The sequence below is a fragment of the Streptomyces sp. NPDC049954 genome, from assembly GCF_040656295.1.
Classification (GTDB): Bacteria; Actinomycetota; Actinomycetes; order Streptomycetales; family Streptomycetaceae; genus Streptomyces.
Genome location: NZ_JBFALS010000008.1, coordinates 36,927 through 91,974 on the forward strand (window position 1 = coordinate 36,927; position 55,048 = coordinate 91,974).

At 72.9% G+C, this 55,048-nt stretch carries 52 protein-coding genes and 3 pseudogenes (1 of these 55 running past the window's edge); 18 read left to right on the plus strand and 37 right to left on the minus strand.

Annotation, left to right across the window (positions count from 1 at the left end):
• Positions 1-141: 141 nt before the first annotated feature.
• Positions 142-351 (minus strand): hypothetical protein, encoded by a 210-nt coding sequence (locus tag AB0J21_RS19575; RefSeq protein WP_363147272.1) that lies wholly within the window; start codon positions 349-351, stop codon positions 142-144.
• Between the two features lie 384 nt (positions 352-735).
• Between AB0J21_RS19575 and AB0J21_RS19580 the strand changes: the two genes are divergently transcribed.
• Positions 736-2,010, plus strand: coding sequence for a cytochrome P450 (locus AB0J21_RS19580; RefSeq protein WP_363147273.1), 1,275 nt, complete (start codon positions 736-738; stop codon positions 2,008-2,010).
• A 195-nt stretch (positions 2,011-2,205) separates the two neighbouring features.
• Positions 2,206-2,760 (plus strand): ferritin-like domain-containing protein, encoded by a 555-nt coding sequence (locus AB0J21_RS19585; RefSeq protein ID WP_363147274.1) that lies wholly within the window; start codon positions 2,206-2,208, stop codon positions 2,758-2,760.
• Between the two features lie 241 nt (positions 2,761-3,001).
• Here the strand turns inward: AB0J21_RS19585 and AB0J21_RS19590 are convergent, their stop codons facing one another.
• Entirely contained in the window at positions 3,002-3,208 is a 207-nt protein-coding gene (locus tag AB0J21_RS19590; protein WP_363147275.1) for a hypothetical protein, read from the minus strand.
• A gap of 327 nt (positions 3,209-3,535) precedes the next feature.
• Here AB0J21_RS19590 and AB0J21_RS19595 point away from each other — a divergent pair, with 327 nt between their 5' ends.
• The gene (locus tag AB0J21_RS19595) at positions 3,536-4,324 is read left to right on the plus strand and encodes a polysaccharide deacetylase family protein (RefSeq protein WP_363147276.1); all 789 of its coding nucleotides are present in this window, start codon (positions 3,536-3,538) and stop codon (positions 4,322-4,324) included.
• 57 nt (positions 4,325-4,381) lie between these two features.
• On the opposite strand, the gene AB0J21_RS19600 is transcribed toward AB0J21_RS19595, so the two are convergent.
• The 4 genes from AB0J21_RS19600 to AB0J21_RS19615 all read right to left on the minus strand — a co-directional run bounded on the left by AB0J21_RS19600 (position 4,382) and on the right by AB0J21_RS19615 (position 8,083).
• Entirely contained in the window at positions 4,382-5,212 is an 831-nt protein-coding gene (locus tag AB0J21_RS19600; protein WP_363147277.1) for an aldo/keto reductase, read from the minus strand.
• Between the two features lie 591 nt (positions 5,213-5,803).
• Positions 5,804-7,087 (minus strand): YeeE/YedE family protein, encoded by a 1,284-nt coding sequence (locus AB0J21_RS19605; protein WP_363147279.1) that lies wholly within the window; start codon positions 7,085-7,087, stop codon positions 5,804-5,806.
• A 370-nt stretch (positions 7,088-7,457) separates the two neighbouring features.
• Complete coding sequence (locus tag AB0J21_RS19610) at positions 7,458-7,832, minus strand: toxin Doc (RefSeq protein ID WP_363147280.1); 375 nt, start codon at positions 7,830-7,832, stop codon at positions 7,458-7,460.
• Complete coding sequence (locus AB0J21_RS19615; protein ID WP_363147281.1) at positions 7,832-8,083, minus strand: hypothetical protein; 252 nt, start codon at positions 8,081-8,083, stop codon at positions 7,832-7,834. The genes AB0J21_RS19610 and AB0J21_RS19615 overlap by 1 nt, the downstream gene beginning before the upstream one ends.
• A 218-nt stretch (positions 8,084-8,301) precedes the next feature.
• Between AB0J21_RS19615 and AB0J21_RS19620 the strand changes: the two genes are divergently transcribed.
• Positions 8,302-9,246: a ribose-phosphate pyrophosphokinase gene (locus AB0J21_RS19620; protein WP_363147282.1), complete on the plus strand. Its 945-nt coding sequence runs from the start codon at positions 8,302-8,304 to the stop codon at positions 9,244-9,246.
• Positions 9,247-9,318: 72 nt separating this feature from the next.
• Here the strand turns inward: AB0J21_RS19620 and AB0J21_RS19625 are convergent, their stop codons facing one another.
• Positions 9,319-11,958: a lysylphosphatidylglycerol synthase transmembrane domain-containing protein gene (locus tag AB0J21_RS19625; protein ID WP_363147283.1), complete on the minus strand. Its 2,640-nt coding sequence runs from the start codon at positions 11,956-11,958 to the stop codon at positions 9,319-9,321.
• Positions 11,959-12,260: 302 nt separating this feature from the next.
• On the opposite strand from AB0J21_RS19625, the gene AB0J21_RS19630 reads away from it, so the two are divergent.
• Positions 12,261-12,668, plus strand: a complete 408-nt coding sequence (locus AB0J21_RS19630; RefSeq protein WP_363147284.1) for a rodlin — start codon at positions 12,261-12,263, stop codon at positions 12,666-12,668.
• Between the two features lie 70 nt (positions 12,669-12,738).
• Here AB0J21_RS19630 and nrfD read toward each other — a convergent pair whose 3' ends face one another.
• The 3 genes from nrfD to fdh are packed head-to-tail and all read right to left on the minus strand — an operon-like array spanning position 12,739 to position 18,031.
• Complete coding sequence (gene nrfD / locus AB0J21_RS19635) at positions 12,739-13,782, minus strand: NrfD/PsrC family molybdoenzyme membrane anchor subunit (protein ID WP_363147285.1); 1,044 nt, start codon at positions 13,780-13,782, stop codon at positions 12,739-12,741.
• Entirely contained in the window at positions 13,779-14,783 is a 1,005-nt protein-coding gene (locus tag AB0J21_RS19640; RefSeq protein WP_363147286.1) for a 4Fe-4S dicluster domain-containing protein, read from the minus strand. The genes nrfD and AB0J21_RS19640 overlap by 4 nt, the downstream gene beginning before the upstream one ends.
• Complete coding sequence (fdh, locus tag AB0J21_RS19645; RefSeq protein ID WP_363147287.1) at positions 14,780-18,031, minus strand: formate dehydrogenase; 3,252 nt, start codon at positions 18,029-18,031, stop codon at positions 14,780-14,782. The genes AB0J21_RS19640 and fdh overlap by 4 nt, the downstream gene beginning before the upstream one ends.
• Before the next feature lie 224 nt (positions 18,032-18,255).
• On the opposite strand from fdh, the gene AB0J21_RS19650 reads away from it, so the two are divergent.
• Positions 18,256-18,792: an isochorismatase family cysteine hydrolase gene (locus tag AB0J21_RS19650; protein ID WP_363147288.1), complete on the plus strand. Its 537-nt coding sequence runs from the start codon at positions 18,256-18,258 to the stop codon at positions 18,790-18,792.
• Positions 18,793-19,065: 273 nt separating this feature from the next.
• Positions 19,066-20,622, plus strand: coding sequence for a murein biosynthesis integral membrane protein MurJ (murJ, locus tag AB0J21_RS19655; protein ID WP_363147628.1), 1,557 nt, complete (start codon positions 19,066-19,068; stop codon positions 20,620-20,622).
• 35 nt (positions 20,623-20,657) lie between these two features.
• Here murJ and AB0J21_RS19660 read toward each other — a convergent pair whose 3' ends face one another.
• Positions 20,658-21,233 carry a DinB family protein gene (locus AB0J21_RS19660; RefSeq protein WP_363147289.1) on the minus strand — a complete coding sequence of 192 codons (576 nt, stop codon included), beginning with the start codon at positions 21,231-21,233 and terminating at the stop codon, positions 20,658-20,660.
• A 124-nt stretch (positions 21,234-21,357) separates the two neighbouring features.
• Between AB0J21_RS19660 and AB0J21_RS19665 the strand changes: the two genes are divergently transcribed.
• Together AB0J21_RS19665 and AB0J21_RS19670 are read left to right on the plus strand one after the other, a co-directional pair.
• Positions 21,358-22,356: a threo-3-hydroxy-L-aspartate ammonia-lyase gene (locus tag AB0J21_RS19665; protein WP_363147290.1), complete on the plus strand. Its 999-nt coding sequence runs from the start codon at positions 21,358-21,360 to the stop codon at positions 22,354-22,356.
• Between the two features lie 75 nt (positions 22,357-22,431).
• Positions 22,432-23,646, plus strand: coding sequence for an aminotransferase class V-fold PLP-dependent enzyme (locus AB0J21_RS19670; RefSeq protein ID WP_363147291.1), 1,215 nt, complete (start codon positions 22,432-22,434; stop codon positions 23,644-23,646).
• A gap of 42 nt (positions 23,647-23,688) precedes the next feature.
• On the opposite strand, the gene AB0J21_RS19675 is transcribed toward AB0J21_RS19670, so the two are convergent.
• From AB0J21_RS19675 to AB0J21_RS19685, 3 genes are all read right to left on the minus strand, one after another.
• On the minus strand, positions 23,689-24,045 hold the full coding sequence (locus AB0J21_RS19675) for a PRC-barrel domain containing protein (RefSeq protein ID WP_363147292.1): 357 nt from the start codon (positions 24,043-24,045) through the stop codon (positions 23,689-23,691).
• Positions 24,046-24,088: 43 nt separating this feature from the next.
• Positions 24,089-24,445, minus strand: coding sequence for a YkvA family protein (locus AB0J21_RS19680; RefSeq protein WP_363147294.1), 357 nt, complete (start codon positions 24,443-24,445; stop codon positions 24,089-24,091).
• Between the two features lie 147 nt (positions 24,446-24,592).
• Complete coding sequence (locus AB0J21_RS19685; protein WP_363147295.1) at positions 24,593-25,048, minus strand: ATP-binding protein; 456 nt, start codon at positions 25,046-25,048, stop codon at positions 24,593-24,595.
• 175 nt (positions 25,049-25,223) lie between these two features.
• Between AB0J21_RS19685 and AB0J21_RS19690 the strand changes: the two genes are divergently transcribed.
• Complete coding sequence (locus AB0J21_RS19690; protein ID WP_363147296.1) at positions 25,224-25,988, plus strand: MgtC/SapB family protein; 765 nt, start codon at positions 25,224-25,226, stop codon at positions 25,986-25,988.
• Positions 25,989-26,079: 91 nt separating this feature from the next.
• Here the strand turns inward: AB0J21_RS19690 and AB0J21_RS19695 are convergent, their stop codons facing one another.
• Both AB0J21_RS19695 and AB0J21_RS19700 read right to left on the minus strand, forming a co-directional pair.
• A complete protein-coding gene (locus AB0J21_RS19695; protein WP_363147297.1) occupies positions 26,080-27,045 on the minus strand; it encodes an LLM class F420-dependent oxidoreductase in 966 nt (321 codons plus the stop codon).
• A gap of 95 nt (positions 27,046-27,140) precedes the next feature.
• A complete protein-coding gene (locus AB0J21_RS19700) occupies positions 27,141-27,863 on the minus strand; it encodes a tyrosine-protein phosphatase (RefSeq protein ID WP_363147298.1) in 723 nt (240 codons plus the stop codon).
• Positions 27,864-27,897: 34 nt separating this feature from the next.
• Between AB0J21_RS19700 and AB0J21_RS19705 the strand changes: the two genes are divergently transcribed.
• Both AB0J21_RS19705 and AB0J21_RS19710 read left to right on the plus strand, forming a co-directional pair.
• Positions 27,898-28,701 (plus strand): class I SAM-dependent methyltransferase, encoded by an 804-nt coding sequence (locus AB0J21_RS19705; RefSeq protein WP_363147299.1) that lies wholly within the window; start codon positions 27,898-27,900, stop codon positions 28,699-28,701.
• A 638-nt stretch (positions 28,702-29,339) separates the two neighbouring features.
• Positions 29,340-29,924 (plus strand): TMEM165/GDT1 family protein, encoded by a 585-nt coding sequence (locus AB0J21_RS19710; protein ID WP_363147300.1) that lies wholly within the window; start codon positions 29,340-29,342, stop codon positions 29,922-29,924.
• Positions 29,925-29,955: 31 nt separating this feature from the next.
• Here AB0J21_RS19710 and AB0J21_RS19715 read toward each other — a convergent pair whose 3' ends face one another.
• The gene (locus tag AB0J21_RS19715; protein WP_363147301.1) at positions 29,956-31,209 is read right to left on the minus strand and encodes an NAD(P)/FAD-dependent oxidoreductase; all 1,254 of its coding nucleotides are present in this window, start codon (positions 31,207-31,209) and stop codon (positions 29,956-29,958) included.
• Between the two features lie 222 nt (positions 31,210-31,431).
• On the opposite strand from AB0J21_RS19715, the gene AB0J21_RS19720 reads away from it, so the two are divergent.
• Positions 31,432-32,430, plus strand: a complete 999-nt coding sequence (locus AB0J21_RS19720; RefSeq protein ID WP_363147302.1) for an aminoglycoside phosphotransferase family protein — start codon at positions 31,432-31,434, stop codon at positions 32,428-32,430.
• A 45-nt stretch (positions 32,431-32,475) separates the two neighbouring features.
• On the opposite strand, the pseudogene AB0J21_RS19725 reads toward AB0J21_RS19720, so the two are convergent.
• The 11 genes and pseudogenes from AB0J21_RS19725 to AB0J21_RS19775 all read right to left on the minus strand — a co-directional run.
• Positions 32,476-32,843 (minus strand): annotated as a pseudogene (locus AB0J21_RS19725) (ABC transporter permease); the annotation flags it as partial.
• Positions 32,828-32,983, minus strand: a complete 156-nt coding sequence (locus AB0J21_RS19730; RefSeq protein ID WP_363147303.1) for a hypothetical protein — start codon at positions 32,981-32,983, stop codon at positions 32,828-32,830. The gene AB0J21_RS19730 and the pseudogene AB0J21_RS19725, both read right to left, overlap by 16 nt.
• A gap of 117 nt (positions 32,984-33,100) precedes the next feature.
• Positions 33,101-33,475, minus strand: a complete 375-nt coding sequence (locus tag AB0J21_RS19735; RefSeq protein ID WP_363147304.1) for a hypothetical protein — start codon at positions 33,473-33,475, stop codon at positions 33,101-33,103.
• 108 nt (positions 33,476-33,583) lie between these two features.
• Positions 33,584-33,835, minus strand: coding sequence for a hypothetical protein (locus tag AB0J21_RS19740; RefSeq protein ID WP_363147305.1), 252 nt, complete (start codon positions 33,833-33,835; stop codon positions 33,584-33,586).
• Positions 33,836-33,931: 96 nt separating this feature from the next.
• Positions 33,932-35,698 (minus strand): complex I subunit 5 family protein, encoded by a 1,767-nt coding sequence (locus AB0J21_RS19745; RefSeq protein WP_363147306.1) that lies wholly within the window; start codon positions 35,696-35,698, stop codon positions 33,932-33,934.
• Positions 35,695-36,042, minus strand: a complete 348-nt coding sequence (locus tag AB0J21_RS19750) for a cation:proton antiporter subunit C (RefSeq protein WP_363147307.1) — start codon at positions 36,040-36,042, stop codon at positions 35,695-35,697. Before AB0J21_RS19750 ends, AB0J21_RS19745 begins: the two co-directional genes overlap by 4 nt.
• Complete coding sequence (locus AB0J21_RS19755; protein WP_363147308.1) at positions 36,042-36,809, minus strand: MnhB domain-containing protein; 768 nt, start codon at positions 36,807-36,809, stop codon at positions 36,042-36,044. The genes AB0J21_RS19750 and AB0J21_RS19755 overlap by 1 nt, the downstream gene beginning before the upstream one ends.
• Entirely contained in the window at positions 36,806-37,090 is a 285-nt protein-coding gene (locus AB0J21_RS19760) for a DUF4040 domain-containing protein (protein ID WP_363147309.1), read from the minus strand. Before AB0J21_RS19760 ends, AB0J21_RS19755 begins: the two co-directional genes overlap by 4 nt.
• On the minus strand, positions 37,083-37,568 hold the full coding sequence (locus AB0J21_RS19765) for an MrpF/PhaF family protein (protein WP_363147310.1): 486 nt from the start codon (positions 37,566-37,568) through the stop codon (positions 37,083-37,085). The genes AB0J21_RS19760 and AB0J21_RS19765 overlap by 8 nt, the downstream gene beginning before the upstream one ends.
• Positions 37,565-37,753: a hypothetical protein gene (locus AB0J21_RS19770; RefSeq protein WP_363147311.1), complete on the minus strand. Its 189-nt coding sequence runs from the start codon at positions 37,751-37,753 to the stop codon at positions 37,565-37,567. The genes AB0J21_RS19765 and AB0J21_RS19770 overlap by 4 nt, the downstream gene beginning before the upstream one ends.
• A gap of 114 nt (positions 37,754-37,867) precedes the next feature.
• Positions 37,868-38,071 carry a hypothetical protein gene (locus tag AB0J21_RS19775; protein WP_363147312.1) on the minus strand — a complete coding sequence of 68 codons (204 nt, stop codon included), beginning with the start codon at positions 38,069-38,071 and terminating at the stop codon, positions 37,868-37,870.
• A gap of 128 nt (positions 38,072-38,199) precedes the next feature.
• On the opposite strand from AB0J21_RS19775, the gene AB0J21_RS19780 reads away from it, so the two are divergent.
• The gene (locus AB0J21_RS19780) at positions 38,200-38,613 is read left to right on the plus strand and encodes a VOC family protein (protein ID WP_363147313.1); all 414 of its coding nucleotides are present in this window, start codon (positions 38,200-38,202) and stop codon (positions 38,611-38,613) included.
• A 268-nt stretch (positions 38,614-38,881) separates the two neighbouring features.
• Here AB0J21_RS19780 and AB0J21_RS19785 read toward each other — a convergent pair whose 3' ends face one another.
• The 7 genes from AB0J21_RS19785 to AB0J21_RS19815 all read right to left on the minus strand — a co-directional run bounded on the left by AB0J21_RS19785 (position 38,882) and on the right by AB0J21_RS19815 (position 48,627).
• Positions 38,882-39,112, minus strand: coding sequence for a DUF5133 domain-containing protein (locus tag AB0J21_RS19785; RefSeq protein ID WP_363147314.1), 231 nt, complete (start codon positions 39,110-39,112; stop codon positions 38,882-38,884).
• A 259-nt stretch (positions 39,113-39,371) separates the two neighbouring features.
• Positions 39,372-41,795, minus strand: coding sequence for a discoidin domain-containing protein (locus AB0J21_RS19790; RefSeq protein ID WP_363147315.1), 2,424 nt, complete (start codon positions 41,793-41,795; stop codon positions 39,372-39,374).
• Positions 41,796-41,895: 100 nt separating this feature from the next.
• On the minus strand, positions 41,896-43,506 hold the full coding sequence (locus AB0J21_RS19795; RefSeq protein ID WP_363147316.1) for an alpha-amylase family glycosyl hydrolase: 1,611 nt from the start codon (positions 43,504-43,506) through the stop codon (positions 41,896-41,898).
• Between the two features lie 163 nt (positions 43,507-43,669).
• The gene (locus AB0J21_RS19800) at positions 43,670-44,617 is read right to left on the minus strand and encodes a carbohydrate ABC transporter permease (protein WP_363147317.1); all 948 of its coding nucleotides are present in this window, start codon (positions 44,615-44,617) and stop codon (positions 43,670-43,672) included.
• Between the two features lie 31 nt (positions 44,618-44,648).
• Positions 44,649-45,611 (minus strand): sugar ABC transporter permease, encoded by a 963-nt coding sequence (locus AB0J21_RS19805; RefSeq protein WP_363147318.1) that lies wholly within the window; start codon positions 45,609-45,611, stop codon positions 44,649-44,651.
• Positions 45,612-45,618: 7 nt separating this feature from the next.
• Positions 45,619-46,977, minus strand: coding sequence for a sugar ABC transporter substrate-binding protein (locus tag AB0J21_RS19810; RefSeq protein ID WP_363147319.1), 1,359 nt, complete (start codon positions 46,975-46,977; stop codon positions 45,619-45,621).
• 636 nt (positions 46,978-47,613) lie between these two features.
• Positions 47,614-48,627 (minus strand): LacI family DNA-binding transcriptional regulator, encoded by a 1,014-nt coding sequence (locus AB0J21_RS19815; RefSeq protein ID WP_363147320.1) that lies wholly within the window; start codon positions 48,625-48,627, stop codon positions 47,614-47,616.
• 453 nt (positions 48,628-49,080) lie between these two features.
• Here AB0J21_RS19815 and AB0J21_RS19820 point away from each other — a divergent pair, with 453 nt between their 5' ends.
• The gene (locus AB0J21_RS19820) at positions 49,081-50,847 is read left to right on the plus strand and encodes a glycosyl hydrolase family 28-related protein (RefSeq protein WP_363147321.1); all 1,767 of its coding nucleotides are present in this window, start codon (positions 49,081-49,083) and stop codon (positions 50,845-50,847) included.
• A gap of 116 nt (positions 50,848-50,963) precedes the next feature.
• Here the strand turns inward: AB0J21_RS19820 and AB0J21_RS19825 are convergent, their stop codons facing one another.
• On the minus strand, positions 50,964-51,974 hold the full coding sequence (locus AB0J21_RS19825) for a Gfo/Idh/MocA family oxidoreductase (protein WP_363147322.1): 1,011 nt from the start codon (positions 51,972-51,974) through the stop codon (positions 50,964-50,966).
• A gap of 283 nt (positions 51,975-52,257) precedes the next feature.
• Between AB0J21_RS19825 and AB0J21_RS19830 the strand changes: the two genes are divergently transcribed.
• Positions 52,258-54,069, plus strand: a complete 1,812-nt coding sequence (locus AB0J21_RS19830; RefSeq protein WP_363147323.1) for an ABC transporter ATP-binding protein — start codon at positions 52,258-52,260, stop codon at positions 54,067-54,069.
• Between the two features lie 84 nt (positions 54,070-54,153).
• Positions 54,154-54,285 (plus strand): annotated as a pseudogene (locus AB0J21_RS19835) (diguanylate cyclase); the annotation flags it as partial.
• Between the two features lie 33 nt (positions 54,286-54,318).
• On the opposite strand, the gene AB0J21_RS19840 reads toward AB0J21_RS19835, so the two are convergent.
• Entirely contained in the window at positions 54,319-54,669 is a 351-nt protein-coding gene (locus AB0J21_RS19840; RefSeq protein WP_363147324.1) for a hypothetical protein, read from the minus strand.
• 221 nt (positions 54,670-54,890) lie between these two features.
• Here AB0J21_RS19840 and AB0J21_RS19845 point away from each other — a divergent pair.
• Positions 54,891-55,048 (plus strand): annotated as a pseudogene (locus AB0J21_RS19845) (CGNR zinc finger domain-containing protein) (its annotated part continues 118 nt past the right edge of the window); the annotation flags it as partial.

The window sequence follows — 55,048 nt, forward strand, 5'->3', positions numbered from 1 at the left end:
GTGGCGGGGACCGATGATCATCGGTCCCCGCCACCCCACGCCCCGTTCGTCCGCCCGCACGCTCCGCGCGCCGACCGTCTCCGGCATCCTGTGCCGTTCCGGTGTCCCTCGTTCTCGTACCCGCCCGCTCAAGCCGCCGGTTCAGGCGAGTTGTTCGCCCGCCGCCGCGCCGGTGCCGACGTGCGTGTCCACGCGGTTCATGCACACGGGGCAGTAGCGCTCGCCCCCGGCGAGGGGTTCGGGCGCGGCCTCGGGCACGCGGACGCCGCACAGCGCCCGGTCGCCCTCCGCCATCGCGTGCCACACAAGGGACGAGTCACCGGTCTCCTGTGTCGCCTTCAATATGCGCACGGCTCCTCCTCTCGACCCGGACGGCATGCCCGGCTCCCCCAGCCAACCCCCGCTCCGACGGCTCCGCACGCCGGAGCGGGGCCCGCTTCGGGGAGCGGGGCGGCTCGGGGCGCGCCATCAGGCACGACACGCGTGCGGTGCCCTCGACGGGCCCTCACCCGCACGGGTCAACGCGTGGGCCGGGCCCGTCCCGGCGCGCCCCCCGACGCGCCGGGCGGCGCCGCTCAGGAGCGGGACCTGCGCCGGGCCCGTTCAAGCCCGGCGGCCCTCTTCCGAGGAGGCCGCGGGCGCCCTAAGGTGGGCGCCGCCCTTGCCGCCGACTCCCGTCCGTGGCCCTCGCCCGCGCCTCGGCCCTCCCCCCTCGGTCCTGTCTGGAGCTCTCGCATGACTGACGCCGACACCTCTGCCGCCACCGTGCCCTCCGTCCCGTACCGCCCCGACCCGACGGGAGGCTGCCCGCACGCCGCTCACGCGCGGCTCCTGGCCGAAGGGCGTCAGGTCGTCCCCGTCGTCCTGCCCGGGGAGGTGCCCGGGGCGGCGGTGATCGGGCACGAGGCGCTGAAGGAGTTCCTCACCCATCCGGAGGTCGGCAAGGACGTACGGCACTTCGCGGCCCTGCACGAGGGCGGCGTACCGGAGGGCTGGCCGCTCGCCACGTTCGTGCGCGTCCGGGGGATGACGACGGCCGACGGGCCGGACCACCGGCGGCTGCGTTCCCTGGTGAGCCGGGCGCTCACTCCGCGGCGGGTGGCGGAACTGCGGCCCCGCGTCGTCGCGTTGACCACGCGGCTGCTCGACGGCCTGGAGCGGCGCGCTGTCGAGGGCGACGGGATCGTCGACCTGCACCGGCACTTCGCGCTGCCGCTGCCGCTGTCGGTGATAGGCGAACTGCTGGGGGTCGGATCCGCTCACCTGGACCGCCTGCACCATCTGTCGATCCAGCTGGTCAGCACGGACATCGACCCGCAGGAGGCCCTGGCCGCGAACCGCGAGATGGTCGCCCTGCTCACGGCCGTGGTCGAGGAACGGCGGACCGCACCGGGCGAGGACCTGACGAGCGCGCTGCTGGCCGCCCGCGAGGAGGACGGCGACCGGCTGGACGCGCAGGAACTCGTCGGAACACTGCTCCTCATGATCGTCGCCGGGCACGAGACCACGCTCAACCTCATCGTGAACGCCGTGCGGGCCCTCGGCGCGCACCCGGACCAGCTCGACCTCGTGCGGCGTTCCCGGGCGAGCTGGGCGGACGTGGTGGAGGAGACCCTGCGCTGGGACGGTCCGGTCAGTCTCTTCCCCTTCCGCTACCCGGTCCGTGACATCGAGATCGGCGGCACGGTGCTGCGCCGGGGCACCCCCGTTCTCGCGGGCTACTCGGCGGCGGGGCGCGATCCGGCGGCGCACGGACCGGACGCCGACCGGTTCCGCGTGGCCCGGGAGCCCCTCGCGCGGCACCTGTCACTGGGACACGGCGCGCACTTCTGCCCGGGCGCCCCGCTGGCCCGGATGGAGGCCGAGGTGGCGCTCGGCGCTCTCTTCGAACGGTTCCCGGGACTGCGGCCGGTGGGTGCGGACGCCGAGCTTCCGCGGCATCCGAGCTTCGTCGGCAACGGGGTACTCGAACTGCCCGTGCGGCTCGGCACGGCCCCCCGCGCACGGTAGCGCGGCCCGCTCGGGGACGTGAGGGACGGGACGCCGCGGGGCAGGACAGCCGTTCAGCCGCCGCCCCTGCGGGGGCCGAATGGCGCAACGAACGGATCCGCACGGAACACGGAGGCGTACGGGGCCCCGGTGCGGGGGTACCCGTAGCGCGACATCACGAGCGGTTCCGACAAAGCAAGAAGGGGTGTCCCCGGCGTGGCCGAGTTCCTCACCGACATTCAGACGATCCGCGAGCGGGCCCGTCAGCAGATCGACAAGGGCCCCATCACCGAGGCGTACGGGGCGGACCTCCCCCGCGTGCTCCAGGTGCTCAACGAGGCACTGGCCACGGAGATCGTGTGCGTGCTGCGCTACAAACGGCACTACTACACGGCCACCGGGATGAACTCGGAGCCGGTGGCGGCCGAGTTCCTGGAGCACGCCGGCGAGGAGCAGGAGCACGCGGACAAACTCGCCCAGCGCATCGTGCAGTTGGGCGGCGAACCGGATTTCAACCCGGACACGCTGACGGGCCGTGCGCACGCCCAGTACGACGAGAGCCTCGACCTCGTGCGGATGGTGGAGGAGGACCTGGTGGCCGAGCGCGTCGCCATCGACTCGTACACCGAGATCATCCAGTGGCTCGGAGACAAGGACCCGACGACGCGGCGGGTCTTCGAGGACCTGCTCGCGCAGGAGGAGGAGCACGCGGACGACATGCGCGGCCTTCTGGAGCGCATTCCCAGGGACAAGCCCGGGCCCGCGGCCTGAGTCGTCGTCGCGCGTCCTGAGGAAGCGTTCGGGGCCGGCCCGGGAAGAAGGCCGGCCCCGAACGCTTCCCCGGGTCTGCGGGAGGGTCGTGCCCGGGGCGGTCCCCCTGAGGCACCGGAGCGGCTGTCCGCGGGTACGCGGACGGCTCGCGCGGCCGGTGCCGACCACTGGCCCGTCCGGGTCACCCTGGTGCACCGGCCGAGGACACGGCGTACCGCTCGCCTCGACCGCCGAGCCCGGCTCACTCGTGGTGCGGCAGCCCCCGGGTGCGGCGCTCACGGGGGTCTCTGCTGGAGCGCATGGTGACCAGGACGACGAGGGAGACGAACACTCCCACACCGGTGGTGACACTCAGGGCCACCTGAACGGGGCCCCTGTCCAGCAGCATCGACAAGGCGATGTTGGCGCCCGTGCAGCCGACGAGTAACACCCACAACACAGACCTCATCGTGTGGTCCTTCCGTTACGTATTCGAGTCCTTCTCTCAGTGTGTACCGCGCCGCGCGATGGAACCCTGCGGCTCTCCCCCGCATCTTCCCCGATGTCCCGCCCCGACGCCTCGGGCGGGCGGTGAGGAACAGCGCCACTATACGTACCGTGTATACCGCATGTGTATAGTCGCGCCCGGAGTGGTCGAACCGCTCTGACCAGCAGTTTACGAGTGCGGACGGACCGGTCTCGGCCCTACCGCGTGCCGTGCTGCGCGCACGCGGGCCGCAGGGGGGCGCCCGTGACGACGCGTCACCCGCCCCCGCCTGCGAGAGGGAGCTTCACCATGCCCGAATCCGTCCGTGGCAACCGCCGCACCTCGCCACGCCGCCGTGGCGCCGCCGCGATCGCCCTCGCCGCCGCGCTCGGCGCCGTGCTGAGCGGATGCACGAGCCTGCACACCGTCGCGCCGAAGAGCGAGCGCGCGCACGCGAGCACGAAGGTCGTGATGGCGGATCAGCCGGTGGACTGCCGCAAGGCGAAGTGCATAGCGCTGACCTTCGACGCGGGGCCGAGCGAGCACACACCCGGGCTGCTGAAGATCCTCAAGGAGAAGAAAGTGCACGCGACCTTCTTCCTGCTGGGCAAGAACCACATAGAGCGGTATCCGAAGCTCGTGAAGCGGATATCCGACGAGGGACACGAGGTGGCCCAGCACACCTGGTCGCACCGCAGGCTCACCGACCTCTCCGACGCGCAGGTGCGCCAGGAGATGTCGCGGACCCAGAACGCGGTGAAGGACCTCACCGGTAAGGAGCCGACGCTGATGCGCCCGCCGCAGGGCCGTACGAGTGACGAGGTCTCGAAGATATGCAAGGAGTTCGGCATAGCCCAGGTGCTGTGGAGCGCGACCGCGAAGGACTACTCCACCAACGACTCGAAGCTGATAGAGAAGCGCATCCTCGACCAGGCCTCGCGCGACGGGATCATCCTGCTGCACGACCTGTACAGAGGCACCGTACCGGCCGTTCCCGGGATCATCGACGCGCTGAGGAAACAGGGATACACCTTCGTCACCGTTCCCCAGTTGATGGCTCCCGGCGCGCCGGGGCCGGGAAAGGTGTACCGGCCGTAGGGCCGAGACGCCGCCTGCCCGGGACGACGCCCCGGCGGCCCGGGGGCCGGCCGCGCCTCAGAACTCCTCGTGGCTGAGCGGGTCGCCGCCGAGCCTGCGGTGGGGGCGGTCGCCGACGAGGCGCATGTCCTCGTCGGACAGCTCGAATCCGAAGACGTCGAGGTTGGCACGCTGACGGTCCCGGTCGGCGGACTTCGGGACGGGCACGGCGCCGAGCTGGACGTGCCAGCGCAGTACGGCCTGACCGGGCGTCACCCCGTGCCGTTCGGCGACGTCCGCCACGGCCGGGTCGTCGAGGAGGTCGCTGCCACGGCCGAGAGGGCTCCAGCTCTCGGTCACGATGCCCTTCGCGCTGTGGAAGGCGCGCAGTTCGTCCTGCGGGAACAGCGGGTGCAGCTCGATCTGGTTCACGGCCGGCAGGACGCCGGTCTCCCGTTCCAGTCGCTCGATGTGCTCGGGGGTGAAGTTCGAGACGCCCACGGAACGGACGAGTCCCCGCTCCCGCAGGGTGAGCATGGCCTTCCAGGAGTCGACGTAGCGGTCGACCCGGGGCAGCGGCCAGTGGATGAGGTAGAGGTCCACGTACTCGACGCCGAGCCGCTTGCGGGAGTCCTCGAAGGAGGCCAGGGTCTCCTCGTAACCCTGGTCGCGGCCGGGCAGTTTCGTGGTGACGAACAGGTCCTCGCGTGGCACCCCGGAGCGCTCCAGGCCGCGACCGGTGCCGGTCTCGTTGCGGTAGTTGACGGCCGTGTCGACGAGCCGGTAGCCGAGGTCCGCGGCCTGGGCGACCGCCACCTCCGCCCGGGCGTCGTCGAGGGGGTAGGTGCCGAGGCCGAGCGCGGGGAGCGCGTGACCGTCGTTCAGTTCGCGGAGCGGGGCCGGGGCCATGAGGATCACTTCTCCGGGGCTGGGGACATGGGGGGGGCACGTCGAGCGTGGGCGCCACGGACGGCGTCCCCCCTCCCCTACCACGTGATCACGGCTCCATGCGGGAGGCCGCCTCCGGGTTCATCTGCCGGGCCAGGCGTTCACGCACCCGGGTGAGCCGGTCGATCTCCCGTCGCGCGGGCGCGGGCCCGGGGCAGCCGGCCGATCAGCACGGGGAGGGCGGGCGTGGGAACACTGCTCACAGGGGGCTCCTTGGCGGTCGGCGGACTGGTCCGGCGACTGGCGTCGTGGGCCGGTACCGGAGCCGGGACCCTCACCCCTGACGTACGGGTGAGGGTCAAGGAAGGCGGGGAGCATCCGGGAACGCGGTAGGGGGCGGGCGGCGCCGCGGGGGTGGGGGCGGCGCGGGCCGCGACCCCGCCGCGCGACCCGCGGCGGGGGGGGGGGGGGCTCGCCGCGGCGCTTCAATGCGGCAGGGGCCCGGGGGGCGGGGCCGCCCCCCCGGCCCCCCCCCCCCCCCGCCCCCTACCGCGCTCTGTACCCGTGGGCGTACGGGGCGCTCCGTACCCGTACGGAGGGGTGTCGGGCGCGTCAGCAGACGCTGTCGCCCGGCTTGGGGTTGCCGAGACCGAAATGCGGGCGGAGCTTGAGACCGGCCCAGGTCCCGATCAGGGCGACGGCGCCCCAGATCCAGCCGTGCAGGCTGCCGGAAGCGATGCCCGCGAGGTAGGCGCCGATGTTGCAGCCGCCCGCCATCCGGGCGCCGACGCCCATGAGGATTCCGCCGAGGACGGCGGCGAGGGCGGTGCGCGCGGGCAGTCCGCGGTGCAGCTGCCACACCCCGCCGGCCGCAGCGGCCACGGCCGCCCCGATCATGATGCCGATGTCGGTGAGGCTGTTCTTGTCGGCCAGTACGGGTCCGTGCAACTGCGCGGCGTTTCCGGCCTGCTTCCAGTAGTCCCAGGTCTCGGGCGAGGCCCCGAGGGCCCCGGCGAACTTGGCTCCCCACAGGGCGAAGGCGCTGGTGATGCCCCAGGCGCCACCGGACACGAGCAGCACCGCCGCTCCGAGGACGGCGAGGACGAGCGCCCCCGCCACGAGCGGCCAGGATCCCCGGACCGCCCGGGCGAGCGTGCCGCGCGCGGACGGCGGCACTCCGATCGGCGGCGGGTTGCGCCGGGCCTGGACGCGGCGCGCGAGGACGTACACCGCGGCCAGCAGCACGAGGGTCAGCAGCCAGGAGCCGAACCAGCCGCCGAGGTGGTCGGAGAACAAGACCGGGTCGGCGGCCGGCAGGTCCTTCCACAGCCCCCACTGCCAGGCGGCGAGGGTCGAGCCGACGATGAAGCCACCGAGCGTCAGGAGCACCGTGGTCTGGCCCGAGCCGACCGCGAAGAGGGTGCCGGAGGCGCACGCCCCGCCCAGTTGCATGCCGACGGCGAACAGGAAGGCGCCGATGAGCAGGCCCAGACCGATGGGTCCCGCGCTGGGCGCGGGCTCGGCCCCGAACAGGCCGGTGCCGGTGCCGATGATGAGGGCGAAGAGGGTCGCGGTGGTGCCGAGCAGCAGGGTGTGGGCGCGCAGCCCGGTCCCGTTGCCGACGGCTATCAGCTGTCGCCACGCGGAGGTGAACCCGAAACGGGAGTGGAAGAGGGCGACGCCGAGCCCCATGCCGAGCAGCAGCAGGACACCCGGCTTGGTGCCGTGCTCGACCCACGTGTAGACGGTGAGCGCGGCGCCGACGAGGGCGGCGACGAGGAGGGGGGCGGTGCGCACCGGGGGCAGCGGTTCGGCCGCGGGGGCCGGGACGCTCGTCGGAACGGGGGTGAGCGGGCTCCTGCGGCTGGGGGCCTGCTCGGGAGGAGCGGTGGTCACTGCGGGCCTTTCGGGTCAGCGAGGACGAGGAGGTCGCGAGGTCATGACGCGGCGGGCACGGGGCGGGTGGGGCCCACGGGGGCGATGCGCGAAGGTTCAGGGCGGCCGGCGGCGGACCGCACGGGTTCGGCGCACGCAGAAGAGGGCCGCGTGGGGCTCAGCGGCGACAGAGAGCGTCGTCGACGCTCCAGGCCGTGGCGGCGAAGAGCGCCATGGTGAGGGATCGCGCTTGTCCGTGCATGGGCTCACGATAATCAGACACGTACCGGATTCCGAACACACGTCTCATATTCCGGGACGGCGGATGAGACAGCCGCAGTCCCGTGACCTGGTCGGATCAGTCGTCGGCCGCCGCACTCGCCGCCTCCTGTCAGATGCGCCACGCACGCAGGCGGTCCGCGACGGCGTACAGGTCGGCCTCGTCCTCGCTGATGGACTTGATCAGTTCGGACAGGGCCCCGTAGGGCGGGTCGATGCCCTCCCCGCACTGCCCCATGTACTGCGCGGCGACCTGGGCGGCGTAGAGGGAGTTGCGGTGCGGGAGGGGTTCGAGCCGCACGATCGTGTGCAGGAGGGCGGCCGCCCGCCAGGCGGCGTCGGGGTCGGAGGCGGCGAGGGTGGGCATTTTGGTGCGGTGCCGGGACACCGCCGCGACCAGGGCCGAGTAGTCGGCCACGGAGACGTCCTCCGGCACCGCCCGCTCCTGGACGTCGAGGAGCCAGGCCACGTCCACGAAGAGAGCCATCAGGCCGCTGCTGCCCCTCCGCCGGGACCGCCCGCCCTGCGCCGGGGCGGTATCTCGGCGGGGAACGCCTCGTCGAACTCCTGGCGCAGGCGGTCCCCCCAGTCGAGCGCACCGGCCACGAACTGCTTGCGCTGGTGCTCCCGGACCCCGAGGTCGTGCAGATACTGCTTCAGGCTCTTGCCCTCGGCCGCCGCGGCGACCCGCACCCCTTCGAGCTCCTCGTCCGTGAAGGACACGTTCAGTGACGGCATGCCTGGAGGGTACCTATCCGGTACCGCCGGGGGTAGGGGGTCGGTGCGCGAAGTTCCGGTCCATGCGGCGGCGTTGACCGCGCCTGTCCTATGACGCCGGCTCACCTGCCCCATGCCGGCCGGAAACGGCCTCGGCGGTACCTCGCCGGGACCGCCGAGTGGGGCGGACGGCTACGATCCTGCACGGCACACCCAGTAGATCCACGGAGGAGCGGTTCGTGCGAGACATCGCCGTGTTCAGTGGCAGCGCCCATCCCGAACTGGCCGCGGAGGTGTGCGCGCACCTGGAGGTGCCGCTCTCCCCGGCCCGGATCAACCGCTTCGCCAACGACTGCCTGGAGGTGCAGTTGGAGGCGAACTGCCGCGAGCGGGACGTGTTCCTGATCCAGCCGCTGGTGACGCCGGTCCAGGAGCACCTCGTGGAGCTGCTGCTGATGTGCGACGCGGCGCGTGGTGCCTCGGCGGGTCGGATCACGGTCGTCATGCCGCACTACGCCTACGCGCGCTCCGACAAGAAGGACGCCCCGCGCATCTCGCTGGGCGGCCGGCTCGTCGCGGACCTGCTCGTGACGTCGGGAGCGAGCCGGGTGCTGGCCATGACGCTGCACTCCCCGCAGGTGCACGGCTTCTTCTCGGTGCCGGTGGACCACCTGCACGCCCTGCGTGAACTGGCCGCGCACTTCCGGCGGCTGGACCTGTCGAACACCACGGTCGTCTCCCCCGACCTCGGGAACGCGAAGGAGGCGGCGGCCTTCGCGCGGCTGCTGGGCACGCGGGTCGCCGCCGGCGCGAAGCAGCGGTTCGCCGACGACCGGGTGACGATCAGCTCGGTGATCGGCGAGGTGGCCGGCCGGGACGTGATCGTGCTGGACGACGAGATCGCCAAGGGCAGTACGGTCCTGGAGCTGCTGGAGCGGCTGCGGGAGCTGGGCGCCCGCTCGGTGCGGGTGGCGTGCACCCACGGGCTGTTCGCCGCGGGCGCGCTGAAGCGGCTGTCCGAGCAGCCGGACGTGGTGGAGGTCGTGTGCACGAACACGGTCCCGGTACCCGAGTCCGAGCGTACGGAGAAGCTGACGGTGCTGTCCGTCGCCCCGGCCCTCGCGGAGGCGGTACGGCGTATCCACAACGGGGAGTCGGTCAGCGCGCTGTTCGACCAGAAGTGAGCCGGGGCCGCCGGTGCCTACCCCTCGGCCGCCGGACCGCGTGCGTGCCCGGTGCGCGCTGCGGGCCCGGCGTCACAGCGCCTTCTTGCGCTGGAGCACGGTGAAGGCGAGCCAGCCGGGCAGCACCGGCAGCCAGAAGGTGAGCAGCCGGAACAGCAGGACCGCGAGGTAGGCCGTCGTGTAGTCGATGCCCGCGGCGGCGCGCAGCCCCGCGGCGAGGGCCACCTCGATGGTGCCGATGCCGCCCGGGATGGGGGCCGCCGAGCCGACCGCGTTGCCGGCCAGGAAGACGACGGCGGCGACCGCGAAGCTGATCTGCCCGCCGAAGGCCCGTACCGACAGGGTCAGGCAGGCGACGTTGCACAGGGTCAGCAGGATCGTGCCGCCGAAGCCGGTGGCGAGTTTGCCCGGTCGCTGCACGAGGTCGAGCATGCGGGGCACGACGCCGGTCAGCAGGGGGCGCAGCAGGGCCAGCAGCCGACGGCGCACGGGGCCGACGGAGACGACGGCGAGCACGAGCACGGCGCCCGTCAGCAGGCCCGCGATGACGCTGCGGGACGGGGTGAGGTCCTGCGTCTGCTCGTTTCCGGCGACGTAGCCGAATCCGGCGAGCAGCAGGATGTGGCAGCCGAGGCCGACGAGCTGGGAGGCTCCGACGCTCGCGGCGGCCTGCACCGGGCGCAGACCCGAGCGTTGCAGGAAGCGCGTGTTGAGGGCGACCCCGCCCACCGCGGCCGGTGCGACGAGCTTGACGAAGGAACCGGCGAGCTGCGCGGCGACACAGCGGCCGAAGCGCAGCTTCTCGGGCACGAACCCGGCCAGGCTCATCGCGGCGGCGACGTGGCTGAGCGCGGCGGCGGCGAGCGCGGCGAGCGCCCACCCGGGGTCGGCGCGGGCCACGATGTCGGAGGGCCGCACGGTGAGCTGCGTGCACAGCAGGTAGACGGCGAAGGCGCCGGCGACGACGCTGAACAGGGTGCGCGGCCGCAGACGCTCCAGCCGGACCGGTTCGGCCTCGGCGCGGGGTGCCTCGGCGAGGACCCGGGTGCGGATCTCGGCGAGCAGGTCCGCTTCGGCCGCGCCGAGTTCCTGGTCGGCCTCGGCCTGGGTCAGTTCGCCGGAGGCGAGCCGGTCGGCGACGGAGGTGCGCAGCGCGTTGCGGTGTTCGCGGTCGTGGCGGCGCAGGTCCCGGCGCACGGAGCGCAGCAGCCCGATGGGCTGGAGCAGGGGCAGTGCGGCGCTGACCCGGGACACGCCGAGGACCGCGGTCGCGGAGGCGGTGGCCCGGTCGGCGCCGACGCGCAGCCCGAGGACGGTCAGGAGATGGGCGATGTCGAGGCGCAGGGCCAGATCGCCCGCGGCGATGCTGCCTTCGGTGAGGTCGAGGAGGTGGCCCTCGACCGGCTTGTCGGCGGTTTCCCGGGGCGCTCCGGGCGCGGGGGTGGGGGTGGCTGCGAGCAGGCAGCGGCCGGTGAGCCTGCCGTGGCTGACGCGGCGTTGGTGCAGCGTGTGCACGCACTCCCACCAGCTGCGCAGCAGCGCGTCGTCGATCTCGTCCTCGCCCAGTTCGTCGAGGGTGCGGCCGGGGACGTGGGTGTAGACGAGGAGTGCGGTGTCGGGGCCGAGTTCGGTCGCCGCGAGGAGTTCGGGGGTGCGGGCCCCGGAGGCGGTGGCCGCGTAGGCGAGGAGCGCTTCCTGTTCGAGGGCCTGGTGCACGGACTGCGGGGTGCGCCGCACGGCGAAGGAGCGCAGCCGCAGCCGCCGCCACAGGCGGTAGAAGAAGCCGGAGGCCTGTTGTTCGCGGTCGAGGACGTGGACGTCGAGGGGAGGTCCGTCGGCGCGGTGCACGAGGTGGCGGCGGCCGCCCCGCACGGGGTCGGTCTCGGGCCGTACGGAGGTCGCGGTGATGCCGACGGTGGCGAGTCCGGCGGCGACGTGCCGGGCGGTGGTGCGGTCGGCGGGGGCACCGATCGTCCACAGCGTGCCGTGGCCGGCGACGAAGCCGAGCAGGACCGTGAGCGTGAGGGAGAGGACGGTCGCGTAGCCGCCCAGCAGGGCGGTCGTGCCGCACAGGACGACACCGGCCCAAAGAGCGAGCCGCGAGCGGGGGCGGCCGGTGAGCCCGGCGGCGGTCATACAGGCGATGACGGGGGCGAGGTAGACGTGGACGGCGTCGGTGGGGGTGCCGCCGTCGGGCACGTTGGTGAGGGCGGCCCTGACCGCGGCGGAGGCGCCGTCGGTGACCCAGGTGTTGAGGCCGAGGGACACCGCGTAGGCGAGGACGGCGGCGAGCACTCCGTCGGCGACCCGGGCCCCGTCGCGGCGTACGAGACGGTCCATGGCGAAGGCGAGCGGGACCAGCAGGACCCCGGCTCCGGAGAGGAAGCCGATCGCGGAGGCGAGCGCTCCCGGGCCCTGATGACTGCCGACCGGCAGGTCGCTGCCGAGTCCGGCGGTGGTGTTGCGCGCGTAGCCGGCCATGAGGAGGACGAGGACGAGTGCCACGAGCCCGGCGGCGCACCGTACGAGGTCGCCGGGCCGGCGGACCCTGCGCGCCGGCAGGAGGGGCTGGACGCCCGGTGCGGGCACCGGCGGCGGTGCGACGGGGGTGCGGCGCGGGGGCACGCGGGGGTGCGCGGGGGGTGGCGTCCGGGGGCCGGGCACGCTCGGTCCCCCGGTCCGCACGCCGCCGCTGTCCGCCTCGCCTGTCATCAGTCTCCGTGTCCCTGTGTGTCCGCCGGTGGCCGTCAGGATGGTGGCACGGAGCGGCGGGACGCTGATCAGGGGGGTCGGGTGCGGCAGGTAACGGCCGGGCCGGAAGCTTCCCTCGTGCGGGTCACATCGGGCCCCGCGTGTGGTCCTTACGGGGGACGGAACGAAACCCCGGAGCCATTCCCCGGTTGGGCACGGTGCCCCGGTCACGGGGTCTCGTCGAGCCGGGCGGTGTCCCCGTCCGGGCCCGTTGCGGGCGGCGGCGCGGTCCGGCCCCGCCCCACCACAAGCCAGGAGTTCTCATGAAGAAGTACCTCGCCGCCGTCGCGGTCACCGCCTCCGTCGCCGGCGCCGCGATGTCGGCCGCCCCCGCGATGGCTCTGGCCGACGACGGCGGGGCGACCACGCTCAGCGGCAACGGCGCGCAGGACGCGACGGGCAACGCCTCGACGGCCGGCCGGCAGAGCCCGCAGGGCAGCCTCGTCTCCGACAGCCTCAACAAGCTGTGCCTCGGGGTGCCCGCGAAGGTGAACGCGGGCTCGCTGGTCGGCCTGCTGGTCCCGGTCACCGTGCAGGACGTGCAGGTGCTCTCCTCGCCGCAGAACGAGCAGTGCGCGGACAACAGCACGCAGGCCAAGGAGGACGAGCCGCTGTCGCACCTCCTGGGCGACATCCCGGTCCTGTCGGGCAACGGCGTCGCGAACAACTGAGTGGCCCTCTGAGGCCGGGCCCGCACGGCGCGGGCTTTCCGGGGCCCGGTCCGCGCGCGGCGGCCGGGCCTCAGGCGTTCCCGGCCCCGGCCCCCCGCTCGTGGGCCGGCTCATGTTCCGTCCGCCCGGCCTGTTCGGCGGCGCGCTCGCGCTCCAGGCGTTCCCGCTGCGGGACGACAGTGTGGCGCGGGTCCTCGGCGGAGGCGACGCCGGCCGCGAAGATCCCGAACCGGGTGCAGGCGGAGCCGGTCAGGAGGGCGAGTCCGCCGAGCGCCGCGACGGGCCGCGCGGCCCTGCCGAGACGGGCGGAGACCGCGCCCGCGAGCGCTCCGCCCACGGTGAGCGCCCGGGCGGCCCGCAGCAGGGTGCCTGCGCGGCCCTCGCGCCAGGTGACGGCGACGGAGCCGAGGCGGTGTTCTGCGGCGGCGCTCGCGCCGAGCTCCCCGGCCGCGGCGAGGACGGCGGCGACCCGCGCCGGGCCGGCCTCCCGGGTCGGCCCGAGGACGAGCGCCATGCCGGAGGCGGCGGCGGTCGCCGAGGCGGCGAAGACGTACGGCAGTTCGCGGTGCGCGCCGTGCCACGCGGGGACGGCGGTGTCGGCGGCGAGGACGGCGGTGTAGGTGGCCACGACCGGTCCGGTGAGCGCGGCGCCGAAGGTCGCGGCGGCGCCGATCCGGGCGAGGCGTCCGGTGACGGCGGTGGCCGCGGCGACCCCCGCGGCGGGACCGTAGACGCCGAGCAGCCAGGAGCCGACGCTCATCGGGGAGGTCGGTTTGAACACGCGCAGCATGTTCGTGAACCGCTCGGGCCGGCCGAGGTCGTTGACGAGCGCGACGACGGACAGGCCGATGGCGCAGGCCGAGGAGGTCTTCAGGGCTGTGGCGGTGGTGGTGCGCCCGGTCAGCTGGGCGCCGGCCGCGAGCACGGAGCCGGCTCCGGCCAGCCCGCCGAGGAAGAAGTAGCCGGCGATGTCGCGGGGCGCCCAGGAGGGGGCCTTGATGACGGGCCGGCCGTAGTAGGACTGGAACTCGGCGCGCGGCACCATGAGTTCCTCCCCACGGCGCTTCCTGCCGCCCTTGCGGCGCGGGCCTCGGGTGTCGGGGGCGGTGCTCATCGGGAACCCTTCCGGAGGCGGGCGAGTGCGGTCAGGGCGTGGGCGGCGCCCGCCACGGACAGCAGCGAGAGGGCGGCGGCCCCGGCGTGCTTCCACATCGCGGGCAGGTCCCTGGTGGTGACGACGGGCGCCGGGGGCAGCCCGTAGACCTCGGGTTCGTCGAGGAGCAGGAAGAAGGCGCCGTCGCCGCCGACCCCGTCGTCGGGTTCGTGCCCGTAGAGGCGGGCCTCGGGCACCCCCGCCTCGTGGAGCTGGTCGACGCGCAGGGCGGCGCGTTCGCGCAGTTCGTCGAGCGGGCCGAACTGGATGGACTCGGTGGGGCAGGCCTTGGCGCACGCGGGCTCCTGGCCGGCGCCGAGCCGGTCGTAGCACATCGTGCACTTGAAGGCGCGGCCGTCCTCGGGGCGCTGTTCGATGACGCCGTAGGGACAGGCCGGTACGCAGTAGCCGCAGCCGTTGCAGATGTCCTGCTGGACGACGACGGTGCCGAACTCGGTACGGAAGAGCGATCCGGTGGGGCACACGTCGAGGCACGCGGCGTGCGTGCAGTGCTTGCACACGTCGGAGGACATGAGCCAGCGCATGTCGCCGGGGCCCTGGGTGCCCGGGGTGCCCTGTGCGGGGGCCGGTTCGGCGGCGAGCGGCAGCAGAGCGCGGCCTTCCGGGTCCGGCGGCCCGGCCGCGGGCACCGGTTTCTGCTGTTCGATGAAGGCGACGTGCCGCCAGGTGGAGGCGCCCAGGCCCTGGGTGTTGTCGTAGGACATGCCGGTGAGGGACAGTCCGTCCTCGGGGAGGGCGTTCCACTCCTTGCAGGCCACCTCGCAGGCTTTGCAGCCGATGCACACGGAGGTGTCGGTGAAGAACCCGACGCGGGGCGGGGCGTCCTCGTACCCGGCGTCGGCGGCGGGGTCGGGCTCGGGGCCGGACAGGAGCCGGTCGGGGGAGGGGCCCGCAGGTGCGGGGTGTGCGGGCCTGGTGCCGGGCGCGGGGTCGGCCGTCATGTCGTCTTCTCCACTCCGGTTCCGGTGTGTTCGGTGATGCCCGCGCGGCGGCGGTAGTCGGCGACGAGCTGGGGCAGGGCGGGGCCGCGGGGCCTGCGGCCGGGCCGGATGTCGGCGGTGAGCGCCTTGTCCTCCTGGATGTGCGCGTTGGGATCCATCGAGATGGCCATCAGTTCGTTGGCCGCGTCACCGGTGACGACGCCGTTGGGGCCCCAGTGGAAGGGCATCCCGATCTGGTGGACGGTCCTGCCGTGCACGGTCAGCGGTTTGAGGCGCTCGGTGACCAGGACGCGGGCCTCGACGGCGTTGCGCGCGGTGATGACGGTGGCCCAGCCGCCGTGTTCGAGTCCGCGTTCGGCGGCGAGCTGGGGGGAGAGTTCGCAGAAGAACTCGGGTTGCAGTTCGCTCAGGTAGGGCGACCAGCGGCTCATGCCGCCCGCGGTGAAGTGCTCGGTGAGGCGGTGGGTGGTGACGATGTACGGGAACACCTCGGCGCCCGGCTCGTTCCCGCTGGGGTGGTAGCGGTTGCCCTCGCGCGGCAGCAGTTTGCGGACCGGGGAGCGGGGGACGTCCGGGTGCAGCAGGCTGGGGAACGGGGAGTCCTGGGGTTCGTAGTGGACCGGCAGCGGCCCGTCCTCCAGCCCGGCGGGGACGTACAGCCAGCCCTTGCCGTCGGCCTGCATGATGAACGGGTCGTCGCCGCGCAGCGCCTCGGGTCCGGTGGCGCCCTCGGGCGGGACGTGGGCGGGGTCGAGGTCGGGGATGAAGTCGGGCACGTCGTGGCCGGTCCAGCGGTTCTCGTCGGCGTCCCACCACACGTACGCCTTGCGGGCGCTCCAGGGGCGGCCCTCGGGGTCGGCGGAGGCACGGTTGTAGAGGATGCGCCGGTTGGCGGGCCATGCCCAGGCCCACTCGCGGGCGGTCCAGCTCTGTTCGGTGTGCGGCTTGCGGCGGTTGGCCTGGTTGACGCCGTCGGCGTAGACCCCGCAGTAGATCCAGCAGCCGCACTTCGTCGAGCCGTCGTCCTTGAGCTCGGTGTACGCGGACAGCGGCGCGCCTCCGGGGCCGTGCCCGTTGATCTCGGCGAGGACGGCGGCGGCGACCGGTTCGCGCAGCGGGCCGTCCACCGGGTAGTCCCAGTCGAGGTCCTGCACGGGCCGGTCGCGGGGGTCGGTGGAGTCCTTGAGGAGTTCCTTGACGCGGCGGCCCAGGTGGTACATGAACCACAGGTCGCTGCGGGCCTCCCCCTCGGGTTCGACGGCGGCCTGGTGCCACTGGACCCAGCGGTTGGTGTTGGTGAAGGACCCGGACTTCTCGGTGTGCGAGGCGGCGGGGAAGAAGAACACCTCGGTGCCGATGTCCTCGGTGCGCATCTCACCGGTCTCGGTCTCGGGGCCGTCCTGCCACCAGGTGGCGGACTCGATGAGGGAGAAGTCGCGGACCACGAGCCAGTCGAGCTGGGCCATGCCCAGGCGCTGCAGGCGGGTGTTGGCGGAGCCGACGGCCGGGTTCTCGCCCATCAGGAAGTAGCCCTTGCACACGCCGTCGAGCTGGGCCATGACTGTCTCGTAGGTGCTGTGCGAGCCGGTGAGGCGGGGCAGGTGGTCGAAGCAGAAGTCGTTCTCGGGGGTGGCCGCGTCACCGTAGTACGCCTTGAGGAGGCTCACGAAGTAGGCGCGCATGTTGCCCCAGAAGCCCTTGTCGGTGCGGCTGGCGTCGATGAAGGCGTCGAGGGACTCGTGGGAGTGGGCGTGCGGCATGGGCAGGTAGCCGGGCAGCAGGTTGAAGAGGGTGGGGATGTCGCTTGAGCCCTGGATGGAGGCGTGCCCGCGCAGCGCCTGGATGCCGCCGCCGGGCCGGCCGATGTTGCCGAGCAGGAGCTGGAGGACGCAGGCGGCGCGGATGTACTGGGAGCCGACGGTGTGCTGGGTCCAGCCGACGGCGTAGCAGAAGGCGCTGGTGCGTTCGCGGCCCGAGTTCGAGGTGAGTGCCTCGGCCACCTCCAGGAAGGTGTCCCTGGGGACGCCGCAGGTCTCCTCGACGAGTTCCGGTGTGTAGCGGGCGTAGTGGCGTTTGAGGACCTGGTAGACGCAGCGGGGGTGCTCCAGGCTCTCGTCACGCGGGGGCACGCTCGTGGTCTGGGCGCCGCCGGAGCCGTGCGTCTCGGAGCCGCCCGCCTCCCGGAGGCGTTCCTCGTAGAGCTGGTCGGGATCGCCGGCCGGGGCCTGGACCTCGACGCCCTCGTACTGCCAGCTCACCGGGTCGTAGGTGCCGCTGTCGGGGTCGAGGCCGGAGAAGACGCCGCCGAGGTCCTCGGTGTCCCGGAAGTCCTCGCTCACGAGGGTCGCGGCGTTGGTGTAGCGCAGGACGTACTCGCGGAAGTCCTTCTCCTCGGTGAGGACGTGGTTGATCAGCGCGCCGAGGAAGACGATGTCGCTGCCGGCGCGGATCGGGACGTGCAGGTCGGCCAGGGCGCTGGTGCGGGTGAACCGGGGGTCCACGTGGATGATCTTCGCGCCGCGCGCCTTGGCCTCCATGACCCACTGGAAGCCGACCGGGTGGGCCTCGGCGTAGTTGGACCCCTGGATGACGATGCAGTCGGCGTGCTGGAGGTCCTGCATGAAAGTCGTGGCGCCGCCTCGGCCGAACGAGGTACCGAGGCCGGCGACGGTCGAGCTGTGGCAGACCCGCGCCTGGTTCTCGACCTGGACGACGCCGAGCCCGGTCAGCAGCTTCTTGATGAGGTAGTTCTCCTCGTTGTCGAGGGTCGCCCCGCCCAGGCTCGCGATGCCCATGGTGCGGGCGGTACGCACCCCGTCGCTCTCCCACTCCCAGCCCTCGGCGCGGGTGCGCACGACCCGTTCGGCCACCATGTCCATCGCGGTCTCCAGGTCCAGCGGCTCCCAGTCGGTTCCGTGGGGGCGGCGGTAGAGGACCTGGTGGCGGCGTGCGGGGCCGGTGGTGAGCTGGAGGGTCGCGGAGCCCTTGGGGCACAGGCGGCCCCGGCTGACCGGCGAGTCGGGATCCCCCTCGATCTGTACGACCTTGTCGTCCTTGACGTAGACCTGCTGGCCGCAGCCGACGGCGCAGTACGGGCACACGGACCGCACGATCCGGTCGGCGCTGTCGGTGCGTGGGCGCAGCGCCTCGGTGTACGCGGAGCGGGCGGCGTGCCCGCGTCCGAGGGGGTCGTCCCCGGTGAGCTGCCGGTACACGGGCCAGTCGGTGATCCAGGTGCGCAAGCCCATCTCGGTACTCCTCCGGCGGTGCGGCGGGCTCCTTCGGCCGGGAGCCGGTCTGCTCGGTCCCTCCGCCCAGGCTGGCCCGAAGCCCCTGCGACGGCTACCCGGCGGCGGACGCGAGGCGGGTACCCGGGACCTCGCGCGGTACACCGGCGCGTTCCCCGGCCGGCCGGACGGGCGCGTCCCGCGCACGGCGTGCTCCGCGGCGACTCGCGGGGCACCCTGGCCTCATGGGAAGCACCGCACTCGTCGTCATCGACATGATCAACACCTACGACCACAAGGACGCCGATCTGCTGCTGCCCGCGGCCGCCCGCGCCCTGCCCGCCGTGGAGTCGCTGCTGGAGCGGGCCCGGGCCGAGGACGTACCGGTGATCTACGCCAACGACAACTGGGGGCAGTGGCGCTCGCACCACGGCGAACTCGTCGACGAGGCGCTGGCGGGCCCGCACTCCGACCTCGTGGAGCCGCTGCGGCCGGACGACAGCTCCCTGTTCATCGTCAAGGCCCGCCACTCGGTCTTCTACGAGACGCCGATGACGTATCTGCTCTCCCAGCTCGGAGTGGACCGCGTCGTGCTGACCGGGCAGGTCACCGAGCAGTGCGTGCTGTACTCGGCGCTCGACGCGCACATCCGCCGGCTGCGCGTGGTGGTGCCGCGGGACGCGGTCGCCGAGATCCACCCGGAACTGGCCGACGCGGCGCTGCGCATGATGGAGACGAACATGGGCGCGGAGATCACCTCGGCGGCCGAGGTGATGTGGTGAGGGGGCGGCGCGGGCCGCTCCGGCAACGCCGGCCGGGCGCCCGCGGGCCTGTCTGAGCGGGCCCCTGGGCCCAAACTCCCGGCCCCTCGCTCACACGTGCGAACCTCCCCGTAGGGTGCGTCCATGAGTGAGGGGATACGCACCGCCGGGCCGGGGCCAGGGGCGGGGCGGGGGCGGCACGCGAAGCCAGTGGGGGAACCGGAGCCGGAGGAGTCGGACCGGCGTCGGCACGCCCGGCGCAAGGAACAGAGCCTGGCCCGCTCCTCGATGCTCATGGCGGTGGGCACGATGGTCTCGCGGGCCACCGGGCTGATCCGGCAGGTGCTCCAGGGCGTCGCGCTCGGTACGGGCTTGCTGGCCAGCACGTACAACACCGCCAACACCGTGCCGACGAGCCTCTACACGCTGCTGATCGGCGGGGCGCTGACCTCCGTGCTGGTACCGCAACTCGTGCGGGCCCGGCTGACCGACGCGGACGGGGGCCGGGCCTACGAGCAGCGGATCGTGACGCTCGTCCTGTGTGTCCTGGGCGCGGGCACGGTGCTGGCGGTGTGGGCGGCCCCGCAGATCGTCAGCGTCTACATGCCCGACACCCCGGACCAGCACGCCGCCTACCAGCTCACGGTGACCTTCGCGCGGTACCTGCTGCCGCAGATCTTCTTCTACGGGCTGTACTCGATCTACGGTCAGGTACTCAACGCGCGCGAGCGGTTCGGCGCGATGATGTGGACGCCGGTGCTCAACAACTTCGTGCTGATCGCGATGTTCGGCGGGTACCTGACGCTGCTGACGGTGCCCACCGAGGTCGGGGACGTGACCTCCCTGCACGTGCGGGTGCTGGGGATCGGTACGACGGCGGCGCTCGCGCTGCAGGCCGTCGCCCTCGTCCCGTTCGCGCGCGCCGCGGGATTCCGCTTCCGGCCGCGTTTCGACTGGAGGGGCACGGGGCTCGGTTCGTCGATAGCGGCGGCGCGGTGGACGCTGCTGTACGTCCTCGCGAACCTCGCGGCGATGACGGTCGTCACGCACTACGCGAACGCCGTGGACGCGGCGACCCCCGACGCGGGCGCCGGTTACTCGGCCTATTCCTACGCGCAGACGATCTGGGTGCTTCCGCAGTCCCTGATCACGGTCTCCGTGGTGACGGCGCTGCTGCCCCGGCTGAGCCGGTCCGCCGCGCAGGGAGACCGCGACCAGTTGCGCGGGGACCTGGCGCGGGCGCTGCGGCTGACGGGTGCGCTGATCGTGCCCGCCGGCTTCCTGTTCCTCGCGCTCGGCCCGCAGATCGCCGCGCTGCTCTTCGGGCACGGGGCGGTGAACACGACGGCGCCGCTCGGTCAGATGCTCCAGTCCTTCGGGCTCGGGCTCATCCCGTACTCGGCGCAGTACGTACTGCTGCGCGGCTTCTACGCGTACGAGGACACGCGGACGCCGTTCCTCATGGCGACGGTGATCGCGGCGGTGAACATCGCGCTGGCCCTCACCTGCCACGCGCTGCTGCCGGTGCGCTGGGCGGTCGTGGGGATGGCGGCCTGTTACGGCGTCAGCTACCTGGTGGGGCTCGCGGTGACGGCGCGTCGGCTGCGGCGGCGGCTGGGCCGGCGGATCGGCGGCGGTGTCAGCTCCACCTATCTGCGGCTCGTGGTCGCCTCCGCGGTGGCCTCGGGGGCGGCCTGGTGGGTCACGCGCACCGTGGGCAGCCCCGGCACCGCGGGACTCTCGGTCGGTCTGGGGGCCGGGCTGCTCGCGGCGGCGCTGCTCTACCTGCTGGCCGGCCGGGTGCTGCGGATCGAGGAGCTGAAGAGGTTCACGCGGCGCGGCGGCGGGTGACCGCCCGGGGCTCCGCCCCGCCGCCGGCGCGACGGTCACTGGCCGACGCGGCCGTCGATCCGCTCGCGCAGGAGGTCGGCGTGGCCGTTGTGCCGCGCGTACTCCTCGATCAGGTGGACCAGGATCTCGCGCAGTTCGAGCGGTGCGCCGTCCCAGGCGGCCGGGGTGGCGAGATCGGGGACGGCGTCGACCAGTCGTTCGGCGAAGGCCACCTCCGCGCGCCAGGTGCGCCAGGCCTCGGCGACCGCCTCGGGGTCGGGGCGGGCGCCCTCGAAGTCCCCGCCCGGGTCCTCGGCCGTACGGTAGTGCCGCTCCACGTCCTGCCCTGCCATGACCTCGCGGAACCACTTCTGCTCGACGTCCGCGAGGTGGCGCACGAGGCCCAGGAGGGAGAGGTCGGAGGGGGGCACGGAGCGGCGGGCGAGCGCCTCGGCGTCCAGGCCGGCGCACTTCAGCTCCAGGGTGAGCCGCTGATCACGCAGGTAGCCGAGCAGCACGGCGCGCTCTCCGGGCAGTCCGCCGTCACCGCGGCGGTCCTCCTCGGGGGGTACGAACATGTTGGACCAGCCGAAGCGGCGCTCGGTCCCGGGAGTCGTGGCGGGGTCCGTCATGGGGCACAGCCTGCGGGGAGGGCCACGGTGTCCGCCACCGGTTTTCCGCTCTGCCGGCCGCACGCCGTCCCGGTGTGCGCGATCGTGCCCGCGCGGGCCGAAGGCACGTTCTAGGCTCGGGGCCATGACAACTCGCCCTCCCGCGCCCCTCCCCGCCCCGCTGCCCGGCTCCCCGGTGTACCGCGACGTCCAGGACGCGGCGCTGCGCATCGAGGGGTTCGCGCACCGCACCCCCGTCCTGCGTTCGCGGCTGCTCGACGAGGCCCTCGGGACCGAGACGTACTTCAAGTGCGAGAACGTCCAGCGCACCGGTTCCTTCAAGTTCCGCGGCGCGTTCAACGCCCTGTCGCGGTTCACGCCCCGGCAGCGGGCCGCAGGAGTGGTCAGCTACTCCTCCGGCAACCACGCACAGGCCGTCGCGCGCTCCGCCCAGTTGCTGGGCATACCGGCCACCATCGTCATGCCCCTGGACGCCCCCGCCTCGAAGCTCGCGGCCACCAAGGGATACGGGGGCGAGATCGTCACGTACGACCGCTACGCGGGCGATCCCGCGCAGATCGCCGCTGCCCTGGCCGCCGAGCGGGACCTGACCTTCGTCCCGCCCTTCGACCATCCCGACATCATCGCGGGCCAGGGGACCGCGACGAAGGAACTGTTCGAGGAGACCGGACCGCTGGACGCCCTGTTCGTACCACTGGGCGGTGGCGGGCTGCTCGCGGGGGCCGCCCTGTCCGTGGAGGCACTCGCCCCGGGCTGCGAGCTGTTCGGCGTCGAGCCGGAGGCCGGGGACGACGGGCGCCAGTCGCTGCGGCGCGGGGAGATCGTCCGGATCGGGACACCGCGCACCCTCGCGGACGGGGCGCAGACCACGGAGATCGGCGCGTACAACTTCGGCATCCTGCGGCGGACGGTCTCCGACATCCTCACCGCGCCCGACGACGCCCTCGTCGAGGGGATGCGGGACTTCGCGACCTACCTCAAGCTCGTCGTCGAACCGACCGGCTGCCTGGGCCTCGCGGCGCTGCGGGAGCGCTGCGCGCAGTGGCGGGGCAAGCGAGTCGGGGTGCTGGTCAGCGGCGGGAACGCGGACCTCGAACGGTACGCCCGGCTGCTGGCCGGCTGACCGGTCGCCCGGACATCACGTAGCGTCGAGGGCGAACCCGCGCCGGAGGCGCGTGAGCCCGAAGGAGAAGCCTGCATGACCACTCAGCCGTCCGTCGTGGGGACGACCGCGAACCCGTCCGTCCGGGCCGACGAGGTCGACAGCCTGCGGGACTGGGCCCTGGACCCGGGTGTGCGCCACCTCAACCACGGCTCCTTCGGCGCGGTGCCGCGCCCCGTACTGGCTCTGCGGCAGCAGCTGCGGGACGAGATGGAGGCCAATCCCGACGCGTGGTTCCGTGAGCTGCCGGGCCGGGTGGCACGGGCCCGCGAGGGCGTCGCCGCCTTCCTGCGCACGGCCCCCGGCGATCTGGCCTTCGTGCTCAACGCCAGTTCGGGGGTGAGCGCGGTCATCAACTCGCTCACCCTCGCGCGCGGGAGCCGGGTCCTGCTCACCGACCACAGCTACGGCGCGGTGACGATGGGGGTGCGCCGGGTCGCCGCCCGCGCGGGGGCCGTCGTGGACACCGTGCGGGTGCCGCTGGACGCCTCGGCGCAGGACGTCACCGAGCGTTTCGCGCGCGAGCTGGCGCGGCCGGGGGCGCCGGTCGCGCTCGTCGTCGTGGACCAGATCACCTCCCCCACGGCCCGGTTGTTCCCGGTCGCCGCGATCGTGGAACAGGCGCACGCGGTGGGCGCCCGGGCCCTCGTTGACGGGGCGCACGCGCCGGGCATGCTGGCCGATCCGCTGGCGCACGCGGGCGCCGCCGACTACTGGACCGGCAACCTGCACAAATGGGCCTGCGCCCCGCGCGGGAGCGCCGCCCTGGTGGCGCGTGGCCCGCACGCCCAGGAACTGGTCCCGCTGACCGACTCCTGGGGCGCCCCCGACCCGTTCCCGGAGCGGTTCGACCAGCAGGGCACCCAGGACACGACGGGCTGGCTCGTCGCGTCCGCCTCCTTCGACCACATCGAGGAGCGGCACGGCTGGGACACGGCTCGGGCGGACCTGACGCGGCTCGCGGACGAGGCGCAGGCGCTGCTCGCCGGGGCGCTGGACCAGGACCTGGCCCCCGTAGCGGTGAACCAGGCGCCGACGATGCGGCTGATACCGCTCGCGGACGGTCTCGCGGTCGATCCGGCGCAGGCCGCGGCGCTCCAGCGGCGGATCGCGCACGAGCTGCGCTGCGAGGTGTCGGTCACCTCGTTCGGCGGGTGCGGCTTCCTGCGGTTGTCCACGCACGTGTACAACCGGCCCGAGGACTACGCGTACCTCGCCGAACGGCTGCCGGCCTTCCTGCGCGCGCTGTGACGTAGTCGGCGGGCGCCCGGCCCGGGCCCGCGCGCACCAAGCTCAGGCCGGGGGCGCGCCCAGCCGCGCGTAGTAGGCGCCGACCTCGGCGAGGTAGGCGGGGTCGGCGGTGTCCCGGTCGGTGGTGAATCCGGGCGCGTCGCCTATCTGGTTCCTGGTGCGCAGGACGGTCACGGTGCGCGTGGCCGGGTCGACCCGGCCGACGATCCCGGCCGGGATCAGGACGCTGCGGCCGAAGACCCACACGCCGGTGTCGGCCACGAGATGGGCCCGGCCGGGCTCGGCCACCCAGCGGTCGACGGTGCCGACCGTGCCGTCCGTGGCCGCCACCCGGTAACCCGTGAGCGACTCCCCCGCCGGCGGCGCCACGTCGTCGGTGAAGTGCCACAGTGCGTCCATCGCCCCACTCGCCTTCTGTTCGCGGTCCGTGGCCCCTGACGGGTCACGTGTCGGTGCGGCCGGCGGCCTTGGGCCCGGTCCCGCTTCCGCGCCGGCCGCCGAGGTGTTCGTGCGTGCGCTGGGCAGCGTACTGCCCGGCGCGGCCCGCGCCCATGGAGCGCAGTGCCAGCAGGAGCACGCCGATGTCGTCGAGGTAGACGGGGTCGGGGATGAGGTCGGTCGGCAGGACGAGGTAGGCGAGGGCGCCCCAGAAGACCCAGCGCCGCCCCTGAGGCAGCCCGGCCGCGCGCAGCGCCCGGCGCACCCGTACGAGCCGGACGGCGAGCACGAGGGCCGCGACGAGAAGTACCGCGGCCACGAGGGCGGCGATGATGGCGACGTCCCTGAATCCCTCGCTCATCGCGGTCCTCCCGTTCGGCGTCACGCGCCCGCTGCCGCGGCCACTGTGTGACGCCTACCCGCTGAGGCGGCCGGTGAAGTCGGCGTGGGGCCGGACAACCCGGGTGCGCCGGGCGCGCGGCCACGAATGCGGGGAAACCCGGGGAATTCAGCCGCCGAAGCGGATCACGGCGCGCACGCGTTTGCCCACGGGGACCGCTTCCGCGTGCAGTTCCGATACGAGGGCGCGGACGATCTCCAGTCCGTGTCCGCCGATCCGGGTGGGGTCCGGGGCGTACACGGTGGGCAGGGCGGAACTGCTGTCGTAGACGGCGACGGTGAGGCGCGCGTCGGTACCCTCCAGCTCCAGCACGTAGGGGCCGTGGCTGTGCCGGTCGGCGTTGGTGACCAGTTCGCTGACGACGAGCTGGATGTCACCCGCCGTGCGGTCGTCGAACTCGGCGCACCATTCGGAGCGCAGCCGGTGCAGGAAGCGCGTGGTCTCGGCGCGGGCGTCGGCGATGCAGCCCGGTTCGCCCGTGTACTGGCTCGTGTGGCGGAGGGGTTCGACCGGCGTGGGCTCCCGGGGAACAGCAGCAGTGCTCGTCATAGTCTGTTCGCTCATCTTCTCCAGCCCGCGAACCGGTCTTCCAGCGGTGAAATGCCCGCCCGGCTCGGTCGCATACCCGCGAAACGGCACCGCACACCTGTCATAAAAAGTGATGGCCGTCACAGGATTCTCCTGGGTCGTTAAGCTCGGCCTCTCGACCATCACGGACGATCAAGGAACGGAGGTCGGGGTGCAGACGAACGCCTGGTCCCTGTTCGATCCGGGCGCGGGGCAGGGCGCCCGCCAACTCGCGGAACTGGGCCTCGCCCTGCTGCTGTCGACGCTCATCGGGGCGGAACGCGCGGTACAGCAGAAGAGCGCGGGGCTGCGTACCCACACCCTGGTCGGGGTGGGCAGCGCGCTGTTCATGGAGGTGTCGCAGCACGGCTTCAACGCGGTGCTCGGCCTGGACGCCGTGTCCTTCGACCCCTCGCGGGTGGCGGCGCAGATCGTGTCCGGCATCGGTTTCATCGGCGGCGGGCTGATCTTCGTACGCCGGGACGCGGTCCGGGGGCTGACGACGGCGGCGACGGTCTGGCTGACCTGTGCCATAGGGATGGCCTGCGGGGGTGGGCTGCCGCTGCTCGCGATGGCGGCGACCGCCGTGCACTTCCTGGTGGTGCGCGGCTATCCGTGGCTGACCCGGTGGGTCCCCGCGCTGTCCTCGGTGGAGCAGGCGGGGCTGAGCCTCACCTACCGCTCGGGCAGCGGGGTGCTGTCCCTCGTGCTCAAGGAGTGCACGGACCAGGGTTTCCGGGTCAGCCAGGTCAGCGTCGAACGTCCCTCGACGGCGGCGCGCACCACCCACGAGCCACCGCCGGAGGGCGAGACGTCCTCGCGTTCGGTGTGGCTGGAGGTCGAGGGGCCCGGCAGTGTGTACGCCCTGGTCGCCTCGCTGTCCGAGTTCGAGGGTGTCCTCGACGTGGCCTCGGACCGCACGGACTCCGGGGAGTGAGGGCTGCCCGCTCCGGCCGGGCGGACGATGCCGTGCGGTCCCGGCCCGGGCCCGGCGGACGCGCCGGTGACGGCCCCGGGCGGGCCCGTCGTCACAGCCTGCGCAGGGCCGGCAGGAGCTCCTTCTCGGCCCACCGCAGGAACGGGGCCTGCTGATCGCCGCCGATCTGGACGAGGGCGATCTCGGTGAAGCCCGCGTCGGCGTACTGCCCGACCGCCTCGACGAACGCGTCGACGTCGTCCCCGCACGGCACCGCCCGCGCGATGTCCTCGCGGGTCACGTGCTGGGTGGCGCCGTCGAAGGAGGCGGGGCCCGGGAGTTCCGCGTTGACCGGCCAGGGCCCCACGGACCAGCGGAACTGCTGGTGGGCGCGGTCGATCGCCGCTTCCCTGTCGGCCCCGTAGCTGACCGGGAGCTGTCCCACGCGGGGTTTGCCGGCGCCCCCGTGGCGGTCGAAGGCGGCGAGGAGTTCGCTCTTGGGCTCGGTCGCGATGACGAGGTCGGCCAGACGGCCGGCGAGCGCGCAGGAACGGGGCCCGGACACCGCGATGCCCAGGGGCGGGGTCTGCTCGGGGAGGTCCCACAGCCGCGCGTTGTCGACGTCGAAGTGCTTGCCGTGGTGGGTGACGCCGCCGCCGGCGAACAGCGCGCGGATGATGTCCACGGCCTCTGCGAGCATCTCCAGCCGTACCGGTGCGGACGGCCAGCCCTTGCCGACGACGTGTTCGTTGAGGTTCTCGCCCGAGCCGAGTCCGAGCCGGAACCGGCCCTGCGAGAGCACCTGCAGGGTCGCCGCCTTCTGCGCGACGACGGCCGGGTGGTAGCGGACGGTCGGGCAGGTCACGTACGTCATGAGCGGGATGCGCTCGGTGGCCTGGGCGGCGGCGCCGAGCACGCTCCACGCGTACGGGGCGTGCCCCTGCTCCTCCAGCCACGGGAAGTAGTGGTCGGAGGTGACGGAGAAGTCGAATCCGGCCTGCTCGGCGCCCACCACGTGGGACACGAGGTCACGCGGTCCGGCCTGCTCGGTCATCATGGTGTATCCGATCTGCGGCATGCACCACGGTTGACCGGCCGGTCAGCGGCCGAAACCTCGCGTCGCCCAAGCGGGCACTCCGGGTGCTCCAGGAGCTCCCCCTTTCACCACGGCTTTCACAGCAGCCGGGTGCGCAGAGCCTCCACGGTGGACTCCGGCACGCCGAGTGCTCCGCTCACGTACTTCTCGACCGAGCCGTGCTCCGTGCGCAGGTCGGCGAGGAAGTGCCGGATGACGTCCTCGGGGGCCCGCCCGTAGTGCTCCCAGGTGGGGGCGCGGCCCCCGTTGCGGTCACTCCAGTCGGCGCGCAGCCGCTCGGTGGCTAGTTCGGTGAGGGCGAAGTCAGCGGCGACAGCGTCCTCGTCGACCCCGACGAGGGTCAGGACCAGGGCGGCGACGATGCCGGTGCGGTCCTTGCCGGAGGCGCAGTGAAAGACGAGGGGCCCTTCGCCGTGCGCGAGGACGGTGAGGACCTCGGCCAGCTCCCGCGTGCCGTCCACCGCCACTTCGGCGTAGCGGTCGGCGAGGTAACGCCACGGGTCGGACACCTCGCCGAGCCTCCCCTGGTCCCAGGCGCGGTGCTCGACGCTGAGGTTGCGGAAGTCGAGCCCCTCGGTGTCCGGCACCCGGCCCGTTCCCTCGATCTCCCAGGGGTGGCGCAGGTCGACGACGGTGCGCACGCCGAGGTCACGGAACCGTTCCAGATCGGCTCCCCGGAGCTTGGCGAGCGAATCGGAGCGGTAGAGAGTGGACCAGCGTGTCGTCCGGCCGTTCCGGGTCCGATATCCGCCCAGGTCACGGAAGTTGTGAAGTCGCTCGAAGGCGAGGTGTCGGTTCACGCGCTCACGATAGACACGATCACGGGAGGGGTCCATGGGGATTTCCGAACGGCCGCGGGCGCTCGTCTTCGGTGAGGTCGCCGAGATGTACGAGTCCGCCCGCCCCGGTTACGCGCCGCGGCTCGCCCCCGTGGTGCTGGAGTACGCGGCGCTGGGCGGCCTCGGCGCCGTGGAGTTCGGCGCGGGCACCGGCAAGGCCACGCTCGGTTTCGCGGAGCGCGGGGTGGCCCTGCTGTGCGTGGAGCCCGATCCGCGGATGGCCGAGGTGCTGCGGCGCCGTACCGCCGGGCACCCCTTGGTACGCGTGGAGGTCGAGTCCTTCGAGCGGTGGCGGCCGGCCGAGGGCTACGGCCTGCTGCTCGCGGCGACCTGCTGGCACTGGTTCGACCGGGCCCTGCGCTGGGACCTCGCGCATGCGGCGCTGGCCCCGGGCGGGACGCTCGCGCTGTGCTGGAACGTGCTGCGGGTGCGGGACGAGGAGGTGCACGCCCGGCTCGCCGAGGTCGACCGGCGTTTCGGTACCGCCGCGAGTCCGCACGCGGAACTCGTGCGGCCGCAGGGGGAGCTGCCGGGTTCGTGGGACAGCGGCCAGTGGCCGGCCGCCGAGTGCCGCGCCGACGGGCGCTTCACCGGCCTGAGGGAGATCCGGCTGCGCGAGGAGACGCGGTACGACACACGGACGTACCTCAACTACCTGTCCACGGTGTCGTACTACCGGCTGCTGCCCGAGCGGCGTCGCGTGCGGCTCTTCGAGGCGCTGGCCGAGGTGGTGGACGGGCACGGCGGCACCCTCGCCTTCGAGCTGGCCACCGACCTGTTCCTGGCCCGGAAGCGGTGACGCCGGGGACACGGCCGCTCCCCCGAGGCGCGTGATGCGCCTGCCGCCCGGCGTTGCCGAAGGAAGGCCGCCCGTCGGTCCGTGCCACTGCCGTCGAGGAGTACAGCCTCAGACGGGGAACCTGCCGCGGACCCCACGAGGTGCCGGCGCGGGCGCCTGAGCCGGCGCGGCGGCTGCCGGGGCTCAAGCCACACCTGCCGGCCGGTCCTCCGCGTCGGGAGGAGTACCTGTCGCGCACCGTGCTCGGGGTCGCGGTGGGCAGGCCCGGACGCTGAACAGCGCGAGCCGCCGCCCCTGCCGGAGGGGCCGGTGGGGGCCGCGGGCCCGCCGCCGGGCCTTCCGAGGCGGGTCCGGGCGGTCGGCCGGCACTTGCTACCCTGGTCGGCAGACGAAGGGGAGTAGTCCCGAGATACCGGCAGGTCGACATACTGGCCGCTCGCCACCCGTGAGGGGGCGCGGTGGCCCGGCCGCCGGGCCGTACCGCTCGCGGTGCGGTGGACGAGACCTTCGGCCTGGCAGGACCGTGCCCGCACCCGTGGGCGCGTTCGTCGTGCCGTGGCCGAGTGGTCCTCTCCTCGCCCTCCGGGGTGGTGCGCGGCCGCGGGCCGCGGCCAGAGCAAGGAAGCCACACCGTCCCGATGACCTTTGATCCACTCGCCATCGTCACGGCCTTCGGCCTGATCTTTCTCGCCGAGCTCCCCGACAAGACCATGTTCGCCTCGCTGGCCATGGGGACGCGCATGCGGCCCCTGTACGTCTGGCTCGGCACGTCCACCGCGTTCATCGTGCACGTGGTGATCGCGTGCGCGGCCGGCGGCCTGATCGGCCTGCTGCCCTCCTGGATCGTCTCCCTCGTCTCCGCCGCGCTGTTCGGCTTCGGCGCGTTCATGCTGCTGCGGGCCGGCGGGGGCGATGACGACGAGGACGGGGAGGTGAAGACGGTGACCGGTTTCCTGCCGGTCTACACGACGGCGTTCATGGCGGTGTTCGTCAGCGAGTGGGGCGATCTCACGCAGATCACCACCGCCAACCTGGCGGCCTCGCGCGGCACGCTGTCGGTCGCCATCGGTGCGGCGGCGGCCCTCATGTCCGTCTCGGCCCTGGCGCTGCTCGCGGGCCGGTTCATCGCGAAGAGGGTGCCGCTCAAGACGGTGCAGCGGATCGGCGGCGTGTGCATGGCGCTCCTCGCGGTGTGGTCGGTCGTCGAGGCGATACGGGGCTGAGGAACCGGGACGCGCGCCGCGCGATCCCTGCTCACCCGGTTCGGCCCGCGAGGTCCCGCAGGATCTCGCGGGCCGCGCGGGCTCCGGAGGCGAGGGCCCCCTGGAGCGAGCCCGTCGCACGGTGGTCCCCGCACACGTAACGGCCGGGGCTGTGGCGGGTGGTGCGGGACAGCGGCCACGGGGGCGGCATGGCGGGCAGGGCCTCGTGGACGGTGCGGACGGTGAGGGGCTCCCACTCCTCGGCGGGTGCCTCGTACACCTCGGCGAGCGCGGAGCGCAGACCGCGCTCCCGTCCGGGCTCGTCCGCGCCGAGCACCGAAGTGGCCACGAGCGCCCGGTGGTCGGGGCTGTACCCGGGGACGACCTCGCTCAGGACGCAGGTGTTGAGGAAGCGGCGCCCGGCGTCCACGAGCAGGGTCGGTTCGGCCAGCGGGGTGGTGCGGGCCACGTGGTAGTAGGTGGTCACGGTGCGGTACGGCGGGAGGTCCAGGCCGGGCAGGAGCGCGGCGGCGCCGGCCGGTCCGGTGGCGACGACGACCGCGTCGGCGGGTTCCTCGGTGCCCTCCACCGTGCGCAGCCCGTCCTCGGTGAGTTGCTCCACGGGAGAGCCGAGGCGCAGGCAGCCGGGCGGCAGGGCGCGGGCGAGCTGGGCGGGCACGGCGCCGATACCGGCGGCCGGCAGGCACAGGGTGCCCCGCAGCATGCTCCGCCATACGAGGTGGAAGACCCGGCTGGAGGTCTCCAGCCCGTCCTCCAGGAAGACGCCGGACAGGAACGGCGCGAAGAACGTGGCGACGAACTCCTCGGAGAGCCCGGCGGCGGCGAGCGCCGTACGGGTCGTGGTCTCCCCGGCGCGGGTCAGCACGCGTACGGGGGCGAGCAGATCACGGGCCGAGAGCACCCCGAGGGCGGCGAGGTCGCGGGTCCCGGCGAGCCTTCCGGGCAGCAGGGCGGCGGCGTCCCGGGGCCTGCGGGTGGGGTCGGTGAGGCGTCGGCGGCCGTGTCCGGTGTGGATCAGCGCGCCCGGGGTGAACGGCCTCAGGCGCAGCGCCTTGAGGTCCAGTCGCGCTTTGACCTGCGGGTAGGCGGTGTTGAAGACCTGGAATCCGCGGTCGATCACGAAGCCGAGGTAACGGTCGGTGCGCAGCCGTCCGCCGGGCACGTCCCCGGCCTCGTGGACCCGGACGCGCACTCCGGCCCGGGCGAGGTCGAGCGCGCAGGCCAGCCCCGCCGCTCCCGCCCCGACGATCCGGACGCCGAGTCCTTCGCCGGTCGTGAGGGACACGTCCGCCACCGCCTTCCTCCGCGTACTGCCGACAGGGGACGACCGCGCGTCGCGCGCCGCCCGAGCGATCCGTTCCACGGCGGAGTCCGGTTCACTCCTGGACGGGGCGGCCGCTCGCGGCGGCGCGCGGGGCGGGGCCGCGCCGGGCGGGTGGCCGGGGCGAGGTGCGCGAGGAGCTGGAGCGGCTGTTCGTACAGCCTGATGATCAGTAAGCTCACGGCCATGACAGAGGCCGGGAGCACGGCGACGGGCGTCGCGGACATCGGTGTCGAGCGCCAGGAGTGGTCCCGGACCCGTGCGTGGGTGGAGCGGTCTCTGGGCGAGGGCGAGCGTCTGGTGGGGGTGACGCCGCTGCGCGGCGGCTGGACCTCGCAGATGCGGCGCCTCGATGTCGCCGGAGGCGAGGGGCCGCGCTCCCTGGTCCTGCGCTCCTTCGTCAAGCCCTTCTTCGTACGGCACGCGCCGGGGCTGCTCACGCGCGAGGCGGACGTCCTGCGGCTGCTCGCCGGTACCGGTGTGCCGGCCGCCGCCCTCCTCGACGTGGACGCGGGGGCGCTCCAGTGCGACCACCCCTCGCTGCTGATGTCGCTGCTGCCCGGCGGCGTGCGGCTGGACGACGGGCGCCCCGACGAGGTCGGGAGGCGGACGGCGCTGCTGGCGCGGCAGTTGCTCGGCGTGCACCGGCTCGGCGTCCCCGGGCACGCCCGCCCCCGGACGTACGAGGCGTGGACGTCGGCCGAGCGCGTACGGGTGCCGGAGGGGACGCGGCGGCCCGAGCTGTGGCGACGGGCCGTCGACGTCGTCCGCCGGCCCCCGCCGCCGCACCGGTCCTGCTTCCTGCACCGCGACTTCCACCCGGGCAACGTGCTGTTCTCGGGCCGGGGCACGGACCTGGCGGTCACGGGGGTCGTCGACTGGGTGGAGACCTCGTGGGGTCCGGCCGATCTGGACGTGGCCCACTGCTCGACCGCGCTCGCGCTGCTGCACGGCGTCCCGGCGGGGATGCGCCTGGCGGACGACTACCGGGCGGCCGGCGGGACGTTGAGCGAGGAGCCGGCCGCGCACCTGTACTGGCGTCTGCTGGACGCGCTGGCCTTCGCGCCGGACGCGGAGAAGGTCGCGGTGCCCTGGCGGGAGGCCGGACGGCGCGATCTGACGCCGGCCGTGCTCGCCGGCCGGCTGGAGGACTACCTCGCCGGGCTGTTCCTGCGCTACGGCTGAACGACGGAGGGCCGGGCGCCGCGCGCGGGGCGGGCCCCGGCCCCGCCGGTTCAGGAGGCCGCGGGTGACGAGTTCGAGGACGAGGGCCACGGAGACCGCCTGCACGGCCATGAGCGCGATCAGGACGAACAGCTGGACGGCGCCCGCCTGAACGGCCGAGGCGCCACCGAGGAGCATGCCCACGAAGGCGCCCGGAAGCGTCACGAGCCCGACGGTGCGGGTCTGGTCGAGGCCCGGGAGCAGCGCTTCCGAGGCGGCGGGCCGGGCGACCTCCAGCCTGGCCTCGCGCTCTTCGAGGCCGAGGGCGAGCGCGGCCTCGACCTCGCCGCGTTGCGGATGGTGAGTTCGTCGAGGGCGCGTCGGCCGCTGAGGACGGTCGCCGTGTGGGCGCCGCCGATCAGGATGCCGGTGACCGCAGGATGTCGCGGGAGCGGCGCCAGGAGTCGTCCGGGGCGAGTCGGGCGAGCGCGGCGACGATCGCCGCGGTCAGGAGGAGGGCGAGCAGGGCGGCGGCCAGCCGCCCGTCCACGGGCAGCAGGGTGCCGGGTGCCACTGGCCGGAGCGCCGGGTTCGTCATGTGACGGCCCGCGGCGCGGCCGGGCCAGTCACCGGGCGCCCCGCACCGTGTCGCGGCCGTCGGGCCACTGCTCCGGCCCCTCCCCCACTCGCGTCACTTTCCTTCGAGGCGCAACTGCAACTCCTGTTCCTGGTCACCGGAGGCGGTGCCGGTGACGTGGACCGCGAAGACGTCGGCGAGGGCCTCGCGCAGCCGGCCCACGGCATGGTAGCCGCCCTGGGCGGTCAGGGTGACGGGTCCGGTCAGCGGCACCGGGGCGGCTTTCCCGCGCTCGTCGGAGACGTCGAAGGTGGCGCTCCACACGGTGGGGCGGCCCTCGGTGTCCTCGGGGACGTCGCCGGGGGCGCGGTCGGATCCGAAGGCCCCGCCGAGCGCGGTGAGGACGGCGTCGGCGTCGCGGGCGGAGTCGCCCTCCAGTTCCACGACGACCTGATTGGGCTGGTCCTGGTCCGTGGTGTGTGTGGTCACTGCGTGTGCTCCCGTCGTGGGGGGGTGTCGGCAGGGTCGGCCCTTCCAGGGTCCTCCGACCGGGCCGGTCGTGCGAGTGGGCGGCCCGCCGGTGGCGGGCGGCGGTGCTCAGCCGGTCGATTCCTCCGGGGCGGGCCCCTCGGACTCGTCGGCCGGTGTGTCGCCCGCTCTGCCGGTGCCGGCCTCGTCGGTGTCGGGCACGTCCTGGCCGGAGCCGCCCCGCTTGCCCGAGCCGTCGTTGGCCGGCGGCGGCTGGATGTCGAGGGGGTCCTCGCCGGGCCGGCTCTGCTGGTCGGGCATGTCGCGCGGGACGGGCGGGTTGCCGTGCTCGCCGGGCGCCTTCGGCGGGGTTTCACCCATCGTGGTTCTCCTTCCGGCCCGGTGGTCCGGGCGCTGTGCGGGTGTGCGGTCCGCGTACCCGCCGGGGCGGCGGGGATGCGCGTGCGGTGACCCGGGTCAGCCGGTGAGGGTGCCCGGGAGGGTGAGAGCCGTGAGCAGGGCCGCCCCGGCCAGCAGCCACGCGACGTAGTCGCCGATGTGGCCGGACTGGAGACGGCGCAGGGGCCCCGTCCAGGTGCGTCCGCCGGGGGCCACGGGGTGCAGCACGGCGCGGGCCGCGAGGGCCAGGGCCAGGGCGGTGGACAGCAGACCGAGGACGACCCCGGACGAGGTCCAGTGGACGGGCGGCGGGAGGTGCGGTCCGCCCTCGGGGGCGCGGGCGACCGCCTCGTAGAACGCGGGGACGCAGCCGGTGAGCAGGGCGCCTAGCAGGAGCAGCGCGGGCACGGTCTGTATCGTGAGGGGGGCGCGACCCAGGCGTCGGCCGGTCTCGGGGTGTTCGTCCTCGCCGCTCGTGGTGTCGGCCGGGTTCTCGCCCTCGGGACGTCGCTGGCGCGGGCCGAGCCCGAAGAAGACCCGTCCGGCGACCCGCAGGACCGCCCCGCCCGTCACGGCGGACACCCCGACGAGGACGACGGTGAGCGCGGTGCCGCCGCTCTCCTCGATCACGGACTTGCCGAGGGAGGTGCCGAACGGGGGCAGCCCCGCGAGGGCGAGGGCCGCGAGAGCGAACAGGAGGCCGACGAAGCGGGGGGCGTGGCGGGCCCGGTCGCGCAGTGCGTACTCGTCGACGCTGCCGAAGCGGTCGAGGAGGATTCCGGCGCAGGCGAACAGGGCGGCCTTCACCCCGGCGTGCGCGACGACGTAGACGGCGACCCCGCCCGCGCCCTCGGTGCGTGACAGGCCCACGCCGGTCAGGAAGAGCCCGGTGTGGGCGACGGTGGAGAAGGCGAGGAGCCGTTTGATATGGCGTTGCAGCCAGCAGAAGAGCGCGCCGGCGAGGGCCGTGAGGACGCCGAGCGTCACCAGCGCCCGCTGCACCGCTTCGGCCGGGACGCCGCCGGGCCCCGCGAACACCGTGGTGTGCAGACGCCACACGCCGTACACCCCGAGTTCCACCATGACCCCGGACAGGAGCATGCACACGGGGCTGGGGGCGACGGCGTGCGCGTCGGGCAGCCAGAAGTGGAAGGGCACGGCGGCGGCCTTGACGAGCATGCCGGTGACGACGAGCACGAACGCGGCCAGGACGAGCGCGTCGGGCGGTCCGCCCCGGTCGAGGGCGCGCCCGATCTGCCGCATGCCGAGTTGCCCGGTGCGGGCGTAGAGCAGCCCGATGCCCAGCAGCGCGACGTAGGCGGCGAGGGAGTTGAGGACGCCGAAGGTGAGGGCGCCCTGGACGGCGCGGGCCTCCTCGACGCGGTAACCGGTGAGGGCGTAGGCGACGACGCCCATGAGTTCGAAGAACACGAAGGCGTTGAAGAGGTCGCCGGTGACGCAGAAGCCGCACATCCCGGCCTGGAACAGCAGCACCAGCGCGGGGAAGGTGCCGGCCTGCCGGTGCGGGGGCTCCTCGAAGTAGCGCCAGGCGAATCCGAGCGAGGCGACGACGAGGACGGACACGAGCGCGGCGAGACCGACACCGGTGCGCTCCCCGTCCAGGACGATGCCGACGCTCTCGCCGTGGTGCGGTCGCCAGCCGCCGACCCATTCCTCGCGGGGCCCCGGGCCGGTCAGGAGCGTCACGGCGAGGGCCGCGGTGGCGGCGGCGAAGAACGCGCCGAGGGCTTCGGCGACACGGCGGGTGACGAGCCGGCCGAGGACGACGAGGACGGCGGCGCCGCACAGCGGGACCGCGACGAGCAGGGGCAGGAGTCGGTTCATCCGCGCAGTTCGGAGAGTTCGTCGGGGTCCACGGTCCCGTGGCGTTTGGCGATCTGGACGACCAGGGCGAGCAGGAGGGCGGTGACGGTGGCGCCGACGACGACGTCGGTGAGGGCGAGGGCCTGGACGACGGGGTCGACGACGGGCCGCGAGCCGGGCCTGAGGTCGGCGAAGACGGGCGCGGTGGCGCCGTCGCGGTAGCCGACGGCGAGCAGCAGGACGTACGTCGAGGACTGGCACACGCCGAGGCAGCCGACGGCGTGGATGAGGTTGCGGCTGGTGGCGAGGCCGTAACAGCCGACGAGGAAGATCCAGACGGCGGCGAGATAGGGCAGGACGTCCATCAGGCTTCCTCCGTCCGCTCGGCGAGGCGGGCGGCGCGGGCGGCCTCGATCTCGACGGCCTGGTCGAGGAAGTGGGCGAGCAGCACGATGACGGAGCAAGCCACCTCGACGCCTACGGCCGCGTTGAGCAGGGGCACGGTGCCGCCGGAGGTGAGCGTGTTGAAGGTGCCGTACGGCAGGAAGTCGTTGGCGAGGTAGGCGCCGCCCGCGAGGAGCGCGCCCGCGCCGATCAGGAGGTAGGCGCCCTCGGCCGCGGCGTCGGCGACCACGTAGGGGCCGAGGGGGCGTACGCGTTCCAGGGCCCGGTAGTCCACCCCGATGTAGAGCAGGTGGACGGCGCTCGCGACGACGACCCCGCCCTGGAAGCCGCCGCCCGGGCTGAGCTGGCCGTGGGCGATGACGTACAGACCGACGAGGAGGGACACGGGCAGGACGGCGAGCGTGTAGAGCCGTACGCGGCGGGGTGCCGGGTCGGGGGCGGGGGCCTTCTTGCGTTCGTCCTTGGTGCGGCGCAGCAGGACGCCGGTGCCGAGGACGGCGGCGAACAGGATGCTCTCCTCGCCGAGGGTGTCGAAGGCGCGCAGGTCGAAGTTGACGGAGGAGATGACGTTGGCGGTGTGCCGTGAGAGGGCGGCGGCGGTGGCCCGCTCTCCGTAGGGGTGGCTCGCGCCGCCGAAGCGGGGCAGGCCGAGGCAGGCCGCGCCGAGCAGGACGGCGAGCGCGGCGCCCGAGACGAGGAGCAGCCCCAGCCGCAGCCGGTGCCTCATCGCCGCCGGTCCTTCGCTCGGCTCGCGGACGGTCCGGGGCGGGAGCGGCGGTGCACCTTGTGCACCGTCAGCATGAGCAGGAGCGGGGTCAGGACGGAGCCGACCGCGAGCTGGGACAGGGCGACGTCGGGGGCCTGCAGGACGGTGAACAGGAGCGCGAGGGTGAGCCCGGCCACGGCGAGGACGAGGGCCTGGCGGCCGGGGCTGCGGACGAGGACGGCCGCCGTGGAGGAGGCCACGACGAGCAGCAGGGCCACGCCGACGAGCAGGTCCTCAGCCATGCCGGCCCCCTGTCCCGGTGCCGGTGGCGGTGTTCGCCTCGCCGCCGATGCCGGACACGAGGGCGCGCGAGGCCAGGCTGTTCCCGACGACGAGGAGGACGCCGATGACGAGGAGCTTGGCCGCCGCCCGGCCGGGTCCCGTCGCGACGACGAGGGCGAGGACCACGGCGGCGATCGCGAGCGCGGGCAGCACCGTGGTCAGCCAGGCACCGGGGGGTCCCGGGCGCAGACGTTCGGTCAGCAGCCGCGCGTAGACGAGCGTTCCGGTGGGGCCGAGGACGGAGAGGACGAGCGCGAGATCGGTGTAGGTGGGGCGGCCGTAGCCCTGGGCGAGCAGGAGCAGGACGAGGCCGGCGGTGGTGGTCGCGAGGTTCTGGGACACGACCCGGCGGCGCAGTGATCCGCTCGCCACACCCCATACGGCGGGGCCGAGTCCGAGGACCAGGAGGGCGGCCGCGAGGGCGAGCCAGGTGTTCACCCGCGGGTCACCGCCCGTCGGGCGGCGCGGGCGACGAGCGCGGTGAGCAGGGCGCTGCCCGTGCCCACGCCGAGTTCGACCGGGTCGACGGTGCTGATGAGGACGAGCCAGAGTCCGGTGAGCGACGCCCACCACGCGAGGATCTCGGCGCCCGCGCGCGCGGCCGCACGAGTCGTTGTCGCCACGTCCTCACCTCCACGGCCGGGTCCGCCCCGTTCGTGTGACGGGGTGGTGACGGGACGTCATGTAACCACCGCCGCCCTCCGGGGCGGGCGTGCCACGCCTGGCCGCCGGACGGGTCAGTCGAGTCCGCGCACGACGTTCCCGGCCGGCCAGTCGGGGTCGGCGGGCGGCCGGGGCTCGGCGCCGCTCCCGGTGTCGCCGTTCTTCTCCCGCGTGGCGCGGCCGGGCAGATGGGTGCGGACGGGCCCGCGCGGCGGCTTCGGCGCGAGCGTGACGGGGCTGACCGGTTCGGGTATCGGGTGCCCTTCGGCACGGTCCATCGGGGGTCTCCTTCGGTGCGGGTACGGCCCGGGTGGCTTCCGGGCCCTTTCGCGCCCCGCGTACCCCGCGTCGCCCGGCGCGACACGGGGCGCCGTGTGCCGGGACCGGGGTGGGGTATCCGCAGACCATGACGGTGGCGAAGAGTACGTACTTGGTGCTGGACTGTGCGGAGCCGGTCGAACTGGCTTCCTTCTACGCGGAGTTGCTGGGAGGCGAGATACGGCACGGAGCGAATCCGGACTTCGTGGAGGTCGTGAGCGGGGCGGGGGTACATCTCGCGGTGCGCAGGGACCACGGGTACGCGCCGCCGAGCTGGCCGCGCCCGGACGACTCGCTCCAGGCGCATCTGCACATCCTGGTGGCGTACGGCGACATGGACGAGGCGGAGCGGGAGGCCATGGGGCTCGGGGCCCGGCCGATCGACACGAAGGACAACAGCGGTCCGCGTGACACGCGGCTGTACGCCGATCCGGCGGGGCACTCCTTCACGCTGGCCGTCTCGGGCAACGAGTCGGCGGACAACGAGCCGATCGGGCACTGAGCGGGACACGCGGCCGGGACGGTCGGATCACGAGCGGCCCCGGGCCGGACGGCGCTGCGGCCGGACGGCCCGGGCCGGACGAACCGCGGCCCCGCTGACGCCCTGGGGGGGGTGGGCGCGCGGGGCCGCATCGGCTCAAGGAGGCCGGGGGGAGGGCCACCGTGAGCTCGGGTCAGCAGTCTCGTGCCCCGCCCCGCACTCCGCACACCTGTGATGCGGGTCACGTTTTCATGACGGTGCCGTGCCGCGGGGCGCGGCCGGTGTCCGGTCAGCGCGGCGTACGGGCCACGGGGACCCGGCCGGCCCCGGCGAGCCCCACCTCCGCGGCGCGGACGGCTTCGTGGGCGGTGGCCCGGCCGGTCAGGACCCGCAGGGTGTACGCGGTCTCCTCCAGGCGCCGGCGGCGGCCCAGGTCGTGCGGGGCGGTGCGCACCAGGCGCTCCTGATGCCGGTAGCGGCGGGCGAGATCGGCCAGCAGGTCGTGCTCGGGCACAGGCATGGTGTCGTACTCCGGCGAAGGGCCCCGTCGTGATGCGCGGCGGGGCCGGGGTCGGCAGGGGGCACACGGGAAGGGGACGGCCGCCGTCCCGGGCGGGCCCGTCCCGTCGTTCATCATGACCCGGCCGGGCGGGATGCGCGCGTCGGGCGAGGGCGGCGCGGCCCGCCGCACGCGAAGGGCCGCGCCCCGCCCGGAGGCGGGACACGGCCCCGTGCGACCGCGCGGAGTCAGGTGCCGTGCGGAGCCTGGGCGTACCGGTTCAGGAGCCGTAGGCCTCCAGTTCGGAGAGCTGTCCCGCGGGCCAGCCGGTGTTCCCGGTGACGGTGATCCGCAGGTGGCGCAGGCTGGTGGTGGTCGGGAGGTCGACGGTCACCTTGTTGCCGCTCGCCGGGTCGAAGCGGTAGCCCTTGGCGGCGGCCACCGTGGTCCAGGAGCTGCCGTTGGCGGAACCGAGCACCGACAGGGTCTGGGTGCGCGCCCCCCAGTCGGTGGCCGGGGGAAGTTTCAGGACCAGCCGCTTGACGGCCTTGGTGGCGCCGAGGTCGACGGTGAGCGACTGCGGGAAGGCGTTGTTCTGACTCTCCCAGTACGTGCTCGCGTTGCCGTCCACGGCCTTGCCCGCGTCGTAGACCTGGGTCGAGGAGGTCGCGGTGGCCTGCTTGCCCTGGGCGAGGTTGGTGGTGGGGTCGGTCGGGGGTTCGGTGGTCGGGTCGGTCGGGTCGGTCGGCGGGTCGGTCGGGTCCGTCGGGCCGCTGCCGCCGCCGTACACGGGGGCGGGCCACTCGCCGCAGTAGGTGGCGGGCAGCTTCTCGTTCCAGCCGGAGTTGCCGGCGCCCTGCGTGATGTTCAGGGAGCTGCCGAGGCAGCTGTAGACGGGCTCGCGGAAGCCGATGTTCTTGGCCTTGACGCCGGTGAAGCTCGACTGCCCGGGGTCGTTGAACTGGAGGGCGAAGGTCCCGGTGCCGTCGATGTTGACGTCCTTGAAGTTGACGCCCTTGGTGGTGCCCGAGACGAACTGGATCGCCGCGTACGAGCTGTCCAGGATGTCGGTGTCGGTGACGTTGATGGTCGCCTTGTCGATCGAGCTGTCGCGCGAGTCGAACCACACGGCACCGATCGGGAAGGGCCAGCCGTAGTCGGTGTTGCCGGCCCGGATGGTGGTGTTGCGGGCGAGGGTGAAGGTGCCCGAGACGTCGGTGCCGTTGCCGGGGCTGACGCCCGGGTAACGGTTGCCGACGTGCAGTCCGCCGCCGTTGGTGAGCGACTCGGAGACGACGTTGTCGGTGACCGAGATGTCCTTGCCGCCGTAGATCGCGATGTTGTTGGCGAGGATCGGTGCGACGACCGTGTTCTTGGTGAAGGAGTTCTTCACATTGTTCCTGGTGTCGGCCCACATGGCGAGACCGTCGTCGCCCGTGTTGCGCAGGAAGGTGTTCTCCACCGAGGAGTTGGTGACGCCGCCGTGGAAGTTCACCCCGTCCGCGCTCTGGTCGAGGATGCGGCTGTTCTTGAGGTGGAAGTTGTCCATGGGGCCGTCCATCCAGGCCCCGACCTTCGTGTGCTGGAGCCACACGTTGTCGACGGTGGAGTCGCTCATGGCGCCGCCGAGCGCGTTGACCTGGTCCTCGTCGATCCGCTCACGGATGTCCCCGATGAGCGCGAAGTCCCTGAGGGTGACGTTCTTGCTGGGACCGCCGGCCTCGTAGGGCCGGATCTGGCCGGTGTAGGCCCCGCCCTGGACGTACTTGCCGTAGATGCCGGCCGCCCGCGTGCGGTCGGTGGAGCTGCGGCCGGTGAGGACGGAGTACCAGGGGCCCGCCCCGCGCAGGGTCACCTTGTCGACGACCACGTGGTCGGTGAGCTTGAAGGTCCCGGAGGGTATCCAGACCTCCTTGTTCTGCGCGGCGCCCGCGTCCACGGCCTTCTGGAAGGCGCTCGTGGAGTCCCCGGCGCCGCTCGCGTCGGCGCCGTAGTCGACGACGGACAGCGAACCGGCCGGGCGCGCGAGCGGATCGGCGACCTGCTCGAAGTCGGCGAGGTCGACGACGGCCCAGGGGGTCGCGTTGGTCGACGGCAGCGTGACCCGTACCTTGGCCCCGGCCGGCAGCGTCCTGCCGAACAGCGCGCGGGTCTCGTCGTAGAAGTGGTGCGGCTTGTCGCCCGGGGTGTTGGTGAACGGGTAGCTGCCGTAGAACCAGCCGTACTTCGAGGTGAGGTCGAGGTCCTTCAGCTTGCTGCCGCCCGAACTCAGCTCGACGGGCGCGGTGATGCCGGTGCCGGCCGTGTTGTCCGGGACGCTGTAGCGCAGGGTCACCGCGTTGGCGGGCTTGGTGAGGGTGAACTCGACGTACTCCCCCGCCGCGTCCAGCCGCACCGCGCTGCGCCCCGAGGCCTCGGAGGGGAGCGTCGTGTAGGTGCGGTCGGGGCCGATGACCTGGCCGTTGGTGGTCGCGGCCTCGGCCTCCAGCTCCGTGAAGGGGACGCTCGCGCCTCGCCCCTCGACGGCGAGCGGGGAGAGCGGGGCCCGCTGGGCCGCCGCGGCGGGGCCGGTGACGGCGAGGGCACCGAGGCCGGCGGTGCAGGCGAGCGCCGTGAGGGCGGCGAGCGCGCGCACGCGCAGGACACGGGATCTCGGGGGCGGGGTGGAGGGCGATCTCGGATGCGAAGGAGCGACTGTTGCCATGTACATGACATTCCTTCTGTGCGGATGGGTGGGGGTGGAACGGCGACCCGGCACGGGGCGGTGGGGCGGTGCGCGATGGGTCCGCGCACCGCCCCGGAGGTCACTGCCTGAGCCAGACCGCCGTGTCCTGCGGGAGCCCGCCGCTCTCGTCGAGAGAACCGCTGGCCAGCAGGACGGCTGAGTGCGCGGGGAGCTGTGCGGGCTGTCGCGCGAAGTTGACGGCGCAGACGAGGCCGTCGGGCCGGGCGAAGGCGAGGACGCCGGGGGCGGCGGGCAGCCACTCCATGGGTCCGTCGCCGAAGCCGGGCTCACTCGCGCGCAGCCGCAGGGCCGCGCGGTAGAGGGTGAGCATGGAGGAGGGGTCGGCGGCCTGGATGTCGGCGGCGTACGCCGACCAGCCCTCGGGCTGCGGCAGCCAGGGCTCCTCCCTCGAACCGAAACCGCTGTACGGGGCGTCGGCGACCCAGGGCAGCGGCACCCGGCAGCCGTCCCGGCCCGGGTCGACGCCCTGGGAGCGGAAGTACATCGGGTCCTGGATCTTCTCGCGCGGGACGTCCGCCTCGGGAAGGCCGAGCTCCTCTCCCTGGTAGAGGTAGACGGAGCCGGGCAGGGCGAGCGAGAGCAGCGCGGCGGCGCGGGCCCTGCGGGTGCCCCGCTCCAGGTCGGTGGGGACGCCGAAGCGTTTGCGATCGAAGGCGAAGCCGGTGTCCTCGGCACGGCCGTACCGGGTGACGGTGCGGGTCACGTCGTGGTTGCACAGCACCCAGGTGGCGGGCGCCCCGACGGGGGCGTGCTCGGCGAGGGTGCCGTCGATCGCGGCGCGCAGCCGGTCCCGGTCCCAGGGGCAGGTCATGAAGTTGAAGTTGAAGGCCGTGTGCAGTTCGCCGGGGCGCAGGTAGCGGGCGAAGCGTTCGGCGTCGGGCATCCACACCTCGCCGACGAAGACGGCTCCGTACTCGTCGGCGACCCGGCGCCAGGAGCGGTAGACCTCGTGCAGTTCGTCGCGGTCGATGTAGGGGTGCGGGCCCTCGCCCTCGACGAAGTCGGGCAGCTCGGGGTCCTTGGCGACCAGGGCGGCGGAGTCGATGCGGACGCCGGAGACGCCGCGCTCGAACCAGAAGCGCAGGACGTCCTCGTGTTCCTGGCGCACCTCGGGGTGGTCCCAGTTGAGGTCGGGCTGTTGCGGGGTGAACAGGTGGAGATACCACTCGCCGTCCTCGACCCGGGTCCAGGTCTCACCGGAGAACTCGGAGGGCCAGTCGTTGGGCGGCAGTTCACCGTTCTCGCCGCGGCCGGGGCGGAAGTGGAAGCGCTCCCGCTCCGGGCTTCCGGGGCCCGCCGCGAGGGCGGCGCGGAACCAGGCGTGCTGGTCGGAGACGTGGTTGGGCACGATGTCGACGATGGTGCGGATGCCGAGCTCGCGGGCCTCGGCGATCAGCTTCTCGGCCTCTGCGAGGGTGCCGAAGGCGGGGTCGATGGTGCGGTAGTCCGCGACGTCGTAGCCGCCGTCGGCGAGCGGCGAGAGGTACCAGGGGGTGAACCAGAGGGCGTCGACCCCCAGTTCGGCGAGGTACGGCAGCTTGGCGCGGACGCCCGCCAGGTCGCCGGTGCCGTCTCCGTCGCCGTCCGCGAAGCTGCGCGGATAGACCTGGTAGATGACGGCCGAGCGCCACCAGTTCGAGCCGGCGGACTCCCGAGAGCTGCCTTCCATGCGATGTGTTTCCTTTCGGGCGTGAGAGCGGGCCCCGGGGCCGGTGTCGTCCCGGCGGGGCTTAGTCGGTTCGGGGCTGCGCACCGCCGTCCCCACAGCGGGGAACGGGAGCGGACGGCGGTGCGCAGGATCGGTCCGGCGGCGCCGGTGGGCGCGGGCCGGCTCAGCCCTTCGTGGAACCGGCGGAGATACCGGCGATGATGTGTCGCTGGAAGACGAGGAAGACCAGCACCATCGGGATGCTCGCGATGACCATGGCACCGATCTGGGTGCTCTGCGAGATGTTCTGCGAGAGCTGCACCAGGGCCACGCTGATGGGCTGTTTGTCGGTGTCGGAGAACACCATGAGCGGCCACAGGAAGTCCTGCCAGACGGCGACCAGGCCGAGGATGGAGACGACGGCGAGCACCGGCCGGGACATGGGCAGCAGGATCGACCAGAGCTGCCGGAGTTTCCCGGCCCCGTCGATCTCCGCCGCCTCCAGGACGTCCTTGGGTATCTGGTCGAAGAAGTTCTTCAGCAGGTACAGGTTGAAGGCGTTGGCGACGGCCGGCAGCCAGATCCCCAGCGGGTCGTTGAGCAGGCTGGTGTGGATGAGCGGCAGGTCGGCGACGGTCAGGTACTTGGGCACCAGCATGGCCTGGGCGGGCACCATGAGCGTGGCCAGGATGCCGCCGAGGATCACCTTGCCGAAGGCGGGGCGCAGTTTGGACAGGGAGTAGGCGGCGGCCGTGCAGAACACGATCTGCAGGGCCCAGGCGCCGGCCGCCTGCACGACGGTGTTCCACAGGTGCCGGGGCAGGTCCATCTGGTCCCAGGCGTCCGTGTAGCCGGAGAAGTTCCACTGCTCGGGGAACAGGGTGGGCGGGGTGCGGGTGAGTTCGTCGGCCGGTTTCGCCGCCCCGGTGATCATCCAGTACACCGGGAAGAGGAACGCGAGGGCGAAGGCGATCACCACGACGGTGAAGATCACCCAGTAGATGACCCGCCCTCTGGTGCTGGCCAGGGCCAGCGGCGAGACGAGTCCCCGGATGCCCGGGGTGGTGGCCCGTCCCTTCTTGCGGGGGGCGGTCTTCTGCAGCGGTTCGGTGGGCGGAAGCACGGTGGTCATGACGCTGTTCTCCTCTCTGGACCTCGGTGTCTCAGTCCTTGGTGCGGGTGAGCCACAGGTAGCAGGCGGAGAACAGGCTCAGCAGAACCAGCAGCATGGCGCTCAGGGCGCAGGCCCCGCCGAAATTCTGATAACTGAAGGCGTACTTGTAGATCAGGTACAGCACGGTGGTGGTGGAGCTCTCCGGTCCGCCGCCGGTGATGACGAAGGGCTCGGTGAACACCTGCATCGTGGCGATGATCTGGAGCAGCATCAGCATCAGCATGATGAACCGGGTCTGCGGGATGGTGACGTGCCGCACCCGCTGCCAGATGTTCGCCCCGTCGAGTTCCGCGGCCTCGTACAGCTCGCCGGGGATGCCCTGGAGGGCGGCGAGGTAGATGAGGACGGTGCCGCCCATGTTGGCCCATGTGGAGACGAGGACCAGGGAGACGAGCGCGGTGTCGGAGCTGAAGATCCAGTCCGAGGTGGGCAGATGGAGGAAGCGCAGGACCTCGTTGATCAGGCCCGCGCCCGGATCGAAGAACCACTTCCACAGCAGGGCGCTGACCACCGGCGGGATCATCACCGGGAGGTAGACCACGACGCGGAAGAACCCCTTGGCGTGGCGCAGTTCGTTGAGGACGAGCGCCATGACGAACGGGACGGCGAAGCCGATCACGAGGGCGAACACCGTGAACATCGCGGTGTTCTTCCAGGCGGTGGCGAACTCCGGGTCGTGGAAGACGGCCGTGAAGTTGTCGAAGCCCACCCACTCCGGGTCGGAGCCCGGGACGTACTTCTGGAAGGCGATGATGATCGCCCGGATCGCGGGATACCAGGAGAACAGGGCGAAGCAGACGACGCCGCCGATCAGGAAGGCGTAGGCGCGGAGATTGTGTACGAGGACGCGGCGCCGGCGGGCCGCGCGCTCGTGGCCCGCCGGGCGGGCCGCCCCCCGCTGTGCGGGAGGCGGCGCCGCGGCGGACCGCTGAGGTGCCTGAGCAGTCTTCATGGGATGGTCAGCCTCGGGCGAGAATGCCGTTGATCTTGGTGTCGGCGTCCTTGAGGAGGCCGTCGATGTCCGCGTCCTTCTTGGTCAGGACGGCGGAGACCGCGGCGTCGAGGACCGAGTAGATCTGCTGCGCCTTGGCCGGCTCCAGCTTCGGCTTGACGGAGTCGGCGCCGTCGAGGAACGCCTGGTAGTTCTCGACGGGGACGTTCGCGTACTTCTTCTTGAGCGCGAGGTCCTTCTCGTCGGTGGCACCGCTCCACAGGCGCGGCTCGGGCATTCCGACCGGGGCCTTGTTCTGGGAGGCGCGCTGCCAGTCGTTGAGGCCCTTGCCCGGGGTGTTGGTCTGGAACTCCAGCCACTTCAGGCCGGCCTTGATCTGCGCCGGGGTGTCCTTCTTGTTGAACATGTAGCCGTCGCCGCCGGCCAGGGTGCCCTTGCCGCCGGGCATCGGGGCGAGGCCGAGGTCCTCGTAGTTCCCACCCTTCTCCTTGACCAGGATCGGGATGTTGTCCGGGGCGGAGACGTACATGCCGAGCTTGCCGGAGCCCATCATCTGCTGGACGTCGTTGAGGATCAGCAGCTGCTTGGAGCCCATCGAGTTGTCCCGGAACCGCATGTCCTTGAGGTTCTGCAGGACGGCCTTGCCCTCGGGGGTGTTGACGGCCGACTTCTTGCCGTCGGCGCTGACCACGTCGCCGCCCTGCGAGTACATCTCGGCGGTGAAGTGCCAGCCGCCCTGGTTCTGGGCGCTGTAGTCGGCGTAGCCGACGATGCCCTTGCCCAGGCCCGCTATCTTCTTCGCGGCGGCCTGGACCTCTTCCCAGGTGGCCGGCGGCTTCTCGGGGTCGAGGCCGGCCTCCTTGAAGAGCTTCTTGTTGTACAGGAGGCCCATCGAGTAGTTGGTGCGCGGCACGCCGTACACCTTGCCGTCCACCGTGTAGACGTCCCGGAGGTCCTGCCGGATGTCCGCGTAGCCCTTCATGTCCTTGACGTACTGCGTGATGTCCGCGGCCTGGTTGATGTCGACCACGTGCGAGGCGTCGGTGAAGTACGTGTAGAAGACGTTCTCCATCTGGCCGCCGGCGAGCTTCGCGTCGAAGGTCTTGGGGTCCTGGCAGGGGAACGCGTCCTGCCCGACGATGTCGATGTCGGGGTTGGCCTTCTCGAACGTCGCGATGTCGTCCTCGAAGCTCTTCCGGTCGATCTTGGCGCTCTTGGGCGGCATGCAGTTGACGGTGATCTTCGTCTTGCCGCCCTTCGCGGAGTCGTTACCGTCGTCGTCCGAGCCGCAGGCGGCCAGGCTGGTCAAGGCCAACGCGGACACTACGGCGGCGGTACAGGTACGGCGGAACCCGGAGCTTCTCATCGGTGGACCCCTCTAGGGATGGGAAACCCACAGCTACTTCGCTGTGTGGCGGCGCTCACTCAACCACCAACTACGAATGTCCGCAAGATGTCGCTCCGATTTCGCAATTCTTTGACAGAGCGGTGGATGCGGTGGCCTCAGGGGGAGTTGGCGCACCGACTTCGCAAGCCGGAGCGAAGCACACCGGTTCAGGCAGCCGGGTGGCCGGCCAACTCCGTTGCGACCTGCGGCGCTTCGGCCGTGATCCGGCGGCCACCAGCGCTGCGCCCACACCCTGACGGCGGTACGCCCGGGCCGGGCGGCCCCGCGCGCCGCGCTCGCCCGCGACGGACTGCGGAGCGACGACGGGCTGCCCGGAACGGAACTGGGACCGGTCGGAGACGCAACGGTGTTCTGAAAGTTATGGACTTCCCCGGCTCCGGCTCTTGACGGGGTGCCGCAGGCCGGGCCCGTGGCTCGCGCCGGGCGAGGGCTGCCCGCCCGGCCGGGACCGCACCCTAACGCCGGGAGGTCCACGAGGACCCGGGAACGCGAAAAGCCCGTCCCGCGCCATGAGGAAGCCCCCGCAGGCGGACCTGTGGGGGCGGGAGGGGCGGACCGGCTTCGTGCGTGCCGGCCCCGGCGCTTCCAGAACGCTCAGAGGCCGCGCGGAGCCTGGGCGGTGGAGCCGCGAACGACCAGCTCGGGTTCGAACAGCAGCTCCCCCGGCGGTACGGTGCGACCGCCGATCTGCAGGGTGAGGAGCTCCACGGCCGCGCGCCCCATCGCCTCGATCGGCTGGCGCACCGTGGTGAGCGGGGGTTCCGCGCAGTTCATGAAGGCCGAGTCGTCGTACCCCACGACCGATATCCGCCCCGGCACGTCGAGGCCCCTGCGGCGCGCGGCGCGCACCGCCCCGAGAGCGAGCGGGTCGCTCGCGCAGATGATGCCGGTGACCCCGTTGTCGAGCAGCCGGGAGGCCGCCGCCTGCCCGCCCTCCAGGGAGAACATCCCGCGCACGACGCGCTCCTCGGGCAGTTCGCCCCCGGCCGCGGCCGCGACCGCGCGGGCCATCGCGAGTTTGCGCCGCGAGGGCATGTGCCCCTCGGGCCCCAGGATCAGGCCGATGCGCTCGTGACCGAGCGAGGCGAGGTGGCGCCACGCCTGTTCCAGCGCCACGCCGTCGTCGCAGGAGACCCCGTTGAAGCCGAGGGTCTCGATGGCCGCGTTGATGAGCACCACCGGGATCTGCCGCTCGGCGAGCACCTTGTAGTGGTCGTGCGAGGCGTCGGCCTGCGCGTACAGACCACCGGCGAACACCACTCCGGACACCTGCTGCTGGAGCAGCAGCTCGATGTAGTCCGCCTCCGAGACGCCGCCCTTGGTCTGGGTGCACAGCACCGGGGTCAGCCCCTGCTGGGCGAGCGTCCCCCCGATCACCTCCGCGAACGCGGGGAAGATGGGGTTCTGGAGTTCGGGCAGGACCAGACCGACGAGCCGGGCGCGCTCCCCCCGCAGTTGAGTGGGACGCTCGTAGCCGAGGACGTCGAGTGCGGTCAGCACCGACTGCCGCGTGGCCGCGGCCACCCCCGGCCGCCCGTTCAGCACCCGGCTGACCGTGGCCTCGCTGACCCCGACCTTCTTGGCCACCTGAGCAATTCGTCGCGTCATGAGCGCAAGATTAACGCAGCAGTTGCAAACCGCATGACGTCGAAGGTCGGACATCTTCAGTGGCTGACCGAAACCAGGACAAGTGTCGGCCGGTCCCCCGAGCGGCACACCGGGCCCTGCCGTCGATGTCCGACGTCAACACGCTCCCGTTTCCGCTGGGTTGTGCTCACGGTCGACCGTACGCACCCGCTCAGGCGGATCCCCGGAGCGGGAGTCAGGAATTCACGAAATATTGTCGAAGTCTTGCTGACTCCTGTGGGACACATCTAGGGTGAGCGCCACGTTCCACTCGCGTGAGACCACCGGTCGCACGACGGGAGCCGCGACCCCCACCGTCGCCTCCCTCGTGGCGTCGGGGCCCCGTGCCCCCGGGCACCTTCACCGGCCCCGACGGCCGCTCTTTCCACCCCACAGGAAGGCGCAGCTCACTCCATGTCCAGCAATGACAAGAACATGACAGCCACTCGGCTCCCGGTCCGTCGACGCAGGTTCCTCCCGCTCGCGGTGGCCGTGGCCGCCGGGACGACGGCGGCCCTCCTGGCCCCCGTGTCCTTTGCGGCCCCGCTCCCGACGGGTGCCTCGGGGCGCGCCGCGGCCGCCGCGGGGGCCGATCTGCCGTTCACCTCGGTGGAGGCGGAGGACGCCCGCAGCGAGGGGGGCGCGGTCGGTCCCGACCTGACCCAGGGGACCGTCGCCTCGGAGTCCTCCGGGCGCCGCGCGGTGAGACTCGCGGCAGGTCAGAGCATCACCTTCACCGCGCCGGTCGCGGCGAACGCGCTGACCGTCGCCTACAGCGTCGCGGACGGGACCTCGGGCAGCCTCGACGTCGCCGTGTCGGGCGAGTCCACCGGCGCCTCGCTCGCCCTGACCTCGAAGTACTCCTACGTCGACACGCCCTGGATCGTCGGCTCGAAGACGCACCACCTGCTGGACAACGCACGGGTGCTGCTCGGCCGGGACGTCGCCGCCGGGGACGAGGTGACGCTCACCGCCTCGACCAAAGTGACCGTGGACGTGGCGGACTTCGAGAAGGTCGCGCCGCCCGCCACGCAGCCGGCCGGATCCGTCTCGGTCGTGGACAAGGGGGCCGATCCCTCGGGCGAGGCCGACTCCACCCAGGCGTTCCGTGAGGCGATCGCCGCCGCGAAGGGCCAAGTGGTGTGGATCCCGGAGGGCGACTTCAAGGTGGGTTCCGCGCTCAGTGGGGTCGAGAACGTCACGCTGCGGGGCGCGGGCGGCTGGTACTCGGTCGTGCACTCCTCCAGCTTCGTCAACCAGTCCTCGGCCGCCGGTGACGCGCACCTGGCGGACTTCGCGGTCATCGGAGAGGTGACCGAGCGCAACGACTCCAGCCCCGACAACTTCGTCAACGGCTCGCTCGGTCCGGGCTCCTCCGTCTCGGGCATGTGGATCCAGCACCTCAAGGTGGGGTTGTGGCTGACCGGGAACAACGACGACCTCGTGGTGGAGAACAACCGGATCCTCGACACGACGGCCGACGGGCTCAACCTCAACGGCAACGCCAGGGGCGTGCGGGTGCGCGACAACTTCCTGCGCAACAACGGTGACGACGCGCTCGCCATGTGGTCGCTCAACGCGACGAACTCCGACTCCGTCTTCGCGTCGAACACGATCTCGCAGCCCAACCTCGCCAACGGCATCGCGATCTACGGCGGCAAGGACATCACCGTCAAGGACAACCTGGTCTCCGACACCAACGCGCTGGGCAGTGGGATCGCGATCTCCAACCAGAAGTTCGCGGACCCCTTCTTCCCGCTGGCCGGCACCATCACCGTGTCCGGCAACACGCTGGTGCGCACCGGGGCGCTCAACCCCAACTGGGGCCACGCGATGGGGGCTGTGCGGGTCGACGCCTACGACAGCGACATCGAGGCGGCGGTGGACATCACCGACACCACGGCGACCGACAGCCCGTACGGCGTCTTCGAGTTCGTCTCGGGCGGCGGCACCGGGAAGGCGGTGCGGAACGTGACCGTGGACGGGGCGCGGGTCGACGGGGCCGGCACGGTCGTGGTCCAGGCCGAGACGCAGGGCGAGGCGCGCGTCGGTGGCGTGACGGCCTCCGGGGTGGGCGCGGCCGGGGTCTTCAACTGCCCGTTCCCCACCGGCGCGGGCGCCTTCACGGTGACCGACACGGGCGGGAACTCGGGCTGGGACTCCACGTGGGCCGACTGCGGGACGTGGCCGGAACCGAAGTGAGGTCCGGCCGCCGGTAGTTCACTTCCCGGGCAGGGCGCGGGTGCACGCGCCCTGCCCGGGGTGGCGGCGAGGGCCCGCGGTGCGGTTCAGTCGTACAGAGCGGGTTGGGGCGCGGTTCAGCCGTACAGCGCGGGCCGCGGCGCGAGGCTCACGGCGACCCGCTCCCCCGTCTCCAGCGCGTGTACCCCGGCCTCGGCCACGACGGAGGAGGCGTACCCGTCCCAGGCGCTGGGTCCGGCGACGCGCCCCTGACGGGCGGCGTCGACCCAGTCCTGGAGTTCACGGTCGTATGCCTCGGCGAAGCGCACCAGGTAGTCCTGGGCGACCTCCTCCCCCACTGTCCCCGGGGTCTGCACGACCATGGTGTGCTCCTCGCCGATGCGGGCGCTGCCGCCCTCGCACACGGCCTCGACGCGCACCTGGTAGGCGAAGCGGGAGTTGACGTAGATCTCCACGTCGACGAGGGCTCCGCCGGAGGTCTCGAACACGACGAACTGCGGGTCGCTCAGGCCGTCAGGCGCGTGGGTGGTGGAGCGGGGCCGCAGCACGGTGACGGCCGTGATCTCCTGGCCGAGCAGCCAGCGGGCCGCGTCGATCTCGTGCGAGACGGAGCTGTTGATGAGCATCGCGGAGGTGAAGCCGGGCGGCGAGGACACGTTGCGGTGCGTGCAGTGCAGCATGAGCGGCCGGCCCAGCCCTCCCGCGTCGAGCAGTGACTTCAGTTGCTGGTACTCGCGGTCGTAGCGGCGCATGAAGCCGATCTGCGCGAGCCGCCTGCCGGTCGTCGTCTCGGCCTCGACCAGCCGCAGCGCCCCGCGCGCGTCCGGCGCCATGGGCTTCTCGCACAGCACGGGCAGCCCGCGTTCGAAGCAGGCGAGCAGGGCGGCCTCGTGGGCCGGGGCCGGGGAGGCCACGAGCACGGCGTCGACCCCGGGGGTGTCGAGCGCGGCCGTCAGATCGGCGTGCACCGCGCAGTCCTCGATACCGCGTGCGGCCTCGGCGGCCCGCGCCGTGTCGGGATCGGCGACGGCGGCCACCCGCGCCCCGCTCACCACCCGGTCCAGCCGCCGCACATGGTCCGCTCCCATGTGCCCGGCCCCGAGCACCGCCACGCCCAGCAGTCCCATGCCGTACCTTCCTCGTCCTCGTCCTGACCGCGCCCGCCCACCCGGCCGGGACCACGGCACGCCCGACGGCCAGCGTAGATCACGAACGGGGCGGGTGCGGGGGGTCGGTTCTCCGTGAGAGGGCTGAAGACGCCGTACGGGGATGACGTGTGGTCCTGTGCCGCCCGCGGGGCCGCACCGCCGTCCACCCCGCGGAACGCTCTGGCGGTCCACCACCACGAGGAGGGAGACTCGCTGTCTGTCGACCAGGCCGACCCGTCACCCCCGAAGGGATGCCCGGCTCTTGAGGCAGAAACCTCTGACCAGGAAAACCCCGCACTCCGTCCCCCGCACCCCGCCCCTGGACCACCAGTACGCCGGCGAACACCCGTTGCGGACCCTCGGTTACCTGCTGCGCCCCGACCGGACCAGACTCTGGGGCGCGGTGCTCGTGTTCGCCGTGAAGCACATACCGGTGTGGCTGCTGCCCCTGGTGACCGCCCACATCATTGACGTCGTGGTCGAGCACCGCCCGGTCGCGCAGTTGTGGTGGAACACGGGCGCCGTCCTGTTCGTCCTGCTGCTCAACTTCCCGCTCGCCCTGCTCTTCTCCCGCCTGCTGAGCACCTCGATCCGGCGGACCGGCACGGAGTTGCGCGGCGCGCTGTGCCGTCGCATGCAGCACCTGTCGATCGGCTACCACTCCCGGGTGAGTGCCGAGGTGCTGCACACCAAGGTCATCCGGGACGTGGAGGCGCTGGAGCAGATGCTCCAGCAGGTGGCCAACGGCGGTCTCGGCGCGCTGATGACCCTGCTGGGCGGTCTCGCCGTCATCGCCTTCCAGGCGCCCGTCGTCCTGCCGCTGTTCCTCGTCGTGGTGCCGCTGGCGGCGCTGCTGGTACGGCGGTTGCGCGGGCGGATCCGGGACGACAACGAGGCGTTCCGCATCGAGGTGGAGCGGCTGTCCACGCGCGTCGGCGAGATGACCACGCTCATCCCGATCACCCGGGCCCACGCGCTGGAGCGCACCGCGCTGCGCCGGGTGGACAGTTCGCTCCAGCGGGTGCTGACGGCCGGGTTCCGGCTCGACATGCTGGGCGGCCGGTTCGGCGCGCTGTCGTGGATTCTGCTCAACGTCATGGCGGTCGCCTTCCTCTCGGGTTCGGCGCTCGTCGCGTACTACGGCTGGTTCGGGATCTCCCCGGGTGACGTCGTGATGATCAGCACCTTCTTCACGGGGCTCACCGCCTCGGTCACGGGGCTGCTCAACCTGATGCCGATCGTGTCGCGGGGCCTGGAGTCGGTGCGTTCGGTCGGCGAGGTGCTTCAGGCACCCGACCTGGAGGTCAACGAGGGCAAGGCGCGGGCCGGGGCGGTGCGGGGCCGCTTCGAGTTCCAGCACGTGGGGCACCGCTACCCGGACGCGGCCGAGCACTCGGTCCGGGACTTCAGCCTCACCGTGCGCGAGGGCGAGACGGTGGCGCTGGTGGGCGGTTCGGGGGCCGGGAAGTCGACGGTGCTCAACCTCGTCATCGGCTTCCTGCGGCCCACCGAGGGCCGCGTCCTGCTCGACGGTCAGGACTTCTCGACGCTCGACCTGCGCACCTACCGGCGTTTCCTTTCGGTGGTGCCGCAGGAGTCGATCCTGTTCGAGGGCACCGTCCGCGAGAACGTGGCCTACGGACTGGGCGAGGAGGTCTCCGACGAGCAGGTGCGCTCGGCGCTCGCCGCGGCCAACGCGCTGGAGTTCGTGAACCGCCTGCCGCACGGCGTCGACACCGTGGTCGGCACCCGCGGCTCACGGCTCTCCGGCGGCCAGAAGCAGCGTCTGGCCATCGCGCGCGCCCTGATCCGTGATCCGCGGGTCCTGGTCCTCGACGAGGCGACCTCGGCGCTCGACAACCGTTCCGAGGCGCTCGTGCAGGAGGCGTTGTCCCGGCTGATGCGGGGGCGCACGGTGTTCGTCGTGGCGCACCGCCTGTCGACCGTCCAGGACGCCGACCGGATCGTGGTCCTGGACCACGGCCGGCTGGTGGAGAGCGGCACGCACGAGGAACTGCTGGGCGGCACCGGACCCTACGCGACGACGCTGCAACCCCGCGCGCACCGCTCCTGACCCCTGCCCGGACCGCACCGGGCCGCCCCGGGGGCGGGTGCGGTCCGGGCGGGTGGCGGCGAACAGGCCGGGCACACGAGCAGGGAGGACGTGGCACGGGAGCCCGGGACGACGTTCGGCACCGTGAAGGCGGACGTGCTGGAGCAGTTCGTCCCCGGCTTCCGGCGCGGCGACTTCGTCACCACGACGATCCAGGACTCGCCCTGGCCGGAGTGACCGGGCGGGGCGGACGCCTGCCCGGCGCTCTCCTCAGCGCGCCGGGCAGGCGTCCGTGACGCAGTCGCGCCGGCAGCCCTGGGCCTCGTAGCGTTCGCGCAGTACGGCGGCGGCGAGCGGGGGCGGTACGCAGGGCTGGCCGAACTGGGTGGCGGCGAGGTCGATCACCGCGGCGACCCGGACCACGGCGGGCTCCGCCCGCGTGGCGCGGCGGCGGGCCTGGGCTATCGCCATGTCGGCGGCGCGCCGCGCGTCCCGGGGGAAGCGGTCGACGCGGGTCCGTGCCTCCCGGCCGGGCAGGAGCGGGCGCACGGACCGCCCCCGCCGGCGGACCCCGAGCAGGACGCAGAGCAGCCCCGCCACCACGCACAGCGCACCTCCCATGGCGACGCCCCCCTCCCTGCGCGCGGCACCCGGCGACAACCCCTCTCACCGTACGGGCAGTTAGGTGGGTTCAGTGCTCTTCCGGGGCGTGCACGCCGCCCTGTCGGGCCCTTGGCCGCCCGCCACCGGGACCCTGCGGATATACGGCGTGGGCGGCAACGGCGGTGAGCGCGGTGCCTGCCGCGAGAACGAAGTTGCCGGCCTGCGCGATAACACGGGTGTTGCGGCTGACCTCGCACGGCGGGGCCTCGGCATGGCATCCGCACGTCGACAGCGACGACGAGGCGCCGTGGCCGGAGTGGTTCCTCGCCTCCTCCTCGCTGGCTCTGCTGGTCCTGCTGTGGGACCGGCAACGACCCCCGGGCGGGGTGTGCGCGGC

Coding starts and splice junctions, on each gene's coding strand:
- AB0J21_RS19580 (WP_363147273.1), top strand. CDS start 736: ATGACTGACGCCGACACCTCTGCCGCCACCGTGCCCTCCGTCCCGTAC.
- AB0J21_RS19590 (WP_363147275.1), bottom strand. CDS start 3,208: ATGAGGTCTGTGTTGTGGGTGTTACTCGTCGGCTGCACGGGCGCCAAC.
- AB0J21_RS19595 (WP_363147276.1), top strand. CDS start 3,536: ATGCCCGAATCCGTCCGTGGCAACCGCCGCACCTCGCCACGCCGCCGT.
- AB0J21_RS19600 (WP_363147277.1), bottom strand. CDS start 5,212: ATGGCCCCGGCCCCGCTCCGCGAACTGAACGACGGTCACGCGCTCCCC.
- AB0J21_RS19610 (WP_363147280.1), bottom strand. CDS start 7,832: ATGGCTCTCTTCGTGGACGTGGCCTGGCTCCTCGACGTCCAGGAGCGG.
- AB0J21_RS19615 (WP_363147281.1), bottom strand. CDS start 8,083: ATGCCGTCACTGAACGTGTCCTTCACGGACGAGGAGCTCGAAGGGGTG.
- AB0J21_RS19625 (WP_363147283.1), bottom strand. CDS start 11,958: ATGACAGGCGAGGCGGACAGCGGCGGCGTGCGGACCGGGGGACCGAGC.
- AB0J21_RS19630 (WP_363147284.1), top strand. CDS start 12,261: ATGAAGAAGTACCTCGCCGCCGTCGCGGTCACCGCCTCCGTCGCCGGC.
- nrfD (WP_363147285.1), bottom strand. CDS start 13,782: ATGAGCACCGCCCCCGACACCCGAGGCCCGCGCCGCAAGGGCGGCAGG.
- AB0J21_RS19640 (WP_363147286.1), bottom strand. CDS start 14,783: ATGACGGCCGACCCCGCGCCCGGCACCAGGCCCGCACACCCCGCACCT.
- fdh (WP_363147287.1), bottom strand. CDS start 18,031: ATGGGCTTGCGCACCTGGATCACCGACTGGCCCGTGTACCGGCAGCTC.
- AB0J21_RS19650 (WP_363147288.1), top strand. CDS start 18,256: ATGGGAAGCACCGCACTCGTCGTCATCGACATGATCAACACCTACGAC.
- murJ (WP_363147628.1), top strand. CDS start 19,066: ATGGCGGTGGGCACGATGGTCTCGCGGGCCACCGGGCTGATCCGGCAG.
- AB0J21_RS19660 (WP_363147289.1), bottom strand. CDS start 21,233: ATGACGGACCCCGCCACGACTCCCGGGACCGAGCGCCGCTTCGGCTGG.
- AB0J21_RS19665 (WP_363147290.1), top strand. CDS start 21,358: ATGACAACTCGCCCTCCCGCGCCCCTCCCCGCCCCGCTGCCCGGCTCC.
- AB0J21_RS19670 (WP_363147291.1), top strand. CDS start 22,432: ATGACCACTCAGCCGTCCGTCGTGGGGACGACCGCGAACCCGTCCGTC.
- AB0J21_RS19675 (WP_363147292.1), bottom strand. CDS start 24,045: ATGGACGCACTGTGGCACTTCACCGACGACGTGGCGCCGCCGGCGGGG.
- AB0J21_RS19680 (WP_363147294.1), bottom strand. CDS start 24,445: ATGAGCGAGGGATTCAGGGACGTCGCCATCATCGCCGCCCTCGTGGCC.
- AB0J21_RS19685 (WP_363147295.1), bottom strand. CDS start 25,048: ATGAGCGAACAGACTATGACGAGCACTGCTGCTGTTCCCCGGGAGCCC.
- AB0J21_RS19695 (WP_363147297.1), bottom strand. CDS start 27,045: ATGCCGCAGATCGGATACACCATGATGACCGAGCAGGCCGGACCGCGT.
- AB0J21_RS19705 (WP_363147299.1), top strand. CDS start 27,898: ATGGGGATTTCCGAACGGCCGCGGGCGCTCGTCTTCGGTGAGGTCGCC.
- AB0J21_RS19710 (WP_363147300.1), top strand. CDS start 29,340: ATGACCTTTGATCCACTCGCCATCGTCACGGCCTTCGGCCTGATCTTT.
- AB0J21_RS19720 (WP_363147302.1), top strand. CDS start 31,432: ATGACAGAGGCCGGGAGCACGGCGACGGGCGTCGCGGACATCGGTGTC.
- AB0J21_RS19740 (WP_363147305.1), bottom strand. CDS start 33,835: ATGGGTGAAACCCCGCCGAAGGCGCCCGGCGAGCACGGCAACCCGCCC.
- AB0J21_RS19745 (WP_363147306.1), bottom strand. CDS start 35,698: ATGAACCGACTCCTGCCCCTGCTCGTCGCGGTCCCGCTGTGCGGCGCC.
- AB0J21_RS19750 (WP_363147307.1), bottom strand. CDS start 36,042: ATGGACGTCCTGCCCTATCTCGCCGCCGTCTGGATCTTCCTCGTCGGC.
- AB0J21_RS19755 (WP_363147308.1), bottom strand. CDS start 36,809: ATGAGGCACCGGCTGCGGCTGGGGCTGCTCCTCGTCTCGGGCGCCGCG.
- AB0J21_RS19760 (WP_363147309.1), bottom strand. CDS start 37,090: ATGGCTGAGGACCTGCTCGTCGGCGTGGCCCTGCTGCTCGTCGTGGCC.
- AB0J21_RS19775 (WP_363147312.1), bottom strand. CDS start 38,071: ATGGACCGTGCCGAAGGGCACCCGATACCCGAACCGGTCAGCCCCGTC.
- AB0J21_RS19780 (WP_363147313.1), top strand. CDS start 38,200: ATGACGGTGGCGAAGAGTACGTACTTGGTGCTGGACTGTGCGGAGCCG.
- AB0J21_RS19785 (WP_363147314.1), bottom strand. CDS start 39,112: ATGCCTGTGCCCGAGCACGACCTGCTGGCCGATCTCGCCCGCCGCTAC.
- AB0J21_RS19790 (WP_363147315.1), bottom strand. CDS start 41,795: ATGGCAACAGTCGCTCCTTCGCATCCGAGATCGCCCTCCACCCCGCCC.
- AB0J21_RS19795 (WP_363147316.1), bottom strand. CDS start 43,506: ATGGAAGGCAGCTCTCGGGAGTCCGCCGGCTCGAACTGGTGGCGCTCG.
- AB0J21_RS19800 (WP_363147317.1), bottom strand. CDS start 44,617: ATGACCACCGTGCTTCCGCCCACCGAACCGCTGCAGAAGACCGCCCCC.
- AB0J21_RS19805 (WP_363147318.1), bottom strand. CDS start 45,611: ATGAAGACTGCTCAGGCACCTCAGCGGTCCGCCGCGGCGCCGCCTCCC.
- AB0J21_RS19810 (WP_363147319.1), bottom strand. CDS start 46,977: ATGAGAAGCTCCGGGTTCCGCCGTACCTGTACCGCCGCCGTAGTGTCC.
- AB0J21_RS19815 (WP_363147320.1), bottom strand. CDS start 48,627: ATGACGCGACGAATTGCTCAGGTGGCCAAGAAGGTCGGGGTCAGCGAG.
- AB0J21_RS19820 (WP_363147321.1), top strand. CDS start 49,081: ATGACAGCCACTCGGCTCCCGGTCCGTCGACGCAGGTTCCTCCCGCTC.
- AB0J21_RS19825 (WP_363147322.1), bottom strand. CDS start 51,974: ATGGGACTGCTGGGCGTGGCGGTGCTCGGGGCCGGGCACATGGGAGCG.
- AB0J21_RS19840 (WP_363147324.1), bottom strand. CDS start 54,669: ATGGGAGGTGCGCTGTGCGTGGTGGCGGGGCTGCTCTGCGTCCTGCTC.